The following is a 57,671-nucleotide window of genomic DNA, read 5'->3' on the forward strand; positions in this document are numbered from 1 at the left end:
CAGGCCCGCACAAGACCGGCATATTTCTGCCGTGACCACGGCCGCGCGATGCTCAGGCACGGTCCAGCTCAGCCAGCTCGCCCGAAAACGGTCGGCTGGGATGCCCCACTTAACACCAGCCTCCTAGTCCTCTCGGGTCCGCCGTGAGCACGTCTCTCTGACGAGTGGCGACTATCTGTACTGACAGACGACGTCGACCAGGGCGGGACGACCCGTGCCGAGCACATGCTCAGCCGCCTTGCGGACCTCGGCGACCACCTGCGACGGGTCGACGACCGGGCCGGCGGCATACCACCCGAAACCGCGCGCGATGGCCGCGAAGTCCGGCGCGGGCTCGTCGATCGCCATGCCGATGTGCGCACGGTCGACCGGCGTGCCCCGTTGAGCCGCCACCGTTTCCTGGTGCTCCCAGTCGTTGTAGTACGCGCGGTTGTTGAACATCACGACGAGCATGGGCAGCTCGTAGCGACTGGCGACCCACAGCGCTCCTACGTCGTACATCAGATCACCGTCGGGCTGAATGTCCACAACGAGCCGGCCGGTGCCCTTGTGCGCAAGCGCCACACCGAGGGAGATGCCGATCTGCGTCGCCGTGCCAAGTTGGCGGCCTGGGTGGCGGTGCGGCAGGTCGAAGTCCCACAGCCGATAGGCCCACTCGGACGCCGAGCCCGCGGTCAGCACCCAGTCGTGCTCCTGTACGACCTCCCAGACTGCCGCGGCCAATTTCGCCGTGGAGATGGGTTCCTCGTCGGCCTTGGCATGAGCGCGTTCAGCCCACTTCGTGAACAGCGCGTCGTGTCGCGCACGCAGGTCGTCACGCCAGGCCTGCCGGGTTTCGGCCCGAGCCGGCGACTCCTCCGCGAGCAGGCGCCGGCACTCCTCGATGAGGAGGGGCAATGCCACCGAGGTGTCCGCGACAACCTGGCAGTCGGCAGGGATCAGCTGCGAATAGTCCTCGCTCCAGGACGAGATGCCGACGTCGCCGAAACCGAGGTCCAGCACCCGGCAGTCCGGACGCAACCGCGAGACTGACTGTCGAGCCGCGCCATCGGTGGACTGCGTCGCCTTGGCCATGTCCTTGACGTCGACGAACAGAACGCAGTCGCTGTCTTCGATGGCGTCGGTATCCGTCACCGCGAGCGGGTGGCGGTTCGGGAAGTTCAGACGGTACCGCGTGTCGATCGCGCCGATGCCGACGAGCTCGGCCAACGTCACCAGGTGCCCGAAGGAGTCGTGGTCACGTCCGGGATAGCCGAGGACCATGACCGGACGCTCGGCCGCGCAGAGGATCTGTGCGAGCCGGCGGAGTTCGGCCGGGTCGGGGCCCATGGGCGCGGGGGCGAGGGCCCTGGCCGCCACCTCGTGGACGGGCACGGGCGTCTCGACACGATCCTCCTGCAGGCCGGCGTCCAGAGCGATGTACACGGGGCCCTGCGGTGCCGCCGTCGCGATGCGGTGGGCCCGGGAGATGATGTCGGGCATGCTAATCAGGGAGCGCGGCTCATGATCCCATTTGGTGTAGTTCCGTACTGCTTCGCCCTGCACGTTTGCCGAGTGGATCCAGTCGAACCACGGCCGACGCCGCTCGTGCGCCGCCGGGCCGGAGCCGCCGAACACCATCACGGGGACGCGATCGATGTAGGCGTAGTAGATGCCCATCGTGCCCTGTAGCAGTCCGACGAGGTCATGCAGGATCACCGCCATCGGCTTGCCGGTTGCCTTCGCATAGCCGTGTGCGAGACCGACCGCGATCTTCTCGTGGGGGCACTCGATCATCGGCATGTCATCCCCGCCGTAATTGACGAGCGAGTCGTGCAGCCCGCGGAAGGTGGCACCCGGGTTGAGAGCTATGAACGGCAACTCCAACTGCCGAAGGACGTCCACCATGACATCCGAGCCCCATACAGGCTCGTCGTACGGCGCATGGTTAGGCACCGGAGCACCCCGTTCTGCTAGCGGAAAGTAGTGGCGCAGTCAATCTCGTCAGCCCGAGCATCACAGACGACTTCCCTGACGGACGCTTGCCGTCGGTGCTGGACCCATGGCCAGGAGCACGCTCTTCTCGTGCGTGTAGGTCTGAAGCTCGTCCATCGCCCGCTCCTTGCCGATGCCGCTCTGCTTGTAGCCTCCGAAGGGTGTGAGCGCGGGCCGCCTATTGTGGTCGTTGATCCAGACAAGCCCCGCTTGCAGCCGCCGGGCGGTCCTGTGAGCAGTATCGAGATCCTTGGTCCACACGCTCGCTGTGAGCCCATAGACGACGTCGTTGGCGAGCCTGATGACCTCTTCCTCGTCGTCCCATCGGAACAGACACGTCACAGGCCCGAAGATTTCCTCCTGCACAAGGGCCGAGTCGTGGCGGGCCTGCTCGAAGACGGTCGGCTGGATGTAAAGGCCGTCCCGAAGGTCCTCACGGTCCACGGCCGATCCGCCTGTCAGGAGCTTGGCCCCCTCGTCCACCGCCTCGGCGATGAAGCGCAATATGCGGTCGTACTGCGGCCGCGACACGATCGATCCCATGTCCGCCTTCTCGTCCCACGGCAGACTCGGGTGGAGGGCCTCGACCCGCGCGACCAGCCGGTCACGGAACTCGTCGTAGAGGTCAGCGTGGACGAAGATGCGCGTCGACGAGCCGCAGGACTGGCCTTGGTGAACGAAGTTCATCCCGATCACCGCGCCTTCGACGGCACGCTCCAGGTCGGCATCGGGGTAGACGATGAAGGGGTTCTTCCCGCCCATTTCCAGTGTCACCGGTTTCACCGTGTCCGCGCCTCCGGCGAGAACGAGACGCCCGGTCGGCAGGCTGCCCTTGAAATGGATCTTGTTGACCTTCGGGTGGCGGACGAGAGGTGCGCCCGCTCCGGTGCCAGAACCGGTGACGATGTTGAGCACGCCCGGTGGCAGGAGGTCTTCCGCGGCCTTGCCGACTTCCAGCGTGCTGAGGGAGGTGAACTCGGACGGCTTGAACACCAGGGTGTTCCCAGCCGCAAGGACAGACCCGACGACTTGCGCCGCGAACATGAAGGGATGGTTGAACGGCATCATGACGCCGACCACTCCCCAGGGCTCGCGCACGGTGTAGTTGAACGAGTTCGAGTCCAGAGGGATGGTGCGGCCGCCGATTGTGGGGATCAGCCCGGCATAGGTGCGCATCATGTTGACCCCCGCCGCGACATCAGCGCGCATCTTGCGCAACGTGCTGCCGTTGTCGACGACATCGATCATGGCAAGACGGTCACTGTCACGTTCGAGCCTGTCGGCGAGCGCAAAGAGCACGTCGGCGCGCTGCTTGGGCGACGTGTCGCTCCATGTCGACGTGAAGGCCTCGGACGCCGCGCAAACGGCCATGTCCACATCCACGGGGCCGGCCGACGGAAGCGTGGCGATCAATTCACCGGTCGCCGGACACCAGGTTTCCAGGGTGTCACCTTCGGTCGCCTGCACCCATTCGCCGCCGATGAACATTGCGTCAGGCGCGCGGCGGTTCAGTTTGGGGTATCGGGTTGTCATGGTTCACCTCTCGCCCTTTCGGACGCTCCTTCTCAGGCCGGCATCGCATATCAGGCGAAACGCGTCACGGCGCGAGGATCTTACTGATCTCCTCGGTTGCCTTCGTCACGACGTCCTGATCGGCGGGCTTGACGATGAACGCGAGCTTCGCGGTCGCCGGCACGCCGTCCGGGACATCGGTGTTTCCTTTGTACTCGTACTTCAGTTGCTGCGCCTGACCTTCGGCGCCGCCCCACCATGAAAGGAAGCAAGCGGCGGCATTAGGATGCTGCGCCCCCTTCAGGAGTACGCCGTATTTGTCTTGCGAGGAGACCACATCCAGATAATGGATGGCGACCGGAGCGCCGGCCTTCTGCTGCTCGACGACGGCCGAGGCGGTCGCGCTCGTCGAAAGAAGTGCCTCGCCGCTCACGACCTTGGCGATGCTGTCCGTCGTCCCATTGATCACTAGCGGTTTGTCGGTCTCATTGAACTTGCCGAACCATGCCACGGTCTTGGGCTCGCCCCAGGCCACCGCCAGAACGCCGAGGTAGATTCCCCGTGGATCGACGACGACTTTGTTGCTCCATTTCGGGTCCACGAGCTCGTCCCATGTGCGCGGCAGCGAGGACTCTTGGGACAATTTCGGGTTGTAGGCCACACCCAGGGCGTCCCGGAAGACCCGGAAGGTTGTTATACCATTGTGGTTCAGTATCAGAGCCTGGGGTATCCCGAGTTTCTGGTAGTCGACATCACGCACCAACTTCTGAATGAACAGCGGGTCGGCCGACGCCAGGTCCGTCGTCGTCGCGTCGACACTCAACGCACGACGGGCTTGGACCTCGGTCACGACGCGTTGAGTCACATCCGCCGGTTTCATCGAGGTGTACTTTACCTTGATCCCCGGGTGCGCCTTTTCGAATGGTGCGACTTCTTTCGCGAAAACTTCCGGATCCGTCCTGGAGACGTAATTGACAGATCCTTCCTTGTTTCCCGCCTCACAGGCGCCCTGTGCGGTCAAGGACAGGCGGTCGGTCGACGACGGGGCGCCCGCTCCGGAGCCGCCTCCACACCCCGTGACAAGCAATGCGACGCCCGTGGCGCAGGAAAATGCCCCGACCCATCGATTGGGTGCTCTGTAGGCGGACATCGATCCTCCATTGCATGGGATGAAGCCGGTTCGAAAACCGGCGCACCATTGGGGATTGGAGAGCCTCTGCCGGCTCTCCCTAGGGGGACGTCATTGTCGACACCGAAGCTACATGTCCGCTGCACTGTGTGCAACCACTTTTCATCTGATGCAATGATGTGACGAGGCGGCGTAAGGTCGCGCCCATGCGCTGTGGACGTCGTGCCACTGTGAGCAGGGATGTTACCCTCTGGCAATAGTCGCGCCGCGCGTAGGAAACAATTTTCCCGGGTCTTGCACTAGACGCAACGGCTTTTCAGTGCATGCAAGATAGCTATATCGTTCGTCGTATCGGCGGTGTTTGCCCGACCGTCTCACACCACTCATCGAGGGCCGACGGTCTGAACAACCCACGCCAACCAGGGACGGGAGAGTCATGGCAGTGAGCCCGGCAGAGATCGCCGCTCGGCACGAGCGGCTTCGGCGCGGTATGGAGGCAGCGCACCTGGACGCTGTGCTGGTGGGTGAGAAGTACAACTACTGGTACCTGAGCGGACATCAGACCCGCGAAATCGAGAAGGTCATGCGACCGATGCTCTTCCTCGTTCCGCTCGATGGTGATCCGGTGGCGGTGGTGTACCGGCAGCAGGGCTCGAGCGTGCAGGCCAAGGTGCCGGCGGCCCGTATCTACGGCTATGAGGACGTGCCGTTCGACGTGGAGCTGCTCGAACAGGCGCTGCGTGAGAGCGGGCTCGAGCGCGGACGCATCGGCATGGAGCTTGGCGAGAACCACCGGCTGGGCCTGCCTTATACGGATCTGCGGTCTCTGCAGGAGGCGCTGCCCGCGATGACGATCGCGGACGCCGGCCCTGTCCTCGACGGCCTGCGTCTGCACAAGAGCGAGTACGAGATCGCCACACTGCGGGCCGCGGCCGACATGAGCCTGCTGGCCTGGTCCGCGGCGACCAAGCAGTTCCGGTCGGGCCAGACCGAGGCCGACTTCGCGACCTTGATGGCCGTCGAACTGTCGCGGGTGGGCAGCAACTTCGACGTCGCCGGCCACGTCAGCACCGCGACCAGCGTCGGTGACCGCACCGCCCCGCTGCGCCCGGGCGACACGATCTGGTGCGACTTCGGCGCGACGCTGGACGGCTACCAAGCCGATGTGGCACGGCGTGCGGTGCTCGGCGAGCCCACGAAGGAACACCTCGCCGTCCAGGAGTGCATCGCGACCCTGCATGCACGGACGTTGCAGGCGGTCCGGCCCGGAGCGCTCGCCAGCGACGTCGCCCGCGCCTGCAGCGAGGCGATGGTGGACGCCGGCCTGCCGCCGCTGAGCGGCCGCAAGCGCATCGGGCACGGGCTCGGCCTCAATGCGGGCGAGTCGCCATCACTGAGCCTGCTGGACGCGACGGTGCTCGAACCCGGCGTGGTGATCTGCGTGGAGCCGCGCTACCTGCTCCCGACCGGCGAGAAGATCCACATCGAGGACGTCGTGGTGGTGACCGAGGACGGATACGAACCCATCTCGCAGGGCTGCGGAACCCTGACCGTCATCGACGTCTGACCCACACTTGATTGGAGGATCGCTATGCAACAGCCGCGCTACGTCTCCAGTTCGGTCTGCGAACAGGTGCTGACCCCGGCCCGCGCGGTCGAGCTCGCAGAGCTCGCCCTCTCCTGGGAGGCGCGTGACCGGGTGCATTACCCGATGCCGCGGGCGCTGCGGATGAGGCCGCCGGATCACGCGCTGCGCTTTCACTCCAAGGCGGCCGCACTGCCTGAGCTCGGTGTGGCCGGATGCCGGATCGTCGGCTATCGCGCCGAGCCTGACGGCACGCGTCCGGGGGCGGATCTCGCGACCCGGCTCGTCGTGCTCGTGGATCTCGAGACCGGGGTACCGCTGGCCATCGTGGACGAGCACTACAACTACTCGCTGCGAACGGCCGCGAGCGTCGGCGTGGCGGCGCGGCGGCTGGCCAACACGCCCGCGCGGCTGGGCGTGATCGGCGCGGGTGTGGTGGCCCGGGCGAGCGTCGCGGTGCTGCTGGCAGCCGTACCGGTGGCCGAGGTCGCGCTGTCGTCCCGGACTCCGCAGCGCTGTGCCGAACTGGCCGAACTGTCCCGCTCGCTGACCGACGCGGAGGTGCGGGTGCACGACTCGGCGGAGCCGGTCCTGGACGGCTCCGATCTGATCGTCACGGCGACGACCGCACGCGCGCCAATCGTCCGGGGACCGCTGCGGCCCGGCGTGTTGCTCTGCGCCATCGGGTCGAACGAGCTCGACGCCGCGGCGTACCTCTCCTGCGACCGTTTGATCGTTGACGACTGGGCCCAGACAGAGGAGGCGGCCGATGTCGCCGGGCTGCTCGCGGCCGGGCATCCGATCAAGGAGCGGCTGGCGGGGGAGCTGTCGGGGCTGGTCGGCGGTAGCGTGCCCGGTCGTCGGCGCCCTGATGAGACGATCATCGTGCGCACCGAAGGACTCGCCTCGCAGGACCTGCTGTTCGCCCACTGGGCGTGGCGGGAAGCCGAAAGGCTGGGGTTGTGACCGCAGTCACCTCCGCGGTCGATGGACTGGCGTGCCGGGCCGCGCGTGGCGCGGCCGGCCTCGACGTCACGGCGCTGGACTCGGGCGTGCTGGTCTCCGTCAAAGCTCACCTTCTGGACTGCCTGGGGATGATCCTCGCCGGCGCCGCCGACGAGAGGGTCGGGCGTGCAGTGGCGGCGCCCGGACCGGCGGACGTCCCTTTCGTGCTCAGCCTGGCGTGTAGCGCTCTCGGGCTGGACGACTTCGACGAGGCGACGCGAGCGCATCCGGGCGCGGTGCTCGTCCCGGCATTGGCAGGGGCGGCGGTCGCCGCCCGGCACAAGGTCAGCGGCGCCGACATGGCCGCCGCCCTCGTCGCCGGCTACCAACTCTTCGGCGGTCTCGGGAAGGCGGTGGACGCGGGTACCCTTCACCTGCGCGGTCATCACCCGTCCTCCTTCCTTGGCGTGCCGACTTCGGCCCTGGCGGTCTGCCGCATGCTGCGCTCCGACGTCGCGACGAGCACCGACGCGATCGGCATCGGCGCGTCGCTGTCCTGCGGCATCACCGAGTTCGACGAGCGCGAGACGATGCGCGCAGTCCAGACCGCATGGGCGGCCAGTGCGGGGCTGCGGGCCGCCCGGCTCGCCGAGGCGGGATTCCATGCCTCGCCGGCAGCCCTCGAAGCGCCCGGCGGGCTGGTCGGCCGGACCGGCACGTCGGCCGATGCGCCGGCCGCCGCCGAGCTGCCGACCGGCCCGCCGTGGCACATCGAGCAGGTGAGCTTCAAGCCCTACCCACATTTCAGCGACCTCCATCCGGTCTCGGCCGTTCTGATCGACATGCTGGGTGATCAGCGGCTGCCCCCGGAACAGGTCGAGGTGATCGGGGTGCGGCTGACGCCGAGCGCGGCGTCCCGGCTGTTCGACGACTTCCCCCCGCAAAACGCGAAGCAGGCCAAACGGTCGGCCCGCTTCGCGCTGGCCAGCTGCGTGGTCGCGGCCCACCGGGTCGGCCGGGGCTCTGCGCTGCTCGGCGCCTTCTCCCCCGAGCGGCTGGCGGATGCGGACGTGCTCGACCTCGCGGCGCGGATCACGGTCATGGCTGATCTCCCGCCGCAGGGGGCGACAGGCTCCGTGACCGTCACCCTCACGGACGGGCGCACCTGGTCGGGTGACGCCGGCGGCTATCCCGGTGACGGACGAGACCCGGCCTTGCGGTGGGGTTGGTCCGACGCCGTCGCCCGCTACGGCGACCTCTGCACCGCGGCGAGCCCCGACCCTCAGCTCGGTTCGGCGCTGCTCGACATGGTCGACGGCCTCGAGCGCGTCGACGACGTGCGTCCCGCGTTACAGCGGCTCCGCCGGCTGGTACTGCGCTAACCCATCCACCCGGACGACACCCCGCCGGGCGGACCTCATGACTGGAGTGTGAATGGATCTCGGACTGCACGGACGCGCATACATAGTGACCGGCGCGAGCCGCGGGCTTGGCAGGGCCACGGCGCAGGCCCTCGTCGACGACGGGGCGAACGTGATCGTCTCCGGCAGGACGGCGCAGCACGTCGAGCGGGCTGCGACCGAGCTCGGCAAGGGAGCGGTCGGCGTCGTCGCGGACAATGCCGATCCGCAGACGCCGCAGCTACTGATCGATCGCGCGCGGCAGGAGTTCGGCCGGCTGGACGGCCTGCTGGTCAGCGTCGGCGGGCCGCCCAGCGGAGCGTTCAGCCAGATCGACGACCGGCAGTGGCGGGACTCGTTCGAGACGCTCTTCCTCGGTGCGGTGCGGCTGGTCCGGGCCGCGACGCCGGCGCTCGAGCCGGGAGCGGCGATCGCTCTCGTGCTGTCCAGCTCGGTGCGCTCGCCGCTTGCCAACCTCACCCTCTCCAACGCCTTCCGCCCGGGGCTGGCGATGCTTGTCAAGCAGCTGGCCGACGAGCTGGGCCCCGGTGGCGTGCGGGTGATGGCTCTGGTGCCCGGCCGCATCTTGACCGAGCGCACTGCCGCGCTCGATGCCGGTGACCCTGATGCCCGGCGGCGGAGCGAGGCGGCGATCCCCTTACGTCGCCTCGGTGAGCCGGCCGAGTTCGGACGAGTGGCCGCCTTCGTGCTGTCACCCGCGGCGTCGTATCTCACCGGTTCGGTCGTCACCGTGGACGGTGGTGTGATCCGTGCCCTCTGAGCGGGGGATGACCGTTCGAGATCGCAACGCGATGGTGGTCCTGCTCGCAGTGAACAGCGGACTCACCGACGCCGCCGGCTATCTGACGCTCGGCGGGGCATTCTCCAGCGTGATGACCGGCAACATGGTGCTGCTCGGTCTGTCCTTAGGCTCGGCCGCGGGCATGCTGGCCCTGCACGCCGGGGCGGCTGTGCTCGCCTTCGTGTGCGGGTGCGCGATCGGCACCAGGATCGCCGGCACCGCCCGTACCGATGACCCGATCTGGCCGCGTGCCGTCACCCGGGCGCTTACGTTGCAGGCTGCGGCGATGGCGATCTACGCGGTGGCGTGGTGGGGTGCCGGGGGCCGGACCGGCCCTGTGTTGCAGGTCGTGCTGCTGGCGGTGAACGCGCTCGCACTCGGCGTGCAAAGCAGTGCCGTCCAGCGCTTCGGTGTGCCGGGGCTGTCGACCACATACCTGACCGGCACGCTCACGACCGTGGTGAGCCGCTTGGTCTCGGGCCGGCCGTTGCGCGAGATCGGGCACAGCCTGGCCATCCTCACGGCGCTCATCGCGGGCGCGGTGGTAGGCACGCTGATTGCGGTGCACGCCCGCATCTGGGTGCCGGCGGCACAGCTGGCGTTGCTGGGCTTGGTCGTCTGCCGGGTCGCCGCCCGTGACAGGAGGCTCAGCCCTGCCCATGCGGATGGACCTGACGGCGGGGGACGGGCAAGGCGAGAAACGGCTGACCGGTAGCGGCTAGAAACGATCTATTTGCGCTTAGCGGCCGGGCGGGCGCCAGACTTACCCAGCGGCTAACGGCGGCGATCAACCGGATGGCCTTGATCCGGATACTCCGGGCTCTGCTCACCGGAGGTCGCAGATTGCACTGGATGAAAATGCTGTTCGTGATACGCAATGCTGGTGAGACACTAGAGGAGGCGACGTCAGTCGCGCCCGCAAGGCTGACGACGCTTTCTCGCATTGACGATCCATGAGGGTTATGAGGGTTATGAGGGTCCATGAAGGTAATCTCGTGACAGCGTTAAGGCTGGCACGCCGCCGGATGCAGAGAGTTGGTGCGTGACCGTGGTTCAGCGGCAGACCGGACAGGCCTCGCCCGCCGAAGGGCAGGGCGGCGTGCGGGCGGTGACGCGGGCCCTTGACCTGCTCATCGAGCTGAGCAGCTGGGACCGTCCGGTGGGGCTCACCGAGCTGGCCCGCCGGGTCGACCTGCACCCGACCACCGCGCTGCGGCTGCTGGAGTCGTTGCGTACGCGCCGCTTCGTCCACCAGACGGCCGACCGGTCCTATGTCCTGGGCAGTCAGACCTTCGAGGTGGGCAGCGCGTTCTTGCGTAACGTGTCGATCTGGTCGCAGGCCAACCAACTGGCCGATCAGTTGGCGGCGTCCACCGGCGAAACGGCGAGCGTCGGCGTGCTCGACGGCGGTCAGATCCTGTACATCGCGATAGCGCGTGGCCAGCATGACGTGGGAATCGCGTCCGCGGCGGGAACCAGGCACCCGGCCTACTGCACCTCGCTCGGCAAGGCCATCATGGCCGAACTCCCGGCGGAGTCGGTGGCGCAGATACTGCGCGACGACCCTCCGGTGCGGCTCACCCCCAAGACCCTGGTCGACATGGATTCGCTCTTCCGCGAACTGGGACTGGTCCGCAAGCGCGGATACGCGGTCGACAACGAAGAGCGGACGCCCGGCGTGCTGTGCGTCGGCGCCGCCATCCGCGACCACCAGGGCAAGCCCGTCGGCGCGCTGTCGATCTCCGGCCCCGCGACACGGATGCGCGAGAAGGGGATCGCCGAACTCGGACGGTCCGTCGCGACCTCGGCGCAGGCGTTCTCCGCCTAGCCTCCTAAGTGTCCACTGGAAATAGGGCTGTACTGTCAGCCGACATCGGTCCATCCCCAAGCGGATATTGCACTGAATGAAATGAAGTTCCGTACAACGCAATAGCTGTGTATCGTCTCGCATGCCGGAAGCGTCGCCGATGAGCCGTCCGCTCAGCAGACCGGCCGCAGTGTTCGCTTCCTTCCCTACCGATGCCCTCCAGGCATCGCGGATCATTCATCCCCGCAGAGGAGACACGATGTCCCGGCGTGCAATGAGCAAGGCCGATGATCACGACCTGCCGGCGACTCGGCGGTCGACGTCGCCCTACCTTCGCAATGTCGTGTACGACGGCGTAATGCATGTCAGCGGACAGCTGCCCTACGACGGCGACGCGATCACGGTGACCGGCGCGGTGGGCCGCGACGTCACGGTCGACGAGGCGAAGGAGGCCGCCCGGTTGTGCGCGCTGAACGTGCTCGCCGTCGTCAACGCGGAGCTCGGCGGCCTCGCGCGCATCCGCCAGGTCCTGCGGGTGACCGGATACGTGGCATGCGAGCCGGGCTTCGGTGGCCAGCCACAGATCATGGACGCGGCGAGCGCCGTCTTCCTGGAACGACTCGGCGAGCGGGGCAGGCACGCGCGAACCGCGCTCGGTGTCGCCGCTCTTCCCCGTAACGCCCCCGTAGAGATCGACGTGACGCTCGCGGTTGATACCAGGTTCGTTCAGTAGCCTCCCACCGCGGCCGAGTCCGATCGGGGATCCGCGGCCCCCGCGAGCCGCGCTCCGTCCGAGGCGATCAGCTGGGCGTGGCCGAACGGGTGGGCGAACGGCGCCTCCATCCGGACCTCGTGGCCGCGCGACCGTAGTCCCTGCGCCCAGCCGGCCGGCGCCTGGCCTTCGACGGCGACCCGCACCCGGCCTTGGAATCCCCAGGTGTCGAACGACGTCTCGTCGCCGGCACCGCGCAGCACCCACCGCCCGGCCGCGAGGGCCGCGGCCGGGTCCTGCCCGCTGACGAGCAGCCGCGCGATCAACTGCAGGACGATCTGCGGTTGCGAGTCACCGCCTCGGGTGCCGAGCACGGCGCGGAACTCCCCCGCCTCGTCGGTGACCAGCGCGGGAGCCAAGGTGTGGGCGGGCCTGCGGCCGGCCCGGTATTCACCCGGATGCCCGGGGACCAGGCTGAACCCGATGCCGCGGTTGTGCAGCCAGATCCCGGTCTCGGCCACGACCAAGCCGGAGCCGAAGCTCATGCAGTTGGACTGGATCAACGAGACGACCGTCCCGTCGGCGTCGACCGCGCACAGGTACGTCGTGCCGCCGCGGCGGTATGAATCAGACAGGTCGGCGACCCGGTCGGGGTCGATGCCGGCGCGCCGCGGCCCGAGCCGGTCCAGCCCGATCAAGCGCGCCCCGTCGGATCCATCGAAGAGCACCTCCGGACGATCGTGTGCGGCCTGGCGGATCGCCTCGATGAGCAGGTGTGCCCACCGAGGGTCGTCGGCATCGGGGCCGAGCCCGGCCTGCTCCGCGAGCCATGCCGCGCCGAGAGTGACGTATCCCTGGCTCGGCGGTGCCGGCGTCCATAGCCGTGCGCCCCACACGTTCAGGGAGAGCGGCGCACTCCATTCGGCCTGGTCGGTGCGAAGGTCGTCCTCAGTGAACAGCCCGTTGCCCAGGTCCAGCAGACCGGACCCGAACTCGCCCTCGTAGAAGCCGCTACGGCCGTACTCGCCTATCGCGGCCAGGACCCGCGCGGCGCCGGGCCGGCGCACGAGCTGCCCGGCACGCAGCCGGCCACCGGTGGTCATCGCGGCGGCGTCCGGCGACCTTGCCGCACGCCGGGTCACCGCCTCGGCGAGATAGCCGGAGGCGGTGAATCCGTCGGCTGCGTAGCGGCCGGCCGGCGCGAGCAGCTCGGCCAGGTCCAGACGCGCGTAGCGGCTGTGCAGTGCGAGCCAGCCGTCCACGCAGCCCGGCACCGTCACGCTGCGCACGTCGCCGTCGCGCGGCATATGCGGCTGCCCCTCTGCGCGTAGCTCCTGGGCATCTGCGCCGGAACCGGCCCGTCCGGCCGCGATCAGCACCTCGGGGGTCTCGCCGCGACGCTGCACGATCGCGAACAGGTCACCGCCGAGACCGCACTGGTTCGGCAGGGTGACGGTCAAAACGGCATTGGCGGCAATGGCCGCGTCGATCGCGGATCCGCCCCGGCGGAGCATGGCCACCCCCGCCTCCGTCGCAAGTGCGTCGACGGTACTGACCATGGCCGTAGGGGCATACAACGTATGGGCGGGAACCAGCGGCGGAGTCATCGTCACAGGTGGCCGAACCGCTCAAGCGCAGTGAGCAGCGGCATGCCGTCCCGGATCACGGCCCGGGAGACCTCCTCGGTGCCCGCCCATTCGGTCACCTTGTCCTGCACACGCCGCAGTTCGGCGGACGGGATCGCGATAACGCCGTCCTCGTCGGCGACCACGATGTCTCCCGGCGCCACGGTGATCCACTCCTGCAGGCCGCCCCGAACCTGCACCGGCACCTGGTGGGCGGTCACTTTCCACCGCCCGATCGCCTGTGCCGGCGTCCGGTAGCGCGCGACGACCGGCAGTCCGAGCTCGCGTAGGTAGCCGGTGTCGCGCACGCCACCGTCCACCACCACTCCGACGCAGCCGCGGGCGTTCATCGCCTCGGCGAGCAGGTCGCCGAAGCAGCAGACGCCTTGGATGTCGGTGCCGGCCCACACGGGCACGACTCCCGGCGGCATCCCGTCGATCGCGCCCAGCTTGGCCCGGTCACCTGTCTCGCTCGTGGTGACTGAACGACCCCCGATGGTGTAGGCGGGACCGGCGAAGCGCGGGTAGGGGGTGATAGGCCCGATCTTGTCGGAAAGCACCGGGGGCAGCATGCCGAAGCTGTCGAACACGTCGGCGATCACGGCCGTACCTGCCTTGAGCAGCAGTTCCATTCTGGTCACCTTTTCGGATGGACGTCGGTACGCCCAGGTCTCTGGGCGGGACTCGGACCGACCGCGACGGAATCGGCCGCCGGTCGGTCTCGGCTATTGCACTGTGCGAAATAGCTGTTCATAGAACGCAATGCTGAATGAGACACTACACGAGGCGACGTCAGTCGCGCTCCCGCCGGTGGCGCAGATACTGCCCGACGACCCTCCGGTACGAATCACCCCGAGACCCTGGCCGACATGGATTCGCTCTGGCGCGAACCGGGACTGGTCCGCAAGCGCGGCTACGCGGTCGACAATGAAGAGCGGACGCCCGGCGTGCTGCTGGTCGGCGCCGCCATCCGCGACCACTGGCCATTGCGGTCTCCCGCGTCACCGACCTGACCGCCCAAGAGGCCACCCCTGCCGGGCCCGTACCGCTGCGACCCGTGACCGTCCTGCGTCTCACATGACGAGAATGCGGGAGTCCAGGAAATGGAACTGTATCAATCCGGAAACCGTCAATAAACTTGTTTCGCTGTACGAAAGGTATTTCCGTAGAACGCAATGACGCGATAGGGTCCCCACATGCTGGCAGCATCCTCGATGAGCTGGCCGCGCAGCAGGCCGGCTCAACCATTCGCCCTTCCTTGCCGATGCCTTCCCGGCATCGCGGATAAGTCATCCCCGCAGAGGAGGCGCAATGTCGCGGCGCGTAGCGAGGAAGCGCGTTATCAAGGGCTTTTCTGGCGCGCGGTGCGTGGCCAAGGGCAACACTGACCAGGCGACCTCCATGGATCGGGCGCGAGACTGTCCGCCGGCACCACTCCGCACGATCAGGTCGCTCTGGGCAAGGTGTCGTCGGAGATCACCAAGGCGCTGTCCAATTTGAGGACGGGCGGCTGCCGGAGCGCCACAGCTTCGGTCGGCGGCCGCCCGAATCCCGACCACCACCACCGTCGTAAGGATCGCGATGAGCGCTATCAAGATCAACCGGCTCTGCCACACCTATGCCACGAAGAACAAGACCGTGACGGCGGTTGACGACGTGACCCTCGACATCGGCGACAACGAGTTCTTCACCCTGCTCGGGCCGAGCGGGTGCGGCAAGACGACCACGCTGCGGTGCATCGCCGGTTTGGAGCAGCCGACGTCCGGATCGATCGAGTTGGGTGGCGTGGTGGTGGTATCCGACCGCGTCGTTGTGCCGACGCACCGACGCGACATCGGGATGGTCTTCCAGGACTACGCGGTCTGGCCGCACATGTCGGTCTTCGACAACGTCGCCTTCCCATTGCGGATCGGCCGGAAACTGCGCCGCGCCGAGATCGCCGAGCGGGTGGAGCAGGCGCTCGAGTTGGTGAATATGAGCCAGTACATCGACCGCCGCGCGACTCAGCTGTCCGGTGGGCAGCAGCAGCGCCTGTCTCTCGCGCGCGCTCTGGTGCGTCAGCCGAAGGTCCTGCTGCTCGACGAGCCGCTGTCGAACCTGGACGCGAAACTGCGCGAGCAGATGCGCAGCGAGCTGCGGCTAATCCAGCAGAGGATCGGGATCACCGCCGTCTTCGTGACGCACGACCAAGTCGAGGCGCTGTCTCTGTCGACCCGGATCGCGGTGATGAGCAGTGGCCGCGTCGTACAGGAAGGCACCCCGCGCGAGATCTACCTGGAGCCCAACAGCGAGTTCGTGGCCAACTTCGTCGGCGCGACGTCCTTCGTCGCTGGGCGGGTGCTCATCTCGAGCCCGGTCACGCTCACTGTCCAGACTGAGCTCGGCACCCTCAACTGCCGTCCCCACCCCGACGTCCCCACGGGCGCGTCCGCCATCGTCGCGCTTCGCCCGGAGTCCTTGGTCGTCACGGACAGTCCCACGCAGAGCGACAACTGCTTCGCCGGCGAGGTGGAACTGAGCCTGTTCGTCGGTGACGGGGTCGATTACCGGATCAAGGTCGGTGACCAGTCCCTGCGCGCGCGAGGAAGCGCTCGCGCCCAGTTCGACGCCGGAGACACGGTGTACGTCAACGCGGCCACCGACGACTGCGTGGTGCTGCTCGCCGACCCCGACGGGGCCAAGGCGGTTATGGACGCGACGGACGTGGAGAGCGACCGATGACCGACCTGAGCACCCGCCCGCCACAGGCACCGCCGGCGCAACCCGCGCGCGTCCGGGGCCGTCGCTGGCGGCGCCCCAACGTGCAGGGCGTAATCAACGTGATCACGGTGCTCGTGCTGATGTACTTTGTCATCGGCCCCATCCTGATGCTGCTGTTGGCCAGCTTCCAGGACACCTCCGCAGGCGTGACGGTCCGCCCGCCCTTCCCCTGGAGCCTGACCAACTTCACCGGCGTGCTGGGGGATGCCCGGACTTACCAGGTGCTCGGCACCACGCTGCTCTTCGCCGCCGCCTGCCTGTTCTTCTCGTTCGTGGTGAGCCTTGTCTTCGCGTGGCTGATCGAGCGCACCGACCTGCCGGCGCGCGGGCTCATCTACGTGCTGGTGATCGCTCCGACGGGCATGCCCGGGATCATCTCCGCGATCGCCTGGGGGCTGCTGCTCAACCCGACCAACGGCTATCTCAACGTCGCCCTGCGCAGCGCGTTCGGCCTGCAGGGGCACGGCCCGTTGAACGCGTACTCGCTGCCAGCCATGATCTTGGTCCAGGGGCTTGCGCTCGTGCCGCTGACGTTCCTGTTGATCACCGCGTCGCTGCGGAACATGAGCGCCAGCCTCGAGGATGCCGCGCGCACATCCGGGGCCGCGCCGTGGACCATCCTTCGCAAGGTCAGCCTCCCCTTGCTCCGGCCGGTTCTGATCGGCGCTGGGATCTACCAGTTCGTCACGGTGATCGAGGCGGTCGACATCCCGCTTGTCCTGGGCCTACCCGGCAAGGTCACGGTGTTCAGCACGGAGGTCTACCGGGTCACGCATCCGGCCTTCGGCCTGCCCGACTACGGTGCGTCCAGTACCTACGGCATCCTGCTCCTCGCGCTGGCGGTGGCGCCGCTGCTCATCTACAACCGGACCGTCCGCAATGCCCAGGACTACGCGACCGTGACGGGCAAGGCCTTCCGGCCCAGGCGGCAACGCCTTGGCCGGTGGCGGTGGGTCGCGTTCGGGGCCAGCCTGCTGTACGCCGCCGTCTCATTCATCCTTCCTCTGCTCGTCCTGCTCTATGCCAGCCTCCAGCCGTACCTCGGTCCGATCAGCTGGGCCAGCCTGCGGCAACTGACCCTGGCCGGCTACCACAAGACGATCTCGTCAGGTCTGTTCGGGTCCAGCCTCGAGCACACCCTCATCATCGGACTCGCGGCCTCGCTCGCGGCAATGGTGCTCTCGGTGTCGCTCTCATGGATCATCGTCCGGTCGAAGTCGCGGTTCGCGTGGATGGCGGACACGCTGGCCTTCATCCCGCACGCCATCCCCGGTGTCGTGATCGCCCTCGCCGTCATGCTCATCTACCTGATGCTGCCGGTACCGCTCTACGGCACCGTCTGGATCATCGTGGTGGCAATGGCCACGCAGTACATCAGCCTGGCAACGCGGCTCACGACGGGCGGCATCGCACAGATCCAGCAGGGCCTCGAAGAGGCGGCCAGGGCAAGCGGTGCGCGGCCGTCGCAGGTCTGGCGGCACGTGCTGCTGCCACTGCTGCGCCCCGTCCTGCTCAATGGGTTCCTGCTCGTCTTCCTTGCGTCGATCAAGAACCTCACCCTTCCGCTGATGCTGCAGTCCTCCGACAACGTGGTCATCTCCACGCTGATTTGGAATCGCTGGGACTACGGGGACGTGACAGGCGCCGCCGTCCTCAGCGTCCTGCTGACCGCCGTCACCGTCACCGCCGCCCTTCTCCTGCGCCGGCTGAGCGGCAGCGAGGAGATCTGAGCAGCCCGCACCAACCAGGACGGAGAAGTCATGGCAGTGAGCCCGGCAGAAGTCGCAGCTGAGCACGAGCAGCTGCGACCGGTCCGGGTGGCCGGCCGCGGACGTGGACAGCTGATCGCTTATGTGGCTCGCGAATCTCGCGAGCCCCATGGGCGATTCCGGGAAAGCGTGCAGGCTGAGGTCAGGTCGATCATCCAGCAGATCGCTCGTGTTTGCAGGTGGCCTCCGAACCTGTGGGTGCCGATAAATCATCCGCCCAGGTCGGCCTTGATCGGCGATCTCTGGTACGACCGCTGGCCGCCCCTCTGTCTTCACCTGGACAGGCGCGGACGGCATCATGATCTGTCGTGCTGCTGCGCCTGGCCTACCTCGCTGCCACCAGCGCCTTCGCCCTGCTGCGCCTCCTGTCGATGAGCGACCGGGACAAGGACATCGAGATCCTTGCCCTGCGGCACCAACTGCTCGTACTGCAACGCCAGGTCGGCAAGCCCACGTTCACCGATACCGACCGCGCTGTCCTCGCCTGCCTGCTCCGCCACCTCCCGATGGACACGGTGAGCTCGCGGCGCTGGGCATCACGGTCGCCGCCTCCACCGTCTGGGAGATCCTTCGCGAGCACGGCATCCCACCCACACCCCAACGGCAGAGCACGACCCTGGGCAGACTTCCGGCGCAGCCAGGCCGACGCCCTGCTTGCCTGCGATCTCTTCGAGGTCCGTACGCTGACCGGCACACGGCTGTACGTCTTCGCGGTCATCGAGCACTCCACGAGGCGCATTCGGATCCTCGGCTCCACCGCGCACCCCGCCGCACAGTGGGTGGTGCAGCTCGGACGCAACCTCGTCATGGACCTCGAGGACGTGGGAAGCAGGGCCTGGTTCCTGATCCGGGACCGCGACTCGAAATTCACGGCCGCCTTCGACGCCCTGCTGGCCGACGCCGGACTGAAGGTCGTCACCACCGGCATCCAGATACCCCGAATGAACTCCATCACGGAGCGCTGGATACAGACCTGCCGCCGCGAGCTCCTGGACCGCACATTGATCTGGAACCAGAGCCACCTCCTACACGCGCTCCGCGAGTTTGAAACCTTCTACAACCGGCATCGGCCGCACAGAATCCTGGACCAAGCCGCTCCGCTCCGCCCACTACCCCGACCGATCAGCGAACCAGCACAGCTCAGGCACCTGAAGGTCCGCCGACGTGACCGCCTCGGCGGGATCCTTCACGAGTACCAACACGCCGCCTGACCAGGCCGGATGAGCCGTCCTCGGGTCTCGACGAGGCAAGACCGACCGCCTCGTCCAAGTGCTCAAGGATGCCCGCAAGGGCCGTGACCTGGCCCTCAGTCGAGGGATTTCTCCGGGTTCGCACCTGCCGTACAGTCACGGTGGGCCGACCAGCAGAGGTGATCGCTATGCCGCCGTACGGGATTGTTTCATTCGTCGGGCGCGCGGCGGAGTTGGCGAGGCTGGATGCGGAGCTGGACGAGGTGCGGGCGGGATCGCCGCGGATTGTGTTGGTCGATGGGCAGCCGGGGATCGGCAAGACGGCACTGGTCCGGCACTTTCTGGGCCGCAGTCCCGGTCTCACTGCGCTGTGGGCGAGCGGGGAGCAGAACGAGTCGAGGCTGTCGTACGGGACCGTCGACCAGTTGTACAGGACGGACGCCGTCCCGGCGGACCCGTTGGAGGTGGGGGCGGGCCTGCTGGAGATGCTGGGCGACCTTCAAGATCGCGGCGAACTCGTCGTGGTCGTCGACGACGCGCACTGGGCGGACATCGCCTCGCTGCATGCGATCACCTTCGCGTTGCGGCGGCTGCGTGCCGATCGGATCATGGCGATCGTCATCGTGCGCGACCCCGCCGACCACCACCTGCCGGAAGGCCTGCGCCGGATGCTCGCGGCGGAGTCCACTTTGCGGATATCGCTCGCCGGGCTCGACGTCGAAGAGGTCCAGGGATTGAGTGAGACGCCGTTGCCGCTGCGGGTGGCCTCGCGGTTGCGCGCACACACGCGGAAATCCGCTCCATGCCCGTGCTCTGCTCGAACAGGTGCCCGGAGAGCTTCTCGCCGATCTCGCGTCCCCGCTGCCGGCGCCTCGTTCGTACGCGATGCTGGTGCTGTCCCGCCTTGCCGGCTGTGACGCCCCTACCCAGCGGCTGGTGGAGGCCATGTCGGTGCTCGGTGTGTCCGCTCCGCTGTGGCGGGCCGCGCGGCTGGCGGGCCTCGCGGATCCGGTGGCCGCGCTTGATCAGGCGGTGGCGGCGCACCTGCTGGTGGAACGCTCCACAGATCACGGGATCGTGGTCGCTTTTCCCCATCCGCTGGTCCAGGCCGCGGTCTACCAGGATCTGGGACCCGCACGCCGCACGTCGCTGCACGGCGGGGCGGCCGAGCTCGCCGATGATGAGCTGGCTCGGCTGAACCATCGCCTGCATTCGACCGGTCACCCCGACGACACGCTGGTGGCGGAGCTGGCGGCCTTCGCCCGGCGGGAAGCAGGTGCGGGCCTGTGGTCCAGCGCCGCCGTTCACCTCACCCGCGCCGCACGGTTGGCTACCGCCGAGGACGAACAAGTTCGGCTGACCGCTGACGCAAGGGTGCAAGCGAGAATGGTGCGCGCCCGAAGACGCGGCGATCGAGATGCGGTGCGTCAGCTGCGCAAGCAGCTACGCCGGCTGCCCAGCGTGGATCCCCAAGACCCGCGCTACCGGCGGCTGCAACGCGCCGAGGTGGAGGTCCACCACGTCCGAAAACTCGCAGACCTCACCCGGCCGGGACGACCACAGCCCGCGTGGGCACAGCTCATGGTCAAGAGGCGACGCAAGACCCTCGTAGTCTGCCAGCCCTGCCATGCTGCCATCCACACGCGGAAACCAACCGCGGCACCCACGGAGTAGTCACTGGAGAGCTGGATGATCGAAACGATCACGTCCGGTTCGGGCCGGAGGCCGCTGGAAAAGGACCTGCATATCAGGCACCTCGTCAGCGGCCTACCGGTACCCACGGATGAGGTTTTCGGCAACCGCAGGGTTGGCATGGCCGTTCGTCTGGCTGAGCCGCCGTAGCAAGACGACGGTCACTCGGCACCGGTGACCTGGCAGGTTCCCCCGCATCCCCCGCAGTGAGGGATGCGGGGCACTCGCCGTCACGGAGGCGGCACTGGTCTGTGGCGTCGCCATCCGATCACCTGTCGGGTGAACCTCCGGCGGTTGGGTCGATCATGCTGGTGAACAGGTCGATCGCGGAGCTCTGGAGGGTCGCGAGCGTGTGCTCCAGCATCGTGCGGACGGCGGCTCGCCGCAGGTCGTCGAGCTCGTGGGAATTGTCCGTCTTGAACCAGACTTTCATGGCGGCTCCAAGAGCGGAGAGCATGGCCAAGTGTCCGACCGCCGTGCTGGCGGCGTGCCAGATGGCGCCATCGACGGATCTGACGCTCTCCCAGACGGCCGTCTCCTTGATGGCGCGCTTTCGCGCGCCGCCGGCGATACCGTAGAGGCGAAAGCCCTCTGATCTGCCGGGAGCACTCAAGGTTGGAATTCGGTGAAGGGTCTGCTTGACCTTGACGCGCGCTTTCTGAGCCGTACGGGCATCCACGATCGGTTCCAGGCCCCGAAGCCTGGCGGCGTCTTCGGTGGACAGATGTCTGGTGGCATGCTCGGTGGAGGAAGCGAGGTAGAGGTCCAGCCACGTCACCAGATACGTGCGGACCAGCCAGTCCAGCGCCAGGTACGAACGCGCCCCGTCCTTGCCGTCGCCCGCAGTCCCCACAAGGCGAGGGATCAACGGTTTCAACTGTTGCCGGAGCTCGTAGGGAAGCAGGTCGTTGATCTTGCGTCCGTAGCTGCCCAGGACAGGGGAAACGCACTCCGGATGGTCGCTGTGAGTTTCACCCGTGAGATAAGCCACCGCTTCCGTCAGGCACATCACTTGTCCGGGGGCGTCGTGTTTGCCGACGCCGAGCTCCAAAGTGGCGAGGTCCAAGTCACGCATGGGGTCTCCAGAACGATGCGAACGCCGACCGCGTCGGCTCCGTGGCTAGGGGCGGGTTGGTTCAGTTCTGCTGCGAACGCCTCGTGGGCGTCGGGGCTGTACAGGACGAAGCGTCCATCGCCGACTGCTGTTTCACCGGGCAGCTGGTCGTCAATGCCTGGGCGAGTTCATGTGCGGGCCGGCCGATACGGCTGCCAGCGACGGCCGGCTGAGGTGGCACTGGTCGTAGCGGAAACCGTCCCCGACCCGGTGGATCGAAGGACGAATGTCAGGGTTGTGGTTGGCGAACCAACCTGACAAGTGGGGCAATGCCGACGGCGGGGCGGAAGGTCCGCAGGAGCAGGCATAAGGCATCTCCGGGGATCCGGTTGGGGACCCCGGTGGCGGCCAAGCTCCGGTGATCCGCGGTTCTCCACGCACTGCGCGTGGAGCGGGTCGTCACCCGAGGCAGCCGCAGCGGGCGGGATGCCGTCCAGCCAGTCGGGGCTTGTCACTGGAACTCGTGACCCGCCCCGGCGGCTAGCGATTCGCCCGTTCAATCGTCGATTGTCCGACGGAATGAAGTGCAGGTTCCTGTGTGGCCCTAATGTTCAGCGCCGGTAGTGCAGGGTGGGGGCGATGTCGTCGTATGCCGTCTCGTCGCCCGCGAGCCAGGCCTTGGTCCTGATCGCCAGCCGGGCCTTGTCGGCGGCGCGGATGCCCCGAAGGAGGCTCCGGTAGCCGGTCTGGGCACGGCAGATGCCGCAGCAGCAGGAGCGGATCCCGGTCCAGCGGAACTCCCAGGTGCAGCGCTCGTGGATGCTGGCGAGATCCTCCTTAAGGGAGGTGGGCAGGTCGCAGGCGGACCCGGCGCCATGGTGGTGGCAGGCCTGGCGGGCCAGGTCACCGTGCCACAGCTTGATGATGAGCGGCTTGGTCTTGTCGGTGCGGGACATGTGGTGCAACGCCTCCGGATGCCGGTCGGCGCGCCGTACCTGGGAGCGGGGTACGGCTGACGCCGTTGGTCGGTGGCATCGCGTGGTCGCCGCATGGCACGGTCCCTTCCTGTCGAGGCTCTCGTCGTTCAGCAGCCGCGCTGGCTCGGTTCGACGACCCCGGCCGGCCATATGGTGATCTCCTGAAGCTTCGGCTTGCGCAGGTGCGCAGTAAAGTCGGCAGGCCGGACAATCCTCTCGTATTCGGAGCGGCTCTTGGCGGTCATGCTGGCCTCGGGTGTAGTACCGCGTAGCGCGGTTGAGCCAGTCCTGGGAGTCGCTGATCACTCGTCGTGTCCACCAGGGTTCGGTCGCCCCAGGGCAGCCAGGAAGCGAACGCCTTCGGCGTGGTGGAGCTCAAAATTGATCTGCGGAGGGTTGACGTCGTACCACTTCTCGTCATCCCCCAGATTGGTCGCGATCTCGGGATCTTCGCCCCAGGCGTGGTCGGGGAACCGGTCCTCTTCGCCGAAGACAGCGGCCAGGATGCGGTCGCTGAACCTGTACGGGAGATGCGAGGCGGCGAACTCCGGGAGGGGAGCGCGGGAGAGGGTCATCTCCCGATCCCATGCCTCGTCGGAGTAGTCCTCCCACGCGATGTTGAGCCCGGGCCGGATCTCCGCGATGGCCTCGAAACCCCTCCCGCTGGAGTAGCCGCCGCCGTCGTAGTCGTAGGAGACGGAGATGAATGTGCGGTTGGTGACAGGGGAGGGGAAGCGGTAACGGTGTTCCACCGGAACAAGCACCCAGTCACCGTCAACCTGGGCGGAGAAGTGGGGAACCCCGTTGATCCGGAACATCACTGGAACCAGGTTGCTGTCCAGCACGCCGAGCAGGCAGTCCTCCTCGTGGGTGAAGAAATCCTCGTTCAGCCTGTCTTTCGCATCGTCGCGGTTGAGATCGGCGCTGAAGCGGATGGCGTCGGCGACCGCGAACGGGGCGTCGGTGGTGATGTCCACCGCCGCGTACGGGTCGAACGTGAGCAGGTCGGGGACGGCCTGGAGGGCGAGGGCCAGCGGGTCGTCGCCCGAGCCGACCGGGCCCAGGGCGGTGACGGTCTGCGTGCCGTCCTTCCCGGCCCTGACCAGTTCCAGAATCTTTTTGCGGATGCGCAGTGCGTACTCACGGCTGTCGGCGACATGGACGGTGAGGAATGACTCCAGGGGCAGGGTCGAGACCTGCTCCTCCCAGTGCTCGTCGAACAATTCCGGGCCCTGGTAGGTCGCGATCAGTCGCCACGGCTCACCCCATCCTCCTTCGAGGATTTCCGGGGGTACGGCGGGCAGCAGGCGGGGTGTGACACCGCCGTAGTGGCGGCACAGGAACTCTCGCCGGCCGTCATAGGGGCGGGTGTAGAAGGCGAGGTCGTGGTCACGGGCCAGGAGGTGGTCGTGGAAGGCGGGCTCGCCGTACCGGGTGCCGCTGGTCTTGAGCGCGGCCAGCAGGAACTGCCGTGCTCGCCGCGCGTTGAGCGTCTGTACGGGATGCCGGCGAGACTCCTCGTCATCGCCCCAGTTGACGGTGAAGGCGTCGACGAGGTCGTCGAAGTCGTTCTCGTCGTCGGGATCGAAGTCGTCGTCGTCCGGTTCTGCGTCCTCGTCCTGGAGTGTGTCCTCCGGCTCCTCACCGATCGTCTCCTCCAGTCGCGGATTGGGGTTGGGGAACACGCCGATCAGGGCGGCGGAGTCGTATCGGTCGCTGAAGACCCTCTTCCAGCGCGGCTGCGACGGGTCGGCCGTGAGGGCGAACACCCGGCCGTCGACGGCCCGGTAGAAGGCCAGGTCACTTCCCCGTTCGAGCCACTCGTCGAACTCCTGGTCTGTTCCACGCCGTCCCTCAGGGGTGATCTCAGCCGTAGCGAACAGCTGCCTGGCTTCGGTGATGTCCATGCCGATTTGTCCTTCTTCCCGCGAAACTGTCATTCCTCCACCACGCCCTCGTCGGGGCGGTCCAGATAACCCCAGGCCGCCACACGGCGGTCGAACTCCTCCCTGTCACAGCGGGCGACGAGGACATCGCCGCCCTCGTCCCAGGCGGCCCAGGCGATGTGGAGGTCGCCGCGGACGTTCCCCAACCCGGTCCACCAGTGGCTGTTGGAGATCGGGGAGCCGCCGTCGAAGCCGTAGGAGTCTTCGGAGAAGTAGTCGGCCGGCATGGGCAACGGGGGGAAGCTCTGATGGGGATCCATCGGGATGAGGGCCCAGCGCCCATCGAACTCCGCCGCCAGGTGCAGGATGCCGTTGATGTGGATGCGGACGGCGGCCAGCCCGTCGTACCAGCCGTAGGTGCGCTCGTCCTCGCGCGGCCGGCCGCGGTCGCATGCGGCGTTGTGGTCTTCCCAGTCCTCCTCGTCCCAGTCGTCATCGTCGTCCGGAAGCTCGTAGTCGTCGTACTCGTAAAGTTCCTCCACGCAGTAGAACTCGTCGAAGACCGGCTGGACGAGGTCGGCGACATGCTCGGCTTCCTCGGCAGGGCACTCGATCTCCACCGCGGCCTCGGACGGGAAGGTCAGGAGATCCGGCACCCGGTTGAGGGCGGCGGCCAGGGGGTCGTCGGGGACCGGGCCGAGATCGATCACTTCGACGGGGTCCTTTGCGTGTCGGCTGAGCAGCTCCAGGCGGTCGTCGCGGACATGCAGGACCCGCGAGAACCTCCTGCCGAACATGCGCCAGGCGCGTACGGTGAGCAGGACCTCCCCGGTCTCGCCTAGGGGCCGGCTGGGATACAGGCAGTCCTCGACGAGCCGTTCCGGCTTGGGCGGAGCAGGAAGTCGGGGAGTGGGAGCCATCGAAGCAGGAGGCGGGAGACTGGGGACAGGCTGCGCGGCGGCCCGCGCTTCTTCGGGTTCCGGTACGGCAGGCGTCACCGGTTCCCGGTCCCGTGCGGCGGATGCCGTGGGTTCCTGCGGGGCAGGCTGTTCGGCGGAGGTGTCCGACCGCCAGCCCGCCAGGGAGCAGGAGCCGTCGGCGCAGGAGAACACGGCCAGGCAGTTGTAACTCCAGGCGTAGACCACGTCCTGGCCGGACCGGCGGCCCAGCTCGCAGGCCTCCTCGTGGGTCAGCCCGGTGACCGCGAACGCCGGGGTCATGTGGCCCGGCTCGCCGTACTCGGCCGGCCGGGAGCCGTCCGTTCCGGCACCGCCGATGACGTGGATGGGGGTTTTGGCGGGTGCGGGCCGTGCCCCCGAGGCGGTGCCGATGCCGGCGGATACGACCGTGATCCGCTGGTCGTCGATCCGGACACGAATGGACGTCATCGTTTTCCTTGCGGGAGGGGGTTCGGGGATCAAGGACTAGCGAGAGCGACGGTGCTGCTGGTCGGCGCACGAGCAGCGGCTGCCACTGCACAGGTCGCAGCGTCCGTTGTTGCAGTACATGCAGGTTCCGTAGCCGTTTCCCATGCGCCAACCCTCTGCTGACTTAGGCGCGACGAACATATCCACCTGAACCACCAAGCAATCTGAAACGCATGTGAACTTAGTACACAATATACCATGGGCCGCGGCCAGGTGGGCGCAACGGCTGGACTGCCTGAGGGCTTTCAGGGCTTTCGTGATGCTCGTGGAAGTGTGTCGGGGCGGCGTCCGGCGCCGTACCGGCTGGGCACGGCCTTTCGATCCTGAAGGCGGCCGGAGTCGGCGTGCTCCCCTCCATAGCATGGAGACCGAACCTGGAGAGAAGGTTGGGTCGTGGGAGGCAAGAGGCGCAGGTTTGATCCGGAGTTCCGGGCGGGAGCGGTGCGCATCGTCAAGGAGACCGGCAAGCCCGTCTCACAGATCGCGCGCGATCTTGATATCAACCGGTACACGCTGCACAACTGCCGGCCTCAAGCCGAGGAGTGGATCAGCGCTCGCGGACTGACAGGGATGCTCACCGAGCATCCGCTCGACGCACCGATCTACGAGTGGCCGTAGACGGCGGGTACTCCGACCGAACAAGCCGGAACACTCAACTTCTGACTTCATCGGCCTTTTACCACCGCACACCAGGAGCACGAGCACTATGAGAACGGTGCTGTTGACTGAGCAGCGCACCTTGAGCACGGATATATGCAAGCCGGCACGGTGGGGACCACCTGGGGACCACACGTCATGCACGTAGCCGAACAACCCGTACGTCGCCAGACGTCGTGCGTGGCTACCTGAAGGCCACCGCGTTGGTCAGCGCGCCCATCGCGTTCCCGGAGGCGGCGGAAGCGTGCAGGTTGAGCAGCACGGGGTGGCCGCTCGCCTGCGCGTAGCCGTCCGCCATGCCGACGACGCGCCCTCGTACAGGCCGAGTACGTAGCGGAAGCCGTCGGGCAGGTCGGCGAGGAAGGGCAGCTCGTTGGAGCCGGGGTTGCCGAACGATGGTGGTGAGCCCCTGACGTTCGAGGAAGTCGTGGGCTACGCGGCGAACGGACGGGTGTTCCTTGTCCAGGATCGCGGTGACCGAATAGTGTTCTCGCTCATAAATGCGGTCTACCGCCCCGTCGGCACGAGCGCGCGCTCGACCGCCGGTAGCACCGATTCCCCGAACTCGGCCAGCGTTTCGGGCGGGGCCAAGTCGGTGAACCAGACGTAGAAACGCTCGACACCGCCGCGGGCCAGGCCGGTGAAGTACGCCGCGAGCTCGTCGGCGTCGCCGCAGCGCAAGCCATCGCCGACGTGGTCGCCGAATCGGCGCGTGCTCTGCTGGTACACCTCGTCGGCGGACCGGCCGCGCCCGACGAACCCGACCATCTGCTGGACCGACACCCGCGCGCCGCCCACGGCGGGCAGTAGCTCGGGCAACCGGCCGATTTCCGGCGCCGGCAGGTTCCACCAGTTCGCGTACTTGCGGACCAGCTCCAGCATCGGCGCGCTGACGCCGCCGAGGACCAAGGGAATCGGCGTAGCCGGTTGCGGCGCCTGGACGTACTCGGTAGCACCGGCCATGCCCCAGCACTGCGTGAGCACCTCAAGACTGCGTTCGAGGCGCTCCCGCCGCTGCGCCGCCCGCTCCCCGGTGATGCCGAAGCGGACCAGCTCGCGCGGCACCGAACCCGAGCCGAGCCCCAGCTCGAAGCGACCCCCGGAAGCCTCTTGCAGCGTCACCGCTTGCTTCGCGAGCACCGCCGGGTGGCGGAACGCGTCGCACAGCACCAGGTGACCGATCCGCAGCCGATCCGTGCGCGCCGCCACCCAGCTCGCCACCGTCATCGCCTCCCAGATCGGCACCTGCTCGGCGCCCGGCGCGAGGAGATGATCCATGAACGCCACCCCGGTGAATCCGGCCGACTCCGCCGCCCGTGCGCGCTCGACGATGTCGGCCACCGGCACCCTGATCTGAGGGAGAAACAAGAACCACTCCACCATCTGAAACCTCCGCTCTCTCCGCACCGGATCGGCGACCGGCGTCGGCCACGTCCGCGTCGGAACCTACGGCTGGACAAGGCGCTCGCAGTCAGCCGGTCGTGCAGCGCGCTCACCAGGCCGGCCACGGCGCTCTCATGAGCCGAATTTGATGCTCAACGGTTCCTAGCGCCCGGCTCGGAGGGAGTTGATCATCTCGGTGGTCGGGCCGATGTCCAGAGGACAACTGTGCGCCTTGTCGTCGATGAGTGTCAGCCGTGGCGCCGTCCTGGTGGCTGCCGGCCAGGGTGTGCCGTCGGGGCTGCTCGGCACACCGGTCCGGGCGAACTCCGTCCAGGCGTGTGCGAGTGTGCCGGACACGTGGGCGTCCACCTCGTCGTAGTCCTCGGCCGGGAGGAGGTGGCCGAACGCATAGGGGAGCTCGGAACAGTGGAACGCGAGCATGCCCGTCGCGCGGTTGCCGGGGGAGACGCGCACAAAACGGTAGGCGTAGGTCGTGCGGCCCAGATCGGTGAACCGCAGGTAGGAGGCCAGTGCCGGCTCCGTCCAGATGGCACTGGTGAACAACTCCGCCAACGCCTCGTAAGGACTGCCCGTGAGCCGGCCCAGGATGTCGTCGGCTCGCTGTCCGCCTAGGACGGTGGCCATTCTCGCCAGCGTGGCGGGCGTGTAGAGCTCGGCTGGATTCACCGTGCCGGGCGGCGCTCCGTAGGGGCCACCGGGCCTGATGAAGAATCGTGCCTCATCCCCGGTGTGACCGAACAGCACCGGAACATCCGCCTCCCAGCAGGACAGATCCGGGCCGACGACCTGGCCGTCCTCGGTGGGGAACCAGACCAGATTGGCCGGCGTGTGCACCTCGCCGGGCGGCGGCATGGTGCCTGACAGCAGGCGGGACGCCTGTCGCACCTGGTCCACCGGCACCTGGCGCAGATGCTCGATATCGCTGCCACCCAGCTGCTCGAACAACCGGGTACTGGCCTCGACGACGCGCTCGCGCGCCGAGTGGGGCAGGGCCGCGGGCAGTTCGAAGCCCGCGCTTTGCAGGATGGCGCGGTGGAACAAGCCCCGGGCGGTGGGCGTGGCGAGCAGGGTGCGCGCCGCGCTTGCGCCGGCGGACTGGCCGAAGATGGTGACGTTGCCGGGGTCACCGCCGAAGGCGGTGATGTTGCGGGACACCCAGTCCAGCGCCGCGACCCAGTCCCGGACGGCGGCGTTTCCACCAGCCTCGGGATGGTCCAGGAAGCCGAACGCACCGAGCCGGTAGTTGAACGACACATAGGTCACACCACGTTGGGCGATGGACGTGCCGTGGTAATCCGGCATGGACCCGGCCCCGTTGAGGAAGCCGCCGCCGTGGATCCAGACCATGACCGGCCGGCGGGCCTGTGGGTCGAGGCTCGCGGTCCAGACGTTGAGGTAGAGACAGTCCTCGCTCTGCTGCGCCCCGAGAATCGCGCCGTTGTCCGCGGTCTGGATCGCGGCGTTGCCGAAGGACGTCGCGTCGCGCACACCGTCCCACGCCGCGGGCGGCCGCGGTGCTGCCCAGCGCAGGTTCCCCACGGGCGGGGCGGCATAGGGCACGCCCCGGAACCGGAACACCCCCCGCCGCTGGTTGCCTTCAAGGATGCCTTGTTCGACACGGACTTGAGTCATGGCGTCTCTCCCGGATCGGCGACGAAGCCACCGTGTTCGATGGCGAAGACCGCGCAGGCTTCGTCGTTGGCGGGGTTGTCGCCGCTGACGCCGACCGCCGCAAGGACGGCACCCTCGCTGTCGCGGACGAGCACCCCGCCCGGCACCGGCACGACACGACCTTCGGACAGGGCGGCCAGCGCGGTGAAGAACGCCGGCGCGGTGGCCGCGCGTTCGGCCAGCGCGCGGCTGCCGAGTCCCATGCCCAGGGCTCCCCATGCCTTCGCCTGGGCGATCTGCGGGCGCAGGATCCCGCTGCCGTCCTGCCGTTTGAGAACCAACAGGTGCCCGCCCGGGTCGAGCACGGCCACCGTCAGCGGTGCGCATCCGAGCGCGGCGCCCTGGCGGAGCGCGTCGTCGACCATCGTCGAGGCTTGCTCAAGTGACAGCATCTCAGCTCGACTGCCCGGCCGGCTCACGGTCCTCCGCGGGAAACTCGTCCAGGTCGTATTCCTGCGACTCGGCCGCGGGCAGCACCACCGGGGGAAGGCCGATCAGGAACAACTCCAGGGGCGAGGACCCGGCGGTCAGGTCCAGCGTCTCGCCCGCGTCGGCCTGGATCGCGGTCAGGTAGCCGATCTGGTCGCCATCGCATTCACCGTCGCCGGAGAGCACGGTGAGCAGGCGGCGGGCCTTCGGATCGACGGACGACCATCGAGCCCCAGGCTGGAGCTTGACCATCTCGACCCACACGGCGCGCTCCGAGAACGCGCCCAGCCACTTGTGATCCACGCCCTTGGCCTCCTCGACGGGAAGCCATTCGAACCGCTTCGGGTCCGCGACGACGGGATGCGTGTACCGCGGGCGGGGATACTTCAGGTGCTCGCCGAAGACGTGTTCCCAGATGGTGTTCAGGCCCCATTGCCGGGTGCCGTCCGGGCGGACGTAATACGGACCGTCGAAGTGGCCCCCGGCCTCGATCAGTTCCTGCCTCGCCTGGCGGCGTTGCTCGATGCTCATGAAGCCGTAGCCGGACGCGCCGCCGAACTGCAGGGTCAGGCCGAGTGGCTCGCCGGGCGCCATGCCGTTCATCGGCGATTCCTGGGGTCCGTAGGACAGTCCCTCGGGGAAGTAGCCGACCTGGCCCTCCTTGAGCACGACGCCGCGTCCGTAGGTCGTGTTGTCGCCGACCAGCGGCAGCCGGATCTGGTCGAAGTTGTGCCGGTGCCGCGGCATCGACCACTCGTCCTGCTGCTTGGCGAGTACGTACATGAAGTTGTCCGGTGAGTCGGGCTCGCCCTTGAGCAGGTGCTGGAAGTACAGGGTTCCGCTGGGGTGGTCCTTAATCCAGTCGTCCTCGTCGAAGTGAACGATCTTCATCTGTTCCTCCAGTGATCGGTCAGGTCGCGGCCGAGCTGAGCCTGGCGTTGAGCAGGCCGGCCAGCAGTCGCGCGTAACCGGGGTCCGCGATCTGGATCCTCTTCGCCTGCGGGGTCGACAGGATCAGGCGTGCCGCGTGCGCGGAGTGCGCGTCGACGGCCTCGGCCGCCCGCTCCGGGGAGCGGCTCTCCACGGCCTCGACGATCGCGAGCCGGTCCGCGTGCAGGCCCCCGGAGACCCGCCGCCATTCGGACACGCGCCCGCCGCTCAATTCGGCGGCCAACTCCACCTGGACATCGGCGAGTAGGCGGCACAAGGGGATGAGCAACGCATTGTGGGAGATCTCCGACAGTCGCCGCATGAAGGCCCTGAGGTCCTCGATCGTGCGGTCGATGTCGTCGATCACCGCCAGCTTCTCGGCCGCCTCCCGAAGGGAGGCGATCTCGGCGTCGGTCGACTCCTGGACGGCCAGCTGGGCGGCATACCTGTTCAGGGCGCCGAGCAGGCCGAGTAGCTCGCGGGCGCCGACGCCTTCCAGCCGCACCACGGAGGCAATGGACATGCCGATCATGGTGTCGGATTCGGCGGTGACGAACGAGCCGGCGCCGTGACGGACGTCGACCAGCCCGATGGTGGCCAGGACGCGAACCGCCTCGCGGATCGTCGCGCCGCTGACGCCGTACTGCTCGGCCAGTTCCCGCTCCGCCGGCAGCCGCGAGCCGTTCGGCAATTCGGCGCTGAGAATGCGTTCCCGCAGGTCGTCGACGATCTGGTCGGCGATCCGGCTGCGCCCGATCCTGCGGTCGGCTCCGCTGCTTGTTGACTCCACGTCTCTCGACGCTAGGCCACAAGGAAACTCGCTGTCAACAGGTGACGAGGACACTAGGTGACTTGTACATTGCAAGCCTGGCTGTCCGAACTCGACGAGGAGTGGCCGTGGAGTACCTGCCCGAAGGCGAGAAGCCCAGCCCCGTCAGTCAGGAACCTTGGGCGTTGGCCGGCAACGAGCTGCGGCAGGCCATCGAGACCGGCCACGACGTCGCCGGCCTGCGGCCCCGCCTCGACTCGTTGTCCCCACGGGACGAGGCCGAGTTGCTGGAGCTGCACCGGGAGATCCTGACCCGGCCGCGGACTGCGGACTGGCCGCACACCGAGACGTCGGCACTGGAGGAGATCGAGGCGGCGCTCCCGCAGGACGCCGCGTCACCAACCGTGCCCACCGCGCCCACCGTGCTCGGCGACCGGATCCACGGCGCGTGGCACGGCCGCATCATCGGCAACATCATGGGCAAACCCTTCGAGATCGGCCCCACCCGGGAGTCGATCCGCGGCTATCTGGAGGCGAAGGGCGCCTATCCGCTCACGGGATTCGTACCTTTCGACGACCTCGCCGAACGCGACCGACTCGGTCGGTGGGGCTTCGAGGGCATCACGGCCGGCCGAATCCACGGGTCGGTCCGCGACGACGACATCGACTACACGGTGCTGGGTCTGCACCTGCTGGAGACCTACGGCACCACCTACACGGCCCGCGACGTGGCGGCCGAGTGGCTCGCCCGCTTCCCCGTGTACCAGCTCTACACCGCCGAACGCGCGACCTACCAGAACCTGATTCGCGGGGTGCCGCTGGCACAGGCCGGGGAACACCACAACCCGTACCGCGAATGGATCGGCGCGCTCATCCGCGCCGACATCTTCGGTTTCGCCGCACCCGGCCACCCGCGAAAGGCCGCTCTGCTGTCCTATCAGGACGCCGCACTGAGCCATCGGGCCAACGGGATCTATGGCGCGATGTGGGCCGCCGCCCTGATCTCCTCGGCGTTCACCGCCGCCACCCCGGAGGAATCCGTTGCGGAATCCCTTCGTCACGTGCCCGCCTCCTCCCGGCTCGGCACCGAGATCCAGACCGTGCTCGCGCAGTTCCGCCGCGGCATGGACTGGGAGAAGTGCCTGGACGACCTGCACGCACGGCACTCCGGAATGAGCTGGGTGCACACCATCAACAACGCCGGCGCACTCACCGCGGCTCTGCTGTGGGGTGAGGGAAGGTTCGGCGAGACGGTCGGGCTGGCCGTGCAGTCCGGGTTGGACACCGACTCGATCGGTGCCACCGCGGGCGCCTGGGCCGGGGCGTACCTGGGTCTGTCCGGAATTCCCACCGTCCTCGTGGACCCCCTCGAAGACCGCTGCCGCAGCGGGGTCTTCGGTTTCGGGGACCTCGCCATCTCGTCGCTCGCCGAGCGGACCCTCGCACTCGTCGAGCCCCAGCCGAAATAGCACCGCACAACCGGATCCCTAAAAGGACGTCACGAGATGACCCAAGACACCCCCCTGGAAGCCTCGGGCACCGCCACCGCCACCGCACTCGCACGGCCCCGGAAACTCTTCACCCCCAGCCTCGCCCTGTTCAACTTCGGCGCCGCCGTGGCGGTCCTCACACCCGTCCGGCTCACGCTGGCGCTGAAGGTTCAGGAGCTCGTCGGAAACCAGGACAAGGCGGCCGCACTGGGGCTGGTCACGGCCGTCGGCGCGGTGTTCGCGATCATCTGCTCCCCGCTCGCGGGGCGCCTGTCGGACCGCACGACCTCGCGCTTCGGCATGCGCCGGCCGTGGATCATCGGCGGCGCGACCGGCGGCGCCGTGTGCCTACTGGTGATAGGCGCCGCGGACTCGCTGTGGATGGTAGTGCTGGGCTGGTGTCTCGCCGAGGTCTTCATCAACTCCGCGACGGCCGCCGCCACCGCGACCGTCGCCGACCAGGTCCCGCCCGAAGGCCGCGGGCGCGTCTCCGGGATCGTCGGACTCGGCCTGCCGGCGGCGGTCCTGACCGGTTCGGTCATCGTGAACGCGTTCGCGAGCAGCGTCACCCGGTTCGTCGTTCCCGGTGCTCTGATGCTGGTGTTCGCGGTGTTGCTCATCCTGAACCTGTCCGACCGCAGGCTCCACGAGCGCCCGGCGAAGTTCGACCTGAAGGAGTTCGCGAGCTCCTTCGTGTTCAACCCGCGGCGCAACCCGGACTTCGGCTGGCTGTGGATCGGCCGGTTCGCGGTCATGTTCGGCAGCAGCGGAGTCCAGACCTACCAGGTCTATCTGCTCACCGACCGGTTCGGGCTGAGCGGCTCGGCGCTCACGGGCGTCATCGTGATGGCGAACACGGGAGCCGCGATCGCCATGATCGTGTCCAGCTACCTCATGGGCATGCTTTCGGACCGCCTCCGTCGCAGGAAGCCGTTCGTCGCGGCGGGTTCGGTGTTCATCGCGCTGGGGCTCGCCATGATCGCCTTCGCTCCCGATCCGACGCTGGTGATCGCCGCGGGACCGGTCGTCGGCTTCGGCGCCGCCGGCTTCCTCGCGGTCGATCTCGCGCTGGCCACCCAGGTCCTCCCGGACCGCGGCGACACCGCGAAGGACCTCGGCGTGCTGGTGATCACCAACGGGCTCCCGCAGTCCGTCGTACCGGTCATCGCGCCGGCCGTCATCGCCATGGGCACCGCGAGCATCAGCGGTTACTCCCTGCTCTACGTCATGGGCGCGGTGAGCGCGATCCTCGGGGCGGTCTGCGTCTACCGCATCAAGGGAGTTCGCTGACCCTGTCGGCCTGCCGACCACAACCATCCAGAAGGAGTCTCGATGAACACCGGCCCGCTTCCCGTGGCCATGACGTCAGCGGGCGCGGTACGCGGCCGCACCGAGGACGGCCTGGCCGTGTTCCGCGGCATTCCGTTCGCCCAGCCGCCGGTCGGTGAGGCCCGCTTCGCGGCGCCGCGCCCCGCCGTACCTTGGGATGGCGTCAGGGACGCGTTCGCGTTCGGTCCGCCGCCTCCGCAGACCCCCATGCGACCGGGCGCGCCCGTGGGCCCGGAGGATGCGGACGATTCCCAGGATTGGCTGACGGTGAACGTGTGGACGCACGCGCCCGATCGGGCCGTACGGCGCCCGGTGATGGTGTGGATCCACGGTGGCGCCTACCAATCCGGTGCCTCGGCGAGTCCCGTCTACAACGGCACCCGGCTTGTCCGTGAGCGGGACGTGGTCGTCGTGACCTTCAACTACCGTGTCGGCATGGAGGGGTTCGCCCGGCTCCAGGGTGCCCCGGCCAACCGCGGCCTGCTCGACCAGGTCGCCGCGCTGCGCTGGGTCCAGGAGAACATCGACGCCTTCGGAGGCGACCCGGATCAGGTCACTGTTTTCGGCGAGTCCGCCGGCGCCGGATCCATCGCGGCGCTCCTGGCCATGCCCAGTGCCAAGGGCCTGTTCCGGCGGGCCATCGCGCAGAGCGTGCCCGGGGTCTTCCTCTCCGACGCGCTGGCAGCGGACATAGCGGCCGCCCTGGTCCAGGACCTCGGTCTGCGTCCGACCGCTGCCGACCTCTGCGCCGTCGACCCGCACAAACTCGCCGGTGTCCCCTCGACGTTGCGGCTCACGATGGCGCGGTACGCGGACCGCTGGGGACCGGTCGCGCACACCGTCACGCCTTTCTCACCGGTCGTGGACGGAGAAGTGCTGCCACAGGCACCCTGGAGTGCCCTGGCGAGTGGCACCGCGCGTGAGGTGCCTCTGATCGTCGGCCACAATCGCGACGAGTACCGGTTGTTCCTCGCGGCCAGCGGGCGGCTGGGCCGGATCACGGACGAGCAGGCCGCCACGGCTCTGCGCGTGTTCGGGCCCGGGTCGGAGCCGGAATCGGCCTACCGGGCCGCATTCCCCGACGCCTCCGCCGAGCACCTGTACGAACTCGTCCAGTCCGACTGGAACTTCCGCATGCCCTCGCTCCACCTCGCGCAGGCCCACATCGCCGGCGGCGGGCGTGCCCACGTGTACGAGCTGACCTGGCCTGCCCCGGCGAACGGGGGCCTCCTGGGTGCCTGCCACGCACTGGACGTACCCCTCACCTTCGGCGAGTTCGGCGAGTTCGGCGGGATCTCCATCAACCTGTTCGGACCCGGGCCCTCGCCCGAGGCGGAGGCCCTCTCCGCGTGGATACGTTCAGCCTGGACGGCCTTCGCCGTCGAAGGCTCCCCAGGCTGGCCCGCCTACGACCCCGACCGGCGCCTGGTCCAGGTCCTGGACACCGAGACCTCGACCACGGCCTACCCGGAGGAGGCCTCACGTCACCTTTGGCAGCACCACACCTTCGACGCGCTTCCCCTGCTGGCCACGGGACAGTGATGTCTTGCGCCAAGCCGACCTCACCGCCGCGCAGTCGTCGTCGTTCACCATGCTGCTCCACGACGTGCGACGCGTGGCGGGGGTGGACCTCACCGTGGGCACTCTCATGGCCGCCGACACCGACCACGTCGTCATCGACCGGCTCGTGGGCGTCACCACCGAGGGCCTGCGCAACCTGCGCGTCGCCGTCGGCACGGGGCTGGGCGGCAAGGCGATGCTCCTGGCCAAGCCGGTGCAGGTCCAGGACTACTGCCACGCGGGAGGGATCACCCACGACTACGACGCCGCAGTGCGCCGCGAGCAGATCCGCGCCGCCTTCGCCGTCCCGTTCCGGGTGCCCCAGGGTCCTCGGGGCGTTATCTGGGGCGCACTACGCCACGAGCACGTCTTCGGTGACCGCGTCATCGGCGACGTCATGACCGTCGTGCGCGCCCTTGAGCGGGAACTGGCCGAAGACCTGGCCCTGAACGGGCGCCTGGAACACCTGCGGGCCGCTGCCGGAGGGACCAGGGGCGACGGTCGTGCGGCCGGGGACCCGGTGACGAGCGTGGCCGAGCGCCGCCGGCTCGTCGGCATCTGCTCGGAACTCGCGCATATCGCGTCCACGATGGACGGACACCAACGGCAGCAGATCGACGCCCTCGTCCGGCGCCTGACCGACGAGGCCCTGGGGGAGGCAGCGCGGGTCGGACTCACCGCCCGTGAACGGGAGATCATCGCCGAGGCCGCGCACGGCGCGACGAACCGGGAGATCGCCGCGAAGCTCGGAATCGGCGCCGAAACCGTGAAGTCGAGCCTCAAGTCGAGCATGCGCAAGCTCGGCGTGTCCAACCGTGCCGCCCTGGTGGCCGCCGCCCTCTGCCAGAAAACCCGTTGAACCGCGTGCGCCCCCCATTCGGGGGGCGCACGCGCGTGACGTGTTGCCATGGCGCCGGTCCGCTCCCACACTGATCCCCGTGAACAACGACCTCGACCGTTCCCCAACACCGGAAGCACCGGTAGCAGGCCAGACCGCCCGGACGATGTCGCGGGGCACCCGTGTCGGGCGCATCGCCCGCGGCGCGCTCCTGGCGGCGGCCGCGATCGTCGCCATCTTCGTCCTGATCGGGCAGCTTTCGGCGGTCCTGCCGGTCGGCTGGTGGTCGCCGGTCCTGTCCGTCCCGGCTGTCCAGACGCCCCTGCTCATCAGCGCCATCATGCGGGACATGGTGGGGTCGTGGAACGTCGTGCTGACGGCCCTGGCCGTGGGCGTGGGCGTGTTCGCGCTGCGCCGCGGCGGCCGGCGCCGGCTGCCCGTCGCCGTCTCGGCGATGAGCGGAACGGCTCTGCTGCTGGTCCTGATCACAACCACCGTGCAGGTGTTCTCGGTGCACGACGCGACCGGCCAGTGGTTCGCGTTCTCGCCGGCCACCCCGGGGAGCTCCGTCGGCCGGGGGCCCGACAAGACCGTCACGTACGCCACACTCGGCGGCGAGCAGTTGAGGGCGGACCTGTACCTGCCGAAAACGTCGTCAGCGGCCCCGCTGGTCGTCAGCATCCACGGCGGCGGCTTCATCGGGGGCAACCGCGGCCCCACGCCGTACCTGAGTTGGCTGGCTGACAACGGATACGCGGTCCTCGACGTCGACTATCGGCTGGCCACTGCGACCTCGCACACCTGGAACACCGCCGACGCCGACGTCGCCTGCGCCATGACCTGGGCCACCGTGCACGCCTCCGAGTACCGCTGGGACCTGGACAAGGTCGCCACCTTCGGCGGGTCCGCGGGCGGCAACCTGGCCGTCAACGTCGCCTACAAGATCGAGGCGGGCACCCTGACGCCCAGTTGCGGCACCGCGGCACAACTGCCGCGGGTGAAGGCCGTGATCGCCTCGTACCCCGTGGTCGACATGACGGCCTCCGTGGGCGACAACGCGTTCGGCGAGCAGGTCGGTGACTGGTACGTCGGCGGTACCCCCGCCCGGTACCCGCAGCGCTACGAGGCCATCGACTCCGCCAACCAGATCACCCCGGCCGCCCCGCCGACCCTGCTCCTCCAGGGCGGCCGGGACCACCTCGTCTTCGCCGACCACACGAAGGCGTTCGCCGACAGGCTGACCGCGGCCGGCATCACTTGCCGCTATGTCGAGCTCCCCTTCCTGGAACACGCCTACGACTCGTCTTCCGTCAACATCGGCACGAAGGCCACGAGAGCGCTGATGCTGCCATGGCTCCAGAAGTACGTCGAGGGTGGATGACCGTCTCCCCTCCTGGGCCCGCCGCCGACCTGTGTCGGTGGAGTAACGACACGGCCGACGGCTCGGCGGACGAAGTCAGATGGGCTTGGCCGTGGTCACGGCGCAGCCGACGATCCACTCGGGCAGGATGCGGGGCATAGGCCGCCGCGTTGCTGGCTGTGTCGCTGCTGGGTGCGGGCGGGCGCGAGCGTGATGACCAACTGCTGTAGTTGGGCGGTGCTCATGCCGGTCAGCCGCGGGTCGGCCAGCCGGTACAGCATGGCCTGGCGCCGCTGCGCGGCGCCTTCGGGCTCGCTCACCGGTGGCGGCATGGCAGGTCCATCGGCCGGCGTCCGCACGGGCAATCTCTGCGCCTGGTCAGCCTCGCCCAATGCCGGCTCGGCAACGTGGAGGAAGGGCTGGAGCGGCGGCACGCGTCAACTCCGCAGCGGAATGCTGAGAGGGAAGGCCATCTCGAACCGGTGCTCGGCGAAGCGCCAGATCCCGTCCTCGCCGCTCTCGCACCGGACGTGCACCCTGCCCACCCGCAGTTGGGCATGGGACTCCGACACCGCCGGCTCGAACGCGTAGGTGGTCATGACGGCCTCGGCCCCGGCGCGGCTCTCACCGTCGGGGAAGACCTGGAGGTTGGCCCACTGGTGGCACGTCCGCCGCCGGGCGTCGGCGAACCGAGCCCGGTAGTACGTCTCGATCGCCTCCCGACCACGGATGACGTCGCCGGACGGAGGGATGAAGGCGCAGTCGGCGGTGAACAGCCCGGCGACGTCCTCCGAGCGCCGGCCGTCGATCGCGGCACCGAAGCGGGTGAGCAGGGTCGCGATGCCGTCATGCACGCTACCGCAGGTAAGGGACGGTGCGCCGGCGGCCCGGGGGCTCGGCGAGGTGGGAACCATGTCGGCTCGTCCTTTCTGAAACAGCCGTCGAGAACTTCCGGGTGCGCCGGGAGAAGGTGTTGTCCACGGCCTCATCCCTAGTCACCTAGTCACTTAGGGTCCAGCCAGGTTAACAGGCCGAGGGCACGCGAACCACCGCCGGATTTCCCTTCCGGCCGACCCCCCAACCGCTTCTACGTCCGCCCCTTTGGGGGCATCGACGGCAGGAGCGTGGGGCGCTCCGGCCGCGTGCTGATGCGCCCGGTTGACCGTGGAGTCCACACTCGTCGTCCACGCCTCGTGTCAGGGTCGGGGGCCCATTCGGTGTCGCGGAGTTGGGCTTGCCGGTGGAGCCGTCATGACCTGGAGACCACAGGGCCGACGCTGGCCGAAACGGGGGCCGCATTTGTCCATGGTCAACTCCATGTCGACCCTGACTGACCCGGCTGCGATCAAGCTCAGGGATGGTTTAGCTGATCGGCACGAGACCGCAAGTCGGCGCGCCGTTCGCCCGGGTGTGACGCCCTGCGGGCGTAGACCGGATCCCGGTCACCGTCGACATGGGAGGTTCCAGTGCTTGCGCGTTGGATGAGAAACACGAGTGAGAATCCCCGCCGGGAACCGGCGGATCGGCGACATCGGCGACATCGGCGCGGATGGCCGTCCGGCATCCGGCACCTTGCGACTGTGGCGGCCATCGCGGTGGGGTCGGCGGCAACGATGTCGGTGACGTCCGCGACTGTCGCCTCCGCACAGGTTCAGGAGTTCGCCTACGTCGCCAACCAAGGCTCGAACACCGTGTCGGTGATCGATACCACGACCAACACCGTCACCGCCACCGTCACCGTCGGCTCTCCACCCAACTCAGCGGCCGTCTGACCTTACGAGGAAGGCGCCGCTCTGCTGTCTGGGGTCAGCGTCGACTGCGTCGGGCCGTGCCGAAGATGGATCTGCTGATCTCCCGGCCGAGGGCGGACGCCGCCGACCGTGCCAGGGACCGGAACTCCTTCGACTCCAGCACGTTCTCCAGCACGGACTGCCTCGGTTCGTGTTCCCGCTCCCTGTCGCCCTTCTTCTCCGGCTCGCGCGGGCCTTCGGGAGCGGGTTGCGCGGGAGTCTCGGCGGGCTGCTGCGCGGCCAGCTTCGCCGACAGGATCTCATAGGCCGACTGGCGGTCGACTGCCGTGCCGTACTTCCGCTGAAGCGGCGAGGCGGCGATGACTCCCTGGACCACGTCCGGGCTCGACGGCGCCATGAGCGTCTGAGGGGCACGCAGACGCGTCCACGCCACGGGGGTCGGCGCGCCCGTCTCCGACAGGACCGTGACGACGGCCTCGCCGATGCCGAGCCCAGTGAGCAGCCGCTCCAGGTCGTAGGAGGACGTGGGGAAGGTCGACACGGTGGCCTTGAGCGCCTTGGCATCCTGCGGGGTGAAGGCGCGCAGGGCGTGCTGTACACGCGCGCCGAGCTGGGCCAGCACATCGGCCGGGACGTCCTCGGGTGTTTGGGTGACGAAGAACACGCCCACGCCCTTCGACCGGATCAGCCGCACGGTCTGGGCGATCGACTGCAGGAACGCCTTGGACGCGCCGCCGAACAGCAGATGCGCCTCGTCGAAGAAGAACACGAGCTTCGGCTTGTCGACATCGCCCACTTCGGGGAGCACATGGAAGAGATCGGCGAGCAACCACATCAGGAAGGTGGAGAAGAGCTGCGGCCGGTCCTGCACGGCGGGCAACTCCAGAACGGAGATCACCCCATGGCCGTCCCCCGTCACCCGGAGCAGGTCGCGCACGTCGAACTCCGGCTCGCCGAAGAACGCTTCGGCCCCCTGAGCCTCGAAGTTGGTCAATGCGCGCAGGATGACTCCCGCCGTCGTCGTCGACAGCCCGCCGATCCCGCTCAACGCCTCGGGAGTGGCGGTCAGGTAACGGATGACCGCGATCAGGTCCTTGACGTCGAGCAGGGGCATTCCGTTCTTGTCGGCGAAATAGAAGATCAGTCCGAGCGACGAATCCTGCGTCTCGTTGAGCCCGAGGACCTTGGCGAGCAGGGTCGGCCCGAAGGCGGTCATGGTGGCGCGGATCGGAACGCCGGCCCCCAGACCGCCCAGAGAGAGGAACTCCACCGGACAGGCCGTGGGGTGCCATGTCTGCCCCACCTCGGCGGCACGCGAGGTGACGCGCTCGGAGGCGGTGCCCGGCGAGGCCAGCCCCGACAGGTCGCCCTTGATGTCGGCGAGGAAGACCGGTACCCCCTGGGCCGCGAGCTGCTCCGCCACGAGTTGGAGCGTCTTGGTCTTTCCCGTTCCCGTGGCCCCGGCCACCAGTCCGTGCCGGTTCAGCATGCTTAGAGAGATCCGGATCTGCTCTGAGGCATCGGCGGTGCCGTCCTCACGCACCAGGGCCCCGAGTTCCAGTGCCGGTCCCTGGAGGTCGTACCCCTTCATCAGCCCCCCCGATCGCTTCTGCCGCGCCGACGGCGCCGTGTTGGATCCGTCTCTCCTTCGGCAAGGCGACTCGAGACGTCCTCCGGCTCGCTTGTGCGGCCAGTACGTCTCACGCGTCTGTTACGGACGTACTGCCTGCCCCGGGCGGATGCGCCGAGCGGCTCCCCACCATGTTGTTACCCATCTTCGACAGCCACACTGATCTTGGCGCGAAGTTGTTCTAGGGTGCGTTCGGGTCCCAGGATCATCCGACGCAGTTGGGGCACGGCTGGGCTCCAGCACCTGGCCCGCAGAAGCGGTGATGACTCAGAGAGCCTCTCAGCGCCCTACCTGGTTTCTACACTCTGATTTCGGACCGATCGGCGCCGTGTTCGGGAGCCACTTCGTGATCACTGAAGCATGATCTGAACGCGAGTCGGAGGCCACCTCGGCTGCCCGAGATGCTCGCCCAGGCTCGCGTGTCCAGCGCGTCGGCATTGTTCGAGGCGTCCACCGACTGGATCTACAAGATCGCCTGGGGTGAAGACCGGGACACCCGCGCGTGCGTCAGCGGTGGACGACGTCTGGGGTGTCCTCTTCCATCAGGAAGCCGCCGGATTGGTGGTGCCATAGGCGGGCGTAAGGCCCTTGGGCCTGGAGGAGTTCGCGGTGATCGCCCTGTTCCACGATGCGGCCCTGGTCGAGTACGACCAAGCGGTCCATGCGGACGACGGTGCTCAGCCGGTGGGCGACCACGAGGGCGGTACGGTCACGCATCAGGCCCCACAGGGCTTCCTGGACGAGGATCTCGCTTTCGGAGTCCAGCGCGCTCGTTGCCTCGTCCAGCAACAGGATCGGCGTGTCACGCAGGATGGCGCGGGCGAGGGCGACGCGCTGCCGTTGGCCGCCGGAGAGTTTCACGCCGCGCTCCCCGACCAGCGTGTCGAAGCCGTCCGGCAGAGCTTCGGCGAACTCTGTGACGTGCGCCGCCTGCGCGGCCTGGTAGATCTCGGCGTCGGTGGCGCCCGGCCGGGCGAACGCGATGTTGTCGCGCAACGACCGGTGGAACATGGCGGGCTCCTGGGGGACGTACGCGATCAGGCTGCGTAGGTCGGCTTGGCGGAGCCGGGTGATGTCCTGGCCGCCGATCAGAATCCGGCCGCCGTCGATGTCCATGAGGCGGAGCAGCAGCCGGGTGAGGGTGCTCTTGCCCCCGCCGGACCGGCCGACCAGGCCGATCTTGGTGCCGGTGGGGATGTCCAGGTCCAGGTCGTCGAACAGGAGTGGATGGCCGGCGTGCGCGAACGCCACCCGCTCGAACCGGACGCCTGCATCGGCCGGGCGCAGCGGCTGCGGGTCCTCCGGGTCGACCACATCCGGCGGCGTGAGGAGAAGCTCGGTGAACTGGGCGGCCTCAGTGAGCACGCTCTCCATGCGACGGTAGATCTGGTTGAACTCGAACATGATGCTGATCGTGTTCGTGTAGTAGGTGAACGTCACCACGATCGCCTCCACGCCCAGGCCACCGCGGAGGGTGACGGCGAGGAGCAGGCCGATGGTGCTGGTGAGGACCGACAGCGGTGCGACGATGGTGTCCACCCGGAGGTTGCCGTAGTCCCAGGAACGGAGCGACAGTCTGCGCTGCTCGGCGAGCCGGGCTCGGTGCTCCACTTCCTCGCGGTCCTCGGCGGCGAACGCGCGGACCGTCTCCATGTTGGCCAGCACGTCGGCGACGTGCCCGGACACCCGTACCTTGGCGGCCTCACGCTGGTCCACCAGCCTCTGGCGACGGCGAATGAACGGGGCGACGAGGAAGCCGGTGACGATAATGAGGCCCACGAGCACGAAGACCAGTAGCGGGTGATACCGCCACAGCACCACCGAGGCGAACGCCAGCGGCACCACCTTGGCGACGATCGAAAAGGTGAGCGTGTCCATGAAATCCTCGAACCCGCTGGAGAAACTCAGCACCCGCTTGGTCAGCGAGCCGGCGAAGTTGTCGTGGAAGAACGCGGCGTCCTTGGCCAGCAACTTCTCCATGCCCGTCGCACCGAGTTCCTCGATGCCCCGGGCATCCGCACGGTTCAGGAAGTGCAGACCTGCCCGCCACAGCACCTCGCCCGTGAGCAGCAGCGCACCGAAGCCGAGCACGTACGGCATGAGCACGGCGATGGTGCCGGCCCCGCCATCGGACAGATGCCCCACGATCCCGGCCACCGCCAGCGGCGCCAGGTAGAACAGGCAGATGTTCCCCAAGGCCGGCAAGATCAGCGCAGGCGCCGCGACCCGCCACTGGTTCAGCAGTTCACCGCTGTAGTACTGAAGCGCCAGCAGAACGGCCGACCTTCGGGCGGAGGATTTGTCTCCGGGTGAATGAAGTGATCCCAGCACAGCCATCCGCCCCTCTGAATGCCCACCGCTATGGCCATGTTGCCGTAGGGGGTGCGGAAGGAGCGAACGGTTTTCGCCGGCCCAGCGACCGACGTTGCCCGGAACCGGGTGACGACGCCCGTGCGCAAGCCCGAACAGCCACGCAGGCCGGAATACGGTATTCCCCGGTCATCGCCAAAATGCCTGGCTTTAGGGATCCCTGCTTTGGTTGCCCGGAGGTCAAAGGAGTCCGCCGGATGCGGCGCTCAACGCGTACACCGACATCCAGCACTTACCGGAAAGCCGTGTGCGTGCCGAACCCGGCGGCACCCGCTTTCGGGTGCTGCTCCCTGTCACATCCGAGTAGTCTTCGCACCCGTCCGAGATCGAGCGCGCGTCCGGGTGTAGATAGCGTTGCCCGTGCTCAGCGAGCCATGACCGGCGATCTTTCTGAGCACGTGCCGATTGGGACCGTCATGACCTCTTCTTTCACCGCGTACGAACGATTGCGGCATCTGTTTCCCGACCAGTGCTGCCTGACCTGGATCAGAACCGGCGAATCCGATGCCGCGTTCGCCGATCTGGTCTGCTCTTTTGGTGGTGCCCCCTCCACCGTTCACGCCGCCACCTGGGACGAGGTGGAGGGCGAGGCGTATGAGGACCTGGACGAGGAGGCCGATGGCATCATGCTCGCCGCCCGGCACAGCCCGTGGACGGTCGTGATGGAGCCTTTCAACGCCCGGGGAACCAGCATGCGGATGCTGCGCGAGGTGGCGGCCGGCAGCCAGGCGTACAACGTCTGGTGGACGGTGAACCGCCAGGTGAGCGTCAGCTATGTGGCCGACGGTGAGCTCGTCGCCACTTTCGAGCCCGCCAATTTGGAAGCCATCACGCCGAGGTCCGGCCGCGACTGGCTGGCCGGACTGGCGGTGACGGAAGAGCAGTGGCGCCGGAACTGGTTCGCCGCGGCGCTGGCCGCCGGTGAGGAGCTGTCCGGGGTACGCCTGGACGGACAGTGGCTCAAGCAGGAACATCTGGGCGTCCAGTTGTACCCGCTGCCCTCGCGCGCGGTGACATCCGCGGATCTTCTGGATGCGGACATGCGCGCCATCGCCGAGCGCGATCCCCGAATCGGGGTGATCGCCGCCGACCCCACCCCCGACAAGCTGCCCGAGATCATCCGCGTCGCCGCCGAACTGGCCGTCGCCACCACCGGGCTGGAAGGCCCGCTGATCGACGAGGCGATGCGGTTCATCGCGGCCGGCGACCGCGGCAAGGAGGCACAGGAGGTACGCGGCCGTCTCTTCCGCCTTCGGGACCGGTACCGGGCCGAGGCCCGGCGCGGGCCCGACCTGGTTCCGGGCCACGACTCCGAGCACGGACCCCTGCTCAAGGAGCGAGCCGTACAGGCGCTCATCTACGCCCTCAAATCCGACGTGGATCTCGCCGAGGCCGCTCAGGACACCGTCCAGGCCGCCGGAGAGACCCACCTCAGCGAGGAGAACGGCGACCACCAGCGGGAGCGCGTCCTCAACGTCATCACCTATTACCTCCGCACCGGGATGAGTCCGCGGTAAAGCCCCATGCCCGTACGGCGTCGGCCGGCACACCCATGTAGGGGGCCTGGCTCAAATGCGGTTCGATCACTGGAATGTGCGCTACTGCCGAGGCGGCCGCTGCGCCAGAGAAGACCCAGCGCCACCCGCTGTGGTGGCCGGTCGAGGTGGCGGTCGGGCCGGACATGACGTCGAACCACGCCACGGACGCATCATGAGGTCGCTTTCCCCGGAATGCCGGTGGACAGGGAGACTCGGGTCATAGCCGCCTGCGGCTCCATCCCCGTCAGACTGTGCACACCGGTGCCCTTGTGCGCGACGTCGTCGGCGCCACCCAGGCCCGCGCCCTCACCATCGGCCTCGACCTCGCCGACGAGGCGTTCCTGTACGGCAACCGCGCCGGCCTCGGCCGACTGGATCCCAGCCGTGACCGCGCCAGCGGCAACAGCGGTCTGGGCCTGGCGATAGCCCGCGAGATCGCATCCGCGCACGACGGTCGCCGACACCCCGGAGCCGGGCGCATACGTGATCATCGAACTGCCGCGCCTGTCCAGCCACTGACCTGGTACGACCGGGATTCCACAATCGGCCTGGCGCTGCGTCGTTCTCAACGTGGAGAAGGGGGTCTACCAGCGGTGGGAGGCCGTTGCTTCTGGAAGATGTTGCAGACGCGATGTCTCTTTCTGCAGGAAGAGCTCTGAATATTGGTCATTCCGTCCATGTTCGTACTCGATACGTTCTGCAGGCCGCGTTGAATGGTGGTGTTGAAAACTCTCAGGTCATTCTTGGTGTGTTTGCCGTTTCCGATGTTCAGGTTGACAGGACCGTGATCGTCGGTAAGGACGGTCGCTTTGGAGTTCTCGCCGCTCGCCACAACACTCGCGCTCGCCTGCGGCGACGCGATGACCGCCGGTATCACGATCACAAGCGCGGTCAGCGTCAGCCGCCGCACTTTCCCGCCCATGCTGACAAGCGGATTCTCCGCACAATGGCGAGTCATTTCGGTGCACACCTGCCCTTTCGGTTACTTTGTGGCGGGCACTTACGTCAGTTGTATATCGGCGACATTAGTCCCCATACCCCGCGACCAAGCGTCAGTCCCGGTCCGAATGATGCACGGGCCAGATGGTTACCCGCCCTTTGTCATCGCGACGGCCGCCGATGTCAGGTGATGCCGCCGCCCCGCCCGCCGCCGCCCGCGCCGCCGCTGAGCCGCCTTTCCCACCCAAGCCCTGCGGGGCGCACCCGCAGCCCGTCAGCCGGCGGGTGACTCGATCTCGCGCTCGATCCAGCGGTAGACGTCGGCCGTCGCCCGGTCGCGGCCGATCGGATACCACATCCGGGAAAATACGTACATCTCCCTGATCTCCTTCCTTGCCGACGTATTGCGGGATAAGAACGAAACCAGCGCCGGGAACCTGGGGGACGGTGCCCGCGAAGACACCTGCGACAGGGAGGCCCGCATGAGCTCGGAGGTACGCATCGTCATCGAAAAGGTGCCTGAACCCCCGCGGGTGACCGAGCGCGTGCGGGCAGCGCTTGCCGACAACCATCAGGTGGCCGCCCGCCTGGACGGGGCGGATCCGAGCAGGCTGATCGTCACCGCCGATGTGCTCGGCGACCACGATGACGAGCCCGGGGCGCAGACCACGGCCCAGGCCGGCGCCGCCCCGTTCCGCGCCACGGTGTTCGACCCGGTCGCAAACCGGGGGATCGAGCTGCGCGGCCACCTCGACCGGCCGGAGGAGGCCGAGGTGCGTTCCAGCACCCGCCGGCCGCTGCCCACGTCCGCCGAGGTGGAGGCCGCCGTGCGGACCCTGCGGACCGATGCCCGTTTTCCCGCCGATGCGATCGTGTACCGGTCCATGCCGCCGCTCGCCGACGTCGAGCGGCCCGACGGGAGTCGTGCCCGCCGCCTCACGCTCGGGATCTACCGACCCTCGGGCACCCCGCGCCATCGCATCGTGGCCGTCGACATCGCCGCCGGCGAGGTGGACTGGGAACCGGCAGGCGTGGCCGCCCACACCGACGGTGACCACGGCGACTGCGAGGAGCGACTGCCGGCCGAGGTGCTGCCGCTGCGCGACCGGGGCGGTCCCGCGATGGTCCGGATGCGAGTGATCTCCGGCGGCGAGGAGCTGTGGAACCTGGTCGTGGTGCGGCCGCGTGACTCGGCCCCCGCGGGAAACGGGTCGGGGGTGGAACTGCGTCAGGTGCGTTACCGCGGTCGGCTGGTGCTGCGCCGGGCGCACGTGCCGATCCTCAACGTGCGATACGACGACGGCACCACCTTCCGTGACTGGCAGAACACCGAGACCCGCTTCCGCGCCGTCGGCCAGGATCCGGTCGGCTGGGGGTGGCGGGTGTGCGACCGGCCGCCGCAGACGATCCTGGAGTCCGGCACCGACGCCGGGGCGTTTCAGGGCGTGGCCTTCTACTACGACGATGACGATGGGGAGGTGCGGATCGTCAGCGAGTTGGAGGCGGGCTGGTACCGGTATGTGTCGGACTGGCGGCTAGCCCTCGACGGGACGATCAAGCCGCGGTTCGGATTCGGCGCCATCAAGAACCCGATGACCTGCCAGCGGCACCATCATCACGCCTACTGGCGATTCGACTTCGACATCGGCGGGTCCAGGGCCGACGTGGTCGAGCAGGGCCACGCGGTCTCCGGCGTCGGCGACGAGGGGTGGGCCCCGATCACGCGGGAGACCAAGCGTCGCCGGGGGGCCGCGGCCCGGCACTGGCGGGTCCGGGACAAGTCCAGCGGGTACGGCTACCGGATCGTGCCCGGGGAGCACGACGGCACCGCCGACGCCTTCGGCATCTCCGACCTGTGGTTCCTGCGCAACCATCCGGACGAGCTGACCGACGACCCGCTCATGGACGACCGCGCCCACCTGGACGCGTTCCTGAACGGGGAGGACATCGCCGCCACCGACGTCGTCGTCTGGTACGGGGGCCATTTCGTGCACGACCAGCACCACGACCCGCAGCCCCACCAGGGCCACATCGTCGGCCCCGATTTGATCCCCATGGTCTGGTGACCCACCTCAGCGGTGCGATCCCCGATCCAGCGCTGCCTGGACAGCGCCGCACAAGATTGGGCCGTGGGTGACGGACCGAGCCGCCGGCCCGGCTTTTGATCGTCTGACCCAGGTCTGACCCTCGGACCGGCCGTCACCTTCCGTCCCGGACCGGCACGAGTGACCCACGCCCGGCTCGACCGTCCTCGCCGGAGGCCGGTCCGTGGTGAACGCTGAGTAGCCGTCGACGGTCGGCGGCCCCCCGGCGTATGGCGGCCGCTCATCTTGCTCCGCCTGCCGTTGGGCGGCAACCGGCGTCCGCTCGACGCATGGAGTGCCGCCTGAGCCTGTGAGACGTCGGCTTCAAGGTCATGATTCGAGGAGCCAATGCGTTTTGTCCGGCTACGTGCAATGTAGGAGGAAAAGTCGCAATGTCCCCCACCCCCACCTCCCCCAACGCACCTGTCCCTACCACTGGGCCGGCGTTCCGCCCGTCCCGCCGTGCGGTCCTGGCCGGCGCCGGAGCCGCCTTCGCCGCCACGCTCATCCCCACCACCGCCACGCACGCCCGAGCCGACGATGCCCGCGACGGCGGCAAGACCTCCGTCGCGTCTGGTACCGACTTCGCCGTCGCAGTCTCACCCGACGGCCGCATGCTCGCCCTGGACATGCTCGGCGTCCTGTGGATCTGCTCCGCCTCCGGCGGCACCGCCCGCCGGCTGACCAGCGATCTGTACGACATCGCCCAGCCAGACTGGTCCCCGGACGGATCCACCATCGTGTTCCAGTCGTACCGCGACGGTGTCTTCAACCTGTGGACGATCCGGCCTGACGGGTCCGCGATCAACCAGCTGACCACCGGGCCGTTCGACCATCGCGAGCCCCGGTACAGCCCGGACGGGCGCACCATCGCCTACTCGTCCGATGCCGGCGGCGGCTACGGCATCCACCTGCTCGACGTCGCCACCGGCGCGACCCGTGTCCTGGCAGACTCCTCGGCCGAGGAGTACGAGCCGGCCTGGTCACCCGACGGGAGCGAAATCGCGTTCGTCGTCGCCGACACCAGGATCGACGTCGTGGACATGGCCACCGGCGCCCGCAGCACCAAGGTGACCGTCCCCGCCGGTCAGGTCATCCACCAGCCGTCCTGGACGCCGAACGGGACCGACGTCGCCTACCATCTCTTCCACGACGGCGCGAACGACCTGGCGGGCACCGCGGGCGCGCTTGTCACCGGCGAGGAGGTCTTCCCGTTCAGGGCCGGGTTCACTCCGGACGGGCGCTACTACTACACCTCCGCCGGCACCATCCGGACCCGCCGCCTCGGCTCCACGTCCGCAGGCACGGTCGGCTTCACCGCCGCACTCACCGCGACGACCCCGAAGTACAAGAAGAGCGTCCGCGTGTTCGACGCGCCCGGGTCGTTCCCGGTCATGGGCATCGGCAGCCCGACCATGTCCCCGGACGGCTCCACCATCGCGTTCCGCGCACTCAACGACATCTACCTGATGCGCATCGGGCACGAGCCGACCCCGCTGTTCGGCGACCGGTGGTGGAAGGCCGACCCGGACTTCTCCCCGGACGGGCGGCAACTGGTGTTCGTCAGCGACCGCACCGGCACCCTCAACGTCTGGGTCCGCGACCTCGCCACCGGCACCGACCGGCAACTGACTCATCTGACAGACTCCGCCGCCCTCTCGGTCCGGTGGTCACCGAACGGGAAGGAGATCGCCTACCTGGACCAGGACGGCGCGCTGTGGGTTCTGGACGTCGCCACCGGTGACATCCAGAAGGTCTTCGACGCGACCTTCGAACCCGGTCGGCCGACCTGGTCGCCGGACGGGAAGACGATCGCCTTGGCTGCGGTCGTGCCGTACTCGCGACGCTACCGTGAGGGCCTGTCCAAGATCCTTCTCGTCGACCGGGCGACAGGCGCCGGTACGTACGTGGACCCGGCCCCGCACCGATCGCTGCAGACCCGCGGCGACGACGGCCCCGTCTGGTCACCGGACGGCACCATGCTCGCCTTCGCCATGGAGTCGCTGCTGTGGGTCCTGCCGGTCGACAGGACCGGACGGCCCACGGGCCCTGCCCGCCAGGTCACCCGAGAGCTGTCCGACGCCCCGGCCTGGGCCGGCGACTCCGCCACCCTGCTCTACCTCAACGGCGCGCGGCTGAGGACCGTCCGCATCGACGGCAAGCCGGGCCGGTCCATCCCGGTCCGGCTGTCCTGGCGCAACGATCCCGGTCCCGAACAGGTCGTCGTCCACGCCGGCCGCATGTGGGACGGCGTCTCCGCGACCGTCGCCCGCGATGTCGACATCATCGTGCGCGGTCAGCGCATCGCGGCGATCGAGCCGCACCGGGACGGACGGCCAGGCACCCTCGTCGACGCCGGTGACAAATTCGTCATGCCCGGCCTGATCGACATCCACCACCACCGCGAGATGCAGGGATACGCCTACGGGTCCCGGCAAGGGCCGCTGTGGCTCGCCCTCGGCATCACGACGACCCGCTCACCCGGCTCGCCCGCCTTCCACATGGTCGAGGAGCGCGAGTCGGTCCAGTCCGGGGTGCGGCTCGCGCCGCGCTACCTGGGCACCGGTGAGGCCATCGATGGGCCGCGCATCTACTACAACTTCATGCGCCCGACGTTCTCTCACCAGCAGTTGCGGCTCGAGCTCGAACGGGCCGCCGGCCTCGACTACGACCTGATGAAGTGCTACGTGCGGCTTCCCGTCGCCTGGCACAAGGAGGTCATCGGCTGGGCCCACCGTCAGGGCAAACCGGTCACGTCCCACTACCACTACCCGGCGATCGCGATGGGGGGAGACGGAACCGAGCACGTCGGTGCGACCAACAGGTTCGGCTACTCACGCACCGTCACCAATGTCGGCTCGGCCTACTCGGACGTCATCTCCATGTTCAACGCGTCGAAGATGGCGCGCACCCCCACCCTGTTCGGCTGCAGCACCCTCTACAGGGAGGACACCTCGCTGGTCACCGACGAGCGGGTCCAGCGGCTCTACCCGAACTGGCGGATGGCGAAGCTACAGGCCTCCGTCACCGCCGCGCAGACCACCGACCAGACGGTGGTCCGGGCGAACCTCGCCAACCAAGTCGCGCAGCTCGTGGCGATGATCCGCGGTGGCGGCGTCGTCACAGCCGGCACCGACGCACCGATCGATCACCTCGCGGTCAGCCTGCACATGAACCTGCGGGCCATGGTGAAGTACGGCCTGACCCCGCTGGAGACGCTGACCGCCGCGACCAGTACGTCGGGGACGTATCTCGGCCTGCCGCTGGGCAGGATCGGCAAAGGCATGTACGCCGACCTGGCCATCGTCGACGGCGATCCGCTGTCCCGCATCGAGGACGCCGCGAACGTCGCCGGCGTCGTCGTCGGCGGGAGGTACCACACGGTCGAGCGGCTGCTCGCGCCGTACCCGTCGTCCACGACCACCGACCAGGCCGTGCCCGCTGCCCTGGCATCCCGGGGCAAGGTCAAGGCCCGTGTCCCCGCCCACCCGAGTACCGCGGGCTTCTGGTGGAACCACCCCGCCGAGCTGGAGAAAGCCCGCGTCTCCTGCGGCCACGACCACTGACGCTCCTGCGGCGTCCCGAGGGTGCCCGTGCGGTCTCCACCGCCGCACCGAATCCGATCGGGCATCGTTTCGCACTCGGCGCTTCGCCAGGCGGTATCCGTTCTGGCGGCGACCGTCGTACGCGGCCGGCCGGACAGGGTCCGGTCGGCCGTTCCGCCGAGGCGAATTGACGTGCGTCGTCAAAGTTCGCCGCTCTCGATCGCCTCCTTGAGGCCGGCCTGCGTCTCCTGGTGGGCCGCGACGCCGTTTTCGACGGTGAAGTCGATGAGCAGGATGCCGGCCTCGAACAGGAGGTGCTCGGTGACCCGGGTCCGCCCGTTGCCCAGGTCCTCGAAAACGATCTTCTGGTGGGTGACGATGTTGGGCAGTGACCAGCTGTCGGTCTCGTAGTAGAAGCCGTCGGGGTGGATGCGCTGTTGTCCGTGCGTCTTGCTGGTGACGGGCACGCCGGCGACCGGGATCTCCTCGATCGCGGTGAAATTGAGGTAACGCGTGCCGGCCTCGGTCCAGTCCTTGTGCGTCACGATCCGCTTGAGGAAGGAATGCCTGCCGATGTGATTGGCGAAGTTCGAGTACACCTCGAAGACGTGTTCTATGGGGGCGTTGATCTCGATCGAGATGTCGCGCTCGGCCCGGCTTCGTCCGGTGTAGGGGAGGGGCGCGGTGGCGACCTCATAGAACCGGTAGAAGTCCCAGGCGGCCTGCCATTCGGCTGCGAGCTGGGCGTCGGTCTCGGGCGTGTCAGCCCGGGCGGGACCCGGGAACGCGGTCAGGAGGAGGGCGGCGGCGAGCAGTTGGGCGGTGAGGAATCGGACGAGCTGCTTCACATGGCCTCACGATGACAGGGGCGAAACGACGTTAACTGCCTTATACCTCATGTGATCGTGATTCAGGAGACCCCGCCGAACGGGAGGCATCGACCTCGGCCGATGCGGAAGAGCGGGACGCGCGCCACATGGGATACATGACCGGGCCGCCGGGCAGCCGGAGCAGCTCCGGCATGTCGGCATAGCCGTGGCGGAGATAGAGGCGGCGGCTCGCCTCACTGCTGGCCTCCAGGTAGGCGGGCATCTCTTGGGCGTCGAGCCGCCCGTGGTGCTCCTCCAGCAGCAGGCTGCCGAGGCCGCGGCCGGTCTTTCCTCGTGCCAGGGCGATGAACGCCAGGTAGTGGTGCGGCTCGTGGGGGTGGAGCTTGTCCATCTGCTGCCCTAAGACGCCGTACCGTTCGGCGTGTTCCCCGGCGAAGGAGGCGATCGCCTCCTCCTGGCCGGGGATCTCGGGGAACGGCGCGGTGAACCACACCGCGACGCCGGCGAGCGCGCCTGACTCGCGGATCCCGTAGACATCGCCGTGGTCGAGCGCGTGCGCGACGTGCATGGTGAAGAAGCGCCGCTGGATCGGCAGGCGGTCCCGCACCGGCGGGACGAGCCAGCGGGTGATCGCATCGGAGCCGAACGTGTCGGCGATGAGCTCGCCGGCCAGGGCCGCGTCCCTCATCCGGGTGATCTCGGCCGTCACTTGGTGCCTCCACTGACGGCCTGGGCGCCGAGGCCGATGTTGGCGTACACCTTGGGCCTCGTCGCCTTCAGCACACGGGCCCACGCGACGCCGAAGGCGATGGCGACGACGAAGATGCCGGGCAGGATCCATCGGATGGCCGAGTCGGGGGCGACCCCGAGGACCGTGTCGAAGTTGATCAGTGTCAGTCCGATGATCACGCCTAGCGCCAGGGCCGCCAGGGCCGGGGCGACGCGTGTCCGCCATGCCGTCTCCCCCCGAGGGTCGCGGGCGAAGAAGACGATCACCGCGATGGAGGTGACGGTGAGCAGGGTCAGCAGCCCGAGGCCGCCGAAGGCGCCGAAAGTGAAGAACAGCTTCGTGACCGGGTCGAGGCCGAAGATCGCGTAGGCGCTGATCACGATCAGCCCGAGCGCCGTCTGCAGCACCGATCCGGCCGTCGGGGCGGCGGTGCGGGCCGAGGTGCGCCCGAACACCGAGGGGAGCACGTTCTCGCGGCCCAGGGCGAAGATGTAGCGGGCCGTGGTGTTGTGAAAGGCGATCATGCAGGCAAGGCTGCTGGTCACGAACAGTACGGAGCCGACGGTGGCGATGGTGGAGCCCAGGTGGGCGGACGCCTGGTTGAAGATCAGCACGGTCCCCTGCTCGGATGCCGCCTTGACGATTCCGTCCGGCCCGGTCGGCAGCGTCTGGGCCCAGGCGGAGACCGCGTACAGAACTGCGATGATCGCGATGCCCAGGTAGGTGGCGATGGGCACGGTCCTGTTGCGGTCCTTGGACTCCTCGGCGAAGACCACCGACGACTCGATGCCGGCGAACCCCGCGACGACGGTGGCGAGCGCGGCGCCCACGCCGGGCACGAACAGCGAGCCGGGAGTGAAGCCCTCGAAGCTGATGCCGCTCGGGGCGGCGTGACTCAGGTCGCCGAGGCCGAACAGCAGAACGATGGCGATCTCGCTCACCAGCAGGACGGAGAGGATCCTGCCGTTGACGTCGACCCGCAGCAGGCCGAGCAGGCCGGTCAGCGCCCACGCCACCAGCGCGATCACCCACCACGCGGGCGAGGCGCCGAACCAGTCGAGGAGCAGTGGCTCGGCCGCCGACCCGATGATGCCGTAGAGGCCCAGTTGCAGCGCGTTGTAGGCCAGCAGTGCCACCCACGCCGTCGCCACGCCGGTCGTCCGGCCGAGTCCTTGGGCGGCATAGGCGTAGAAGGCGCCCGCGTTCACCACGTGCCTGGCCATCGTCACGTACCCGACGGCGAAGAGCGTGAACACCGCGCCCAGCATCAGGAACGCGAACGGCACACCGATGACGCCCGTCACCGCGTACGCCGTCGGGACCGAACCCGCGACGACCATCAGCGGCGCCGCCGCGGAGATGACGAAGAACACGATCGACGGGACACCGAGCCGATCTTCGGCCAGGGCGGCGGAGACGGCGCTGGGCCGTTGCTCTGTGAGGGACATCTGGAGCTCCGTGGGGTGGGGGGCGGGAAGTGGGTCACCGGCGGCTGATGACGGCTTGGCCGACGGCGACCTTGGTCTGGGCGATGAGTCTCTGCAGCGGTACGGGCAGCGTGGCGGTCGTGGCGGCCACGAACGCGGGATCGTGCTCCCACAAGACCCGCTGGTCACAGCCGGTGGCGGCCAGGAGCCCGTAGAGGACGCAGTCCATGACCACCGGAGGCTTGCGCCGCTGGACGGCGAGGTTGAGGCGGGCGAGCGGCCACGCCGCAGTATTCGTGTCCACGGGGGCCGCGGGCTGCTGTCTCAACAGGTGCCTTGCCGGCGGGTTGAGCAGTTTCGCGGCCACCATCCTGGCCCGGACGTCGGCGTAGATCGTACGGGCGAAGAAGAGGAGCCACGTGCCCACCGGATGTTGCGGCTCGGCGATGATGTGGCCGAGCACCTTCTGTGTGAGCGGATCGCCAGTGGCGTCCTGGGCGGTCGCCCAGAGGCGGTCCTGGCCCGAGGCGAGGTCGACGGTCACACGCTCGGCGAGCATCAGCTCCGCCAGGACGGCGCCCGCCAGCCCCAGGCTCGTGAGGCGGGGATGTAGCCGCGCGTGACCCGTCACGTTGTCGTGCAGGACAAAGTAGAGATCGTCGACCAGTGACGGGCCCAAAAGATCACCTTCAGCCACGAACGGCGATGATATAGGCGAATTGTTTGATCTGTCATGGACGAACGTTCTGCCCATTAGGCGACAACACGTTTTATATCCCACAATAAGCAGATATGTGCCGGAATGTTGTCCTTTTAGGTTGCCCCCTTACCTCCTGTTCCGGACAAAGACGACTCCTCGAGCGGACGTGATCAGGTTGTGCCGGCCGTTCGAATTCTGTGGTGGACGGTCCTTAGGCGGTGCCGCGCCTCGGTGGGCTGGAGCCCGCTTTGGGGTGGCGTGCCCATCAGCGGGTCCGGGCCCCGGCCAGCCGGTCACCCCCCTTGGCGCGCCTGCTCCGCGGCGGCGAACCGTCGGAGCGCATCGAGGGCCGACAGGCCATAGAGGTCCTCCACGGCGTTGGCCAGCAGGTGGCACAGCCGGAACCTGTCGAGCGGGGTCAGGCCCATCCGGGTGAGGTGCAGGTAGGTGTAGTTGAGCAGCACCCGGTAGCGCAGGAAGGCGGGGTTCGCGAAGACCGCCTCGTGGTAGGCCGGGCTGTCGAAGATGAGGCGCTGCAACTCGTTCGGATCCCGCCGCGGCACCGGCAGGTCGCCGAGCCGGGCCTCGAACGCCTCGCCCGGCTTGGTCATCGGCTGGGCCAGCCGGCCGTCCTCCATCAGCGTGCCCGCCCGGGCGCGGTACCGCTCCAGCAGCGCGGACCACTCCCGCACGAACGGCACGGGCGGGGCGGCCGGGTCGTCCAGCGCGGCGACCACCTCCCGCACCCGCCCGGTCAGGGCCGCGCGCCGCTCCCGGAAGTCGCGCTCGAAGGCGGCCCGGGTCGCCTCGGGATCGGCCGCCCAGGTGATGAACCCCTCCGCGTGCATGCGGTAGGAGACGTAGCTGCGGGTGATGGGGTGCGAGGTGTGCGCGACGGTCAGCATGAGGCTCATCGCCACGCCGAGCCTGCCGTCCCGGCCCGCGCGCACGTGGTCGAGCATGGCGAACAGCAGCGGGGTGCTGTCGGTGTAGAACGCGGCGAGCAGGTCCACCGCCTCGTCGCCGCCGAGGACGTGCCGCCGCGAGTCGTACGGCGCGTCGCGGATGGAGTTGTCCGGCGGCCACGGCGTGAGCGGCCCGTGCTCCTGCTCCCGTACGGCGAGCAGGCGGTGCCGGGTCAGACTCTCAGCCGGATCGAGCACGGTCGTGGAGGGGTGCTCGCGCAGATGGCCTCCGACGACCTGCTCAATACGCGGGCGCACCACCGCCTGCCAGACCCGCGGCGCGGCCTTGACGTTGATCCGCAGGTGCGGGCCCTGCCTCCAGTGGCGCAGCACGTACGCCGCCTCCACCTGGCCGCGCAGCCTGTCGAACAGCGGCCGTACGGCGTCGAGCAGCAGGCCGTCCTTGTCGGGGGCGTGGTAGTAGACGTGGACGCAGTGCCAGGTCGGGGCGTCCTGGGCGGGCGAGCCGGTCAGGGGGA

Annotated in this window: 49 protein-coding genes and 1 riboswitch (1 of these 50 running past the window's edge); of the genes, 23 read left to right on the forward strand and 26 right to left on the reverse strand. The window is 68.4% G+C overall.

Annotation, left to right across the window (positions count from 1 at the left end; translation table 11 throughout):
- Positions 1-171: 171 nt before the first annotated feature.
- From MYF83_RS27235 to MYF83_RS27245, 3 genes are all read right to left on the reverse strand, one after another.
- A complete protein-coding gene (locus MYF83_RS27235) occupies positions 172-1,887 on the reverse strand; it encodes a thiamine pyrophosphate-binding protein (protein WP_279340110.1) in 1,716 nt (571 codons plus the stop codon).
- 108 nt (positions 1,888-1,995) lie between these two features.
- Complete coding sequence (locus MYF83_RS27240; protein ID WP_248963566.1) at positions 1,996-3,507, reverse strand: aldehyde dehydrogenase family protein; 1,512 nt, start codon at positions 3,505-3,507, stop codon at positions 1,996-1,998.
- 64 nt (positions 3,508-3,571) lie between these two features.
- Positions 3,572-4,636 (reverse strand): ABC transporter substrate-binding protein, encoded by a 1,065-nt coding sequence (locus MYF83_RS27245; RefSeq protein WP_248963567.1) that lies wholly within the window; start codon positions 4,634-4,636, stop codon positions 3,572-3,574.
- Between the two features lie 415 nt (positions 4,637-5,051).
- On the opposite strand from MYF83_RS27245, the gene MYF83_RS27250 reads away from it, so the two are divergent.
- The 7 genes from MYF83_RS27250 to MYF83_RS27280 all read left to right on the forward strand — a co-directional run bounded on the left by MYF83_RS27250 (position 5,052) and on the right by MYF83_RS27280 (position 11,887).
- Positions 5,052-6,182 carry a M24 family metallopeptidase gene (locus MYF83_RS27250; RefSeq protein ID WP_248963568.1) on the forward strand — a complete coding sequence of 377 codons (1,131 nt, stop codon included), beginning with the start codon at positions 5,052-5,054 and terminating at the stop codon, positions 6,180-6,182.
- Positions 6,183-6,206: 24 nt separating this feature from the next.
- Complete coding sequence (locus MYF83_RS27255; protein WP_248963569.1) at positions 6,207-7,166, forward strand: ornithine cyclodeaminase family protein; 960 nt, start codon at positions 6,207-6,209, stop codon at positions 7,164-7,166.
- Positions 7,163-8,527 carry an MmgE/PrpD family protein gene (locus tag MYF83_RS27260; RefSeq protein WP_248963570.1) on the forward strand — a complete coding sequence of 455 codons (1,365 nt, stop codon included), beginning with the start codon at positions 7,163-7,165 and terminating at the stop codon, positions 8,525-8,527. Before MYF83_RS27255 ends, MYF83_RS27260 begins: the two co-directional genes overlap by 4 nt.
- 52 nt (positions 8,528-8,579) lie before the next feature.
- A complete protein-coding gene (locus tag MYF83_RS27265; RefSeq protein ID WP_248963571.1) occupies positions 8,580-9,326 on the forward strand; it encodes an SDR family oxidoreductase in 747 nt (248 codons plus the stop codon).
- A 7-nt stretch (positions 9,327-9,333) separates the two neighbouring features.
- Entirely contained in the window at positions 9,334-10,062 is a 729-nt protein-coding gene (locus MYF83_RS27270) for a YoaK family protein (protein WP_248963572.1), read from the forward strand.
- Between the two features lie 327 nt (positions 10,063-10,389).
- On the forward strand, positions 10,390-11,175 hold the full coding sequence (locus MYF83_RS43925) for an IclR family transcriptional regulator (RefSeq protein ID WP_248963573.1): 786 nt from the start codon (positions 10,390-10,392) through the stop codon (positions 11,173-11,175).
- Positions 11,176-11,413: 238 nt separating this feature from the next.
- A complete protein-coding gene (locus MYF83_RS27280) occupies positions 11,414-11,887 on the forward strand; it encodes a RidA family protein (protein ID WP_248963574.1) in 474 nt (157 codons plus the stop codon).
- Here MYF83_RS27280 and MYF83_RS27285 read toward each other — a convergent pair.
- Both MYF83_RS27285 and MYF83_RS27290 read right to left on the reverse strand, forming a co-directional pair.
- Positions 11,881-13,473: a gamma-glutamyltransferase family protein gene (locus MYF83_RS27285; protein WP_504974724.1), complete on the reverse strand. Its 1,593-nt coding sequence runs from the start codon at positions 13,471-13,473 to the stop codon at positions 11,881-11,883. The two genes, MYF83_RS27280 and MYF83_RS27285, sit on opposite strands and share 7 nt — an antisense overlap.
- A 2-nt stretch (positions 13,474-13,475) precedes the next feature.
- Positions 13,476-14,123, reverse strand: a complete 648-nt coding sequence (locus tag MYF83_RS27290) for an RraA family protein (RefSeq protein ID WP_248963575.1) — start codon at positions 14,121-14,123, stop codon at positions 13,476-13,478.
- A 228-nt stretch (positions 14,124-14,351) separates the two neighbouring features.
- On the opposite strand from MYF83_RS27290, the gene MYF83_RS27295 reads away from it, so the two are divergent.
- The 6 genes from MYF83_RS27295 to MYF83_RS27320 all read left to right on the forward strand — a co-directional run bounded on the left by MYF83_RS27295 (position 14,352) and on the right by MYF83_RS27320 (position 20,884).
- Positions 14,352-14,504: an IclR family transcriptional regulator domain-containing protein gene (locus tag MYF83_RS27295; protein ID WP_279340118.1), complete on the forward strand. Its 153-nt coding sequence runs from the start codon at positions 14,352-14,354 to the stop codon at positions 14,502-14,504.
- A 568-nt stretch (positions 14,505-15,072) separates the two neighbouring features.
- Positions 15,073-16,212 (forward strand): ABC transporter ATP-binding protein, encoded by a 1,140-nt coding sequence (locus MYF83_RS27300; RefSeq protein WP_248963577.1) that lies wholly within the window; start codon positions 15,073-15,075, stop codon positions 16,210-16,212.
- Positions 16,209-17,981, forward strand: coding sequence for an ABC transporter permease (locus MYF83_RS27305; RefSeq protein ID WP_248963578.1), 1,773 nt, complete (start codon positions 16,209-16,211; stop codon positions 17,979-17,981). The genes MYF83_RS27300 and MYF83_RS27305 overlap by 4 nt, the downstream gene beginning before the upstream one ends.
- A gap of 347 nt (positions 17,982-18,328) precedes the next feature.
- Positions 18,329-19,231 carry an integrase core domain-containing protein gene (locus tag MYF83_RS27310; protein ID WP_248963579.1) on the forward strand — a complete coding sequence of 301 codons (903 nt, stop codon included), beginning with the start codon at positions 18,329-18,331 and terminating at the stop codon, positions 19,229-19,231.
- A 167-nt stretch (positions 19,232-19,398) separates the two neighbouring features.
- The gene (locus MYF83_RS27315) at positions 19,399-20,127 is read left to right on the forward strand and encodes an ATP-binding protein (RefSeq protein ID WP_248963580.1); all 729 of its coding nucleotides are present in this window, start codon (positions 19,399-19,401) and stop codon (positions 20,125-20,127) included.
- Positions 20,096-20,884 (forward strand): HNH endonuclease, encoded by a 789-nt coding sequence (locus MYF83_RS27320; RefSeq protein ID WP_248963581.1) that lies wholly within the window; start codon positions 20,096-20,098, stop codon positions 20,882-20,884. Before MYF83_RS27315 ends, MYF83_RS27320 begins: the two co-directional genes overlap by 32 nt.
- 286 nt (positions 20,885-21,170) lie before the next feature.
- On the opposite strand, the gene MYF83_RS27325 is transcribed toward MYF83_RS27320, so the two are convergent.
- From MYF83_RS27325 to MYF83_RS27345, 5 genes are all read right to left on the reverse strand, one after another.
- Complete coding sequence (locus tag MYF83_RS27325) at positions 21,171-21,977, reverse strand: hypothetical protein (protein WP_248963582.1); 807 nt, start codon at positions 21,975-21,977, stop codon at positions 21,171-21,173.
- A gap of 399 nt (positions 21,978-22,376) precedes the next feature.
- Positions 22,377-22,485, reverse strand: a riboswitch (SAM riboswitch).
- Between the two features lie 82 nt (positions 22,486-22,567).
- Entirely contained in the window at positions 22,568-22,912 is a 345-nt protein-coding gene (locus MYF83_RS27330) for a hypothetical protein (protein ID WP_248963583.1), read from the reverse strand.
- Between the two features lie 128 nt (positions 22,913-23,040).
- Entirely contained in the window at positions 23,041-23,178 is a 138-nt protein-coding gene (locus MYF83_RS27335; RefSeq protein ID WP_248963584.1) for a hypothetical protein, read from the reverse strand.
- Positions 23,179-23,235: 57 nt separating this feature from the next.
- Positions 23,236-24,840 (reverse strand): hypothetical protein, encoded by a 1,605-nt coding sequence (locus MYF83_RS27340; protein WP_248963585.1) that lies wholly within the window; start codon positions 24,838-24,840, stop codon positions 23,236-23,238.
- A 29-nt stretch (positions 24,841-24,869) separates the two neighbouring features.
- Positions 24,870-26,207 carry a hypothetical protein gene (locus tag MYF83_RS27345; RefSeq protein WP_248963586.1) on the reverse strand — a complete coding sequence of 446 codons (1,338 nt, stop codon included), beginning with the start codon at positions 26,205-26,207 and terminating at the stop codon, positions 24,870-24,872.
- A gap of 432 nt (positions 26,208-26,639) precedes the next feature.
- Between MYF83_RS27345 and MYF83_RS27350 the strand changes: the two genes are divergently transcribed.
- Positions 26,640-26,864, forward strand: coding sequence for a transposase (locus MYF83_RS27350; RefSeq protein ID WP_248963587.1), 225 nt, complete (start codon positions 26,640-26,642; stop codon positions 26,862-26,864).
- 546 nt (positions 26,865-27,410) lie between these two features.
- On the opposite strand, the gene MYF83_RS27355 is transcribed toward MYF83_RS27350, so the two are convergent.
- The 5 genes from MYF83_RS27355 to MYF83_RS27375 all read right to left on the reverse strand — a co-directional run bounded on the left by MYF83_RS27355 (position 27,411) and on the right by MYF83_RS27375 (position 32,127).
- Positions 27,411-28,286 (reverse strand): LLM class flavin-dependent oxidoreductase, encoded by an 876-nt coding sequence (locus MYF83_RS27355; RefSeq protein ID WP_248963588.1) that lies wholly within the window; start codon positions 28,284-28,286, stop codon positions 27,411-27,413.
- Positions 28,287-28,448: 162 nt separating this feature from the next.
- Positions 28,449-29,939 carry a carboxylesterase/lipase family protein gene (locus MYF83_RS27360; RefSeq protein ID WP_248963589.1) on the reverse strand — a complete coding sequence of 497 codons (1,491 nt, stop codon included), beginning with the start codon at positions 29,937-29,939 and terminating at the stop codon, positions 28,449-28,451.
- Positions 29,936-30,370: a GlcG/HbpS family heme-binding protein gene (locus MYF83_RS27365; RefSeq protein WP_248963590.1), complete on the reverse strand. Its 435-nt coding sequence runs from the start codon at positions 30,368-30,370 to the stop codon at positions 29,936-29,938. Before MYF83_RS27365 ends, MYF83_RS27360 begins: the two co-directional genes overlap by 4 nt.
- 1 nt (position 30,371) lies before the next feature.
- Positions 30,372-31,298 (reverse strand): hypothetical protein, encoded by a 927-nt coding sequence (locus tag MYF83_RS27370; RefSeq protein ID WP_248963591.1) that lies wholly within the window; start codon positions 31,296-31,298, stop codon positions 30,372-30,374.
- Between the two features lie 19 nt (positions 31,299-31,317).
- On the reverse strand, positions 31,318-32,127 hold the full coding sequence (locus MYF83_RS27375; RefSeq protein ID WP_248963592.1) for a FadR/GntR family transcriptional regulator: 810 nt from the start codon (positions 32,125-32,127) through the stop codon (positions 31,318-31,320).
- 107 nt (positions 32,128-32,234) lie between these two features.
- Between MYF83_RS27375 and MYF83_RS27380 the strand changes: the two genes are divergently transcribed.
- The 5 genes from MYF83_RS27380 to MYF83_RS27400 all read left to right on the forward strand — a co-directional run bounded on the left by MYF83_RS27380 (position 32,235) and on the right by MYF83_RS27400 (position 38,704).
- A complete protein-coding gene (locus MYF83_RS27380) occupies positions 32,235-33,575 on the forward strand; it encodes an ADP-ribosylglycohydrolase family protein (RefSeq protein ID WP_248963593.1) in 1,341 nt (446 codons plus the stop codon).
- A gap of 36 nt (positions 33,576-33,611) precedes the next feature.
- Positions 33,612-34,886 (forward strand): MFS transporter, encoded by a 1,275-nt coding sequence (locus tag MYF83_RS27385; RefSeq protein WP_248963594.1) that lies wholly within the window; start codon positions 33,612-33,614, stop codon positions 34,884-34,886.
- 42 nt (positions 34,887-34,928) lie between these two features.
- Positions 34,929-36,467 (forward strand): carboxylesterase/lipase family protein, encoded by a 1,539-nt coding sequence (locus MYF83_RS27390; protein WP_248963595.1) that lies wholly within the window; start codon positions 34,929-34,931, stop codon positions 36,465-36,467.
- Between the two features lie 4 nt (positions 36,468-36,471).
- A complete protein-coding gene (locus MYF83_RS27395; protein WP_248963596.1) occupies positions 36,472-37,344 on the forward strand; it encodes a helix-turn-helix transcriptional regulator in 873 nt (290 codons plus the stop codon).
- Between the two features lie 79 nt (positions 37,345-37,423).
- A complete protein-coding gene (locus MYF83_RS27400; RefSeq protein WP_248963597.1) occupies positions 37,424-38,704 on the forward strand; it encodes an alpha/beta hydrolase family protein in 1,281 nt (426 codons plus the stop codon).
- A gap of 95 nt (positions 38,705-38,799) precedes the next feature.
- Here the strand turns inward: MYF83_RS27400 and MYF83_RS27405 are convergent, their stop codons facing one another.
- Together MYF83_RS27405 and MYF83_RS27410 are read right to left on the reverse strand one after the other, a co-directional pair.
- Positions 38,800-39,003 (reverse strand): hypothetical protein, encoded by a 204-nt coding sequence (locus MYF83_RS27405; protein WP_248963598.1) that lies wholly within the window; start codon positions 39,001-39,003, stop codon positions 38,800-38,802.
- A 117-nt stretch (positions 39,004-39,120) separates the two neighbouring features.
- A complete protein-coding gene (locus MYF83_RS27410) occupies positions 39,121-39,537 on the reverse strand; it encodes an SgcJ/EcaC family oxidoreductase (protein WP_248963599.1) in 417 nt (138 codons plus the stop codon).
- Positions 39,538-40,302: 765 nt separating this feature from the next.
- Here MYF83_RS27410 and MYF83_RS27415 point away from each other — a divergent pair.
- Positions 40,303-40,455 carry a hypothetical protein gene (locus tag MYF83_RS27415; protein ID WP_248963600.1) on the forward strand — a complete coding sequence of 51 codons (153 nt, stop codon included), beginning with the start codon at positions 40,303-40,305 and terminating at the stop codon, positions 40,453-40,455.
- Positions 40,456-40,489: 34 nt separating this feature from the next.
- On the opposite strand, the gene MYF83_RS27420 is transcribed toward MYF83_RS27415, so the two are convergent.
- Positions 40,490-42,025, reverse strand: a complete 1,536-nt coding sequence (locus tag MYF83_RS27420) for a helicase HerA-like domain-containing protein (RefSeq protein ID WP_248963601.1) — start codon at positions 42,023-42,025, stop codon at positions 40,490-40,492.
- 546 nt (positions 42,026-42,571) lie between these two features.
- Positions 42,572-44,395, reverse strand: a complete 1,824-nt coding sequence (locus MYF83_RS27425; protein ID WP_248963602.1) for an ABC transporter ATP-binding protein — start codon at positions 44,393-44,395, stop codon at positions 42,572-42,574.
- 455 nt (positions 44,396-44,850) lie between these two features.
- On the opposite strand from MYF83_RS27425, the gene MYF83_RS27430 reads away from it, so the two are divergent.
- Positions 44,851-45,951: a DUF6461 domain-containing protein gene (locus MYF83_RS27430; protein WP_248963603.1), complete on the forward strand. Its 1,101-nt coding sequence runs from the start codon at positions 44,851-44,853 to the stop codon at positions 45,949-45,951.
- Between the two features lie 191 nt (positions 45,952-46,142).
- On the opposite strand, the gene MYF83_RS27435 is transcribed toward MYF83_RS27430, so the two are convergent.
- Positions 46,143-46,463: a hypothetical protein gene (locus MYF83_RS27435; RefSeq protein ID WP_248963604.1), complete on the reverse strand. Its 321-nt coding sequence runs from the start codon at positions 46,461-46,463 to the stop codon at positions 46,143-46,145.
- A gap of 74 nt (positions 46,464-46,537) precedes the next feature.
- Positions 46,538-46,894 carry a hypothetical protein gene (locus tag MYF83_RS27440; RefSeq protein ID WP_248963605.1) on the reverse strand — a complete coding sequence of 119 codons (357 nt, stop codon included), beginning with the start codon at positions 46,892-46,894 and terminating at the stop codon, positions 46,538-46,540.
- Positions 46,895-47,393: 499 nt separating this feature from the next.
- Between MYF83_RS27440 and MYF83_RS27445 the strand changes: the two genes are divergently transcribed.
- Together MYF83_RS27445 and MYF83_RS27450 are read left to right on the forward strand one after the other, a co-directional pair.
- On the forward strand, positions 47,394-48,977 hold the full coding sequence (locus MYF83_RS27445) for a hypothetical protein (protein WP_248963606.1): 1,584 nt from the start codon (positions 47,394-47,396) through the stop codon (positions 48,975-48,977).
- Positions 48,978-49,387: 410 nt separating this feature from the next.
- Positions 49,388-52,561, forward strand: a complete 3,174-nt coding sequence (locus tag MYF83_RS27450; protein WP_248963607.1) for an amidohydrolase family protein — start codon at positions 49,388-49,390, stop codon at positions 52,559-52,561.
- A gap of 179 nt (positions 52,562-52,740) precedes the next feature.
- Here the strand turns inward: MYF83_RS27450 and MYF83_RS27455 are convergent, their stop codons facing one another.
- The 5 genes from MYF83_RS27455 to MYF83_RS27475 form a co-directional block, all read right to left on the reverse strand.
- The gene (locus MYF83_RS27455; protein WP_248963608.1) at positions 52,741-53,388 is read right to left on the reverse strand and encodes an SRPBCC family protein; all 648 of its coding nucleotides are present in this window, start codon (positions 53,386-53,388) and stop codon (positions 52,741-52,743) included.
- Positions 53,389-53,428: 40 nt separating this feature from the next.
- Positions 53,429-54,079 carry an N-acetyltransferase gene (locus MYF83_RS27460; RefSeq protein ID WP_248963609.1) on the reverse strand — a complete coding sequence of 217 codons (651 nt, stop codon included), beginning with the start codon at positions 54,077-54,079 and terminating at the stop codon, positions 53,429-53,431.
- Positions 54,076-55,548, reverse strand: a complete 1,473-nt coding sequence (locus MYF83_RS27465) for an APC family permease (RefSeq protein ID WP_248963610.1) — start codon at positions 55,546-55,548, stop codon at positions 54,076-54,078. Before MYF83_RS27465 ends, MYF83_RS27460 begins: the two co-directional genes overlap by 4 nt.
- 34 nt (positions 55,549-55,582) lie before the next feature.
- A complete protein-coding gene (locus MYF83_RS27470) occupies positions 55,583-56,206 on the reverse strand; it encodes a GOLPH3/VPS74 family protein (RefSeq protein WP_248963611.1) in 624 nt (207 codons plus the stop codon).
- A 314-nt stretch (positions 56,207-56,520) separates the two neighbouring features.
- Positions 56,521-57,671: the 3' portion of a thiopeptide maturation pyridine synthase gene (locus MYF83_RS27475; protein ID WP_248963612.1), read on the reverse strand. Its footprint extends 4 nt past the window's final position; the window shows 1,151 of its 1,155 coding nt (coding positions 5-1,155); its start codon lies beyond the right edge, outside the window; it ends in the stop codon at positions 56,521-56,523.

This window comes from Sphaerisporangium perillae (assembly GCF_023276435.1).
Classification (GTDB): domain Bacteria; phylum Actinomycetota; class Actinomycetes; order Streptosporangiales; family Streptosporangiaceae; genus Sphaerisporangium; species Sphaerisporangium perillae.

Excerpts from the sequence above, each read along its gene's own strand:
- MYF83_RS27390 (WP_248963595.1), top strand. The coding sequence starts at position 34,929 with ATGAACACCGGCCCGCTTCCCGTGGCCATGACGTCAGCGGGCGCGGTA.
- MYF83_RS27330 (WP_248963583.1), bottom strand. The coding sequence starts at position 22,912 with ATGTCCCGCACCGACAAGACCAAGCCGCTCATCATCAAGCTGTGGCAC.
- MYF83_RS27450 (WP_248963607.1), top strand. The coding sequence starts at position 49,388 with ATGTCCCCCACCCCCACCTCCCCCAACGCACCTGTCCCTACCACTGGG.
- MYF83_RS27420 (WP_248963601.1), bottom strand. The coding sequence starts at position 42,025 with ATGAAGGGGTACGACCTCCAGGGACCGGCACTGGAACTCGGGGCCCTG.
- MYF83_RS27250 (WP_248963568.1), top strand. The coding sequence starts at position 5,052 with ATGGCAGTGAGCCCGGCAGAGATCGCCGCTCGGCACGAGCGGCTTCGG.
- MYF83_RS27235 (WP_279340110.1), bottom strand. The coding sequence starts at position 1,887 with ATGGTGGACGTCCTTCGGCAGTTGGAGTTGCCGTTCATAGCTCTCAAC.
- MYF83_RS27240 (WP_248963566.1), bottom strand. The coding sequence starts at position 3,507 with ATGACAACCCGATACCCCAAACTGAACCGCCGCGCGCCTGACGCAATG.
- MYF83_RS27325 (WP_248963582.1), bottom strand. The coding sequence starts at position 21,977 with ATGCGTGACTTGGACCTCGCCACTTTGGAGCTCGGCGTCGGCAAACAC.
- MYF83_RS27335 (WP_248963584.1), bottom strand. The coding sequence starts at position 23,178 with ATGACCGCCAAGAGCCGCTCCGAATACGAGAGGATTGTCCGGCCTGCC.
- MYF83_RS27370 (WP_248963591.1), bottom strand. The coding sequence starts at position 31,298 with ATGAAGATCGTTCACTTCGACGAGGACGACTGGATTAAGGACCACCCC.
- MYF83_RS27265 (WP_248963571.1), top strand. The coding sequence starts at position 8,580 with ATGGATCTCGGACTGCACGGACGCGCATACATAGTGACCGGCGCGAGC.
- MYF83_RS27270 (WP_248963572.1), top strand. The coding sequence starts at position 9,334 with ATGACCGTTCGAGATCGCAACGCGATGGTGGTCCTGCTCGCAGTGAAC.
- MYF83_RS27285 (WP_504974724.1), bottom strand. The coding sequence starts at position 13,473 with ATGACTCCGCCGCTGGTTCCCGCCCATACGTTGTATGCCCCTACGGCC.
- MYF83_RS27440 (WP_248963605.1), bottom strand. The coding sequence starts at position 46,894 with ATGGGCGGGAAAGTGCGGCGGCTGACGCTGACCGCGCTTGTGATCGTG.
- MYF83_RS27290 (WP_248963575.1), bottom strand. The coding sequence starts at position 14,123 with ATGGAACTGCTGCTCAAGGCAGGTACGGCCGTGATCGCCGACGTGTTC.
- MYF83_RS27445 (WP_248963606.1), top strand. The coding sequence starts at position 47,394 with ATGAGCTCGGAGGTACGCATCGTCATCGAAAAGGTGCCTGAACCCCCG.
- MYF83_RS27365 (WP_248963590.1), bottom strand. The coding sequence starts at position 30,370 with ATGCTGTCACTTGAGCAAGCCTCGACGATGGTCGACGACGCGCTCCGC.
- MYF83_RS27385 (WP_248963594.1), top strand. The coding sequence starts at position 33,612 with ATGACCCAAGACACCCCCCTGGAAGCCTCGGGCACCGCCACCGCCACC.
- MYF83_RS27305 (WP_248963578.1), top strand. The coding sequence starts at position 16,209 with ATGACCGACCTGAGCACCCGCCCGCCACAGGCACCGCCGGCGCAACCC.
- MYF83_RS27430 (WP_248963603.1), top strand. The coding sequence starts at position 44,851 with ATGACCTCTTCTTTCACCGCGTACGAACGATTGCGGCATCTGTTTCCC.
- MYF83_RS27465 (WP_248963610.1), bottom strand. The coding sequence starts at position 55,548 with ATGTCCCTCACAGAGCAACGGCCCAGCGCCGTCTCCGCCGCCCTGGCC.
- MYF83_RS27280 (WP_248963574.1), top strand. The coding sequence starts at position 11,414 with ATGTCCCGGCGTGCAATGAGCAAGGCCGATGATCACGACCTGCCGGCG.
- MYF83_RS27245 (WP_248963567.1), bottom strand. The coding sequence starts at position 4,636 with ATGTCCGCCTACAGAGCACCCAATCGATGGGTCGGGGCATTTTCCTGC.
- MYF83_RS27320 (WP_248963581.1), top strand. The coding sequence starts at position 20,096 with ATGCTGGTGCTGTCCCGCCTTGCCGGCTGTGACGCCCCTACCCAGCGG.
- MYF83_RS27355 (WP_248963588.1), bottom strand. The coding sequence starts at position 28,286 with ATGGTGGAGTGGTTCTTGTTTCTCCCTCAGATCAGGGTGCCGGTGGCC.
- MYF83_RS27315 (WP_248963580.1), top strand. The coding sequence starts at position 19,399 with ATGCCGCCGTACGGGATTGTTTCATTCGTCGGGCGCGCGGCGGAGTTG.
- MYF83_RS27360 (WP_248963589.1), bottom strand. The coding sequence starts at position 29,939 with ATGACTCAAGTCCGTGTCGAACAAGGCATCCTTGAAGGCAACCAGCGG.
- MYF83_RS27345 (WP_248963586.1), bottom strand. The coding sequence starts at position 26,207 with ATGACGTCCATTCGTGTCCGGATCGACGACCAGCGGATCACGGTCGTA.
- MYF83_RS27340 (WP_248963585.1), bottom strand. The coding sequence starts at position 24,840 with ATGGACATCACCGAAGCCAGGCAGCTGTTCGCTACGGCTGAGATCACC.
- MYF83_RS27300 (WP_248963577.1), top strand. The coding sequence starts at position 15,073 with ATGAGCGCTATCAAGATCAACCGGCTCTGCCACACCTATGCCACGAAG.
- MYF83_RS27435 (WP_248963604.1), bottom strand. The coding sequence starts at position 46,463 with ATGATCACGTATGCGCCCGGCTCCGGGGTGTCGGCGACCGTCGTGCGC.
- MYF83_RS27255 (WP_248963569.1), top strand. The coding sequence starts at position 6,207 with ATGCAACAGCCGCGCTACGTCTCCAGTTCGGTCTGCGAACAGGTGCTG.